The organism is Geodermatophilus sabuli (genome assembly GCF_900215145.1).
In the GTDB taxonomy this organism is placed as follows: domain Bacteria; phylum Actinomycetota; class Actinomycetes; order Mycobacteriales; family Geodermatophilaceae; genus Geodermatophilus; species Geodermatophilus sabuli.
The window spans coordinates 1079419-1136424 of the sequence record NZ_OBDO01000001.1 but is presented as its reverse complement, the minus strand read 5'-3'; the positions used below and the strand labels follow the sequence as shown (position 1 = coordinate 1136424).

Sequence of the window (57006 nt, the reverse complement as noted above, 5' to 3'; positions counted from 1 at the left end):
CTCCCCTCACACCTCGACGACGAGGTCGCCGTCGACGTCGCGGACCGGGTACAGCCGGACCGGCGCCGTCCCGGAGGTCGAGGCGCCGTCGGACCACCGGTAGGCGTACAGGTGCAGCGGGCAGACCAGCACGTCGACGTCGGTCTGCCCGTCGGCCAGCGGCCCGCCGGCGTGCGGGCAGGCCGCCTGGGTCGCGTGCAGCGACCCGTCGCGCAGCCGGAACACGGCGACCTGCACGCCCCCGGCGACGAACGCCCGCCCCTCCCCCGGCGGCACCTCCTCGACGCGGCCCACGGTGTAGGCGGTGCTCGTCCGCAGTTCGGTGAGGCTCATCGGACCGGCACCTCCGGCAGCGGGATCAGCGGGAGGGACGGGCGGAACTGGCCCGGGGTGGACGGCTCGCCGCCGTCCTGCCCCCACGGGTCGGTGTAGGCGTCGACCGACCGCTGCATGTTCGCGTCCAGCTCGGCGACGAGGCCCTCGCTGTCCTCGAGCAGCACCTGCTTGATCTTCTCCAGCCCGATGCGGGGCACGAAGTCGTAGGTGCGCTCGAGCCAGTTGGCGTTCTCCCGGTAGTACTGCATGAACCGGCCGGCGAGGGTCACCACCGCCTCCGGGGAGTCGACGGTCGCCAGCAGGTCGCCCTTGCGGACGGTGGCCCCGGCGGCGCCGCCGACGTGGACCTCCCACTTCCCGTTGCCGACCGCCACGACGCCGACGTCCTTGACGTAGGCCTCGGCGCAGTTGCGGGGGCAGCCGACGACGGCGAGCTTCATCTTGGCCGGGCTCTCGATGCCCTGGAACCGGCTCTCCAGGTCGATGCCGAGCTGGGTGGAGTCGCCGAGGCCGAACCGGCAGAAGTCGCTGCCCACGCAGGTCTTCACGGTCCGCATGCTCTTGCCGTAGGCGTACCCCGACGGCATGCCGAGGTCGGACCACATGGCCGGCAGGTCCTCCTTGCGGACACCGAGCAGGTCGATCCGCTGGCCGCCGGTCACCTTGACCATCGGCACCTCGTACTTCTCGGCGACGTCGGCGATCCGGCGCAGCTGGGCCGGGGTGGTGACCCCGCCCTTCATCTGCGGGACGACGGAGAACGTGCCGTCGCGCTGGATGTTGGCGTGCACGCGGTCGTTGATGAACTCGCCGTCCTTCTCGGGGACGAAGTCGACGCCCCAGAGCATCTTGAGCAGCGAGGTCAGGCCCATCTTCGACTTCGCGTCCTCCTTGCCCGCCGGGGCGAGGGCGGCGAAGACGGCCGAGACGCTGCGCAGGTCCTGCTCCCGGATGGCCGCGATGAGCTCGGGCTTGGCCATCGGGATGCCCGGGACGTACCAGGACGCCGACGGGTCCTCGGTGAGGTCGCCGTCGGCGGCCCACTCCACGATCTGCTTGACCAGCGACTTGCAGGAGCCGCAGCCCTTGCCCGCGCGGGTGCGGTCCATGACCCCGCCGAGCGCGGTGCACCCGTCGGCGACGACGGCGCAGATCGCGCCCTTCGTGACGCCGTTGCAGTTGCACACCTGCGAGTCGCCGGGCATCTCGGCGACGCCGACCTCCTCGGCGCCGTCGGAGAGGTCGACCAGCAGCCGGATCCGCTCCTCCGGGAGCGGGGCGCCGCGGTCGAAGGCCTGGGTGAGGAACGCGACCTTGCGGGTGTCCCCGAGCAGCGTGGCGCCGACCAGCGTGTCGTCGCGGATGACCACCGACAGGTGCACGCCGCGCTTGGGCTCGGAGATCACCAGGAACTCGTCGTCGTCCCGCTCCGGGGTGTTGATGCCCATGACCGCGACGTCGACGCCGGCGACCTTGAGCTTCGTCGCCGTCCGGCTGCCGTGGTACTCGGCGTCGGGGTCGGTGCCGGTGAGGACGTCGGCCAGCACCTTCGCGTGCTCCCAGGCCGGCGCCACGAGGCCGTAGACCTCGCCGCGGTGCTGGGCGCACTCGCCGATCGCGTACACGTCCGGGTCGTCGGTGCGCAGCTGGTCGTCGACGACGATGCCGCGCTCCACCTCCAGGCCGGAGCGGACGCCGAGGTCGGTGCTCGGCCGGACGCCGGCGGCCACGACGAGCAGGTCGGCGTCGATCCGCCGTCCGTCGGCGAGCCCCACGCCCTCGACGTGGCCGGTGCCGAAGACCTCGGTGGCGAAGACGTCGAGGTGGACGGTGATGCCGAGCGACTCCACGCTCTTCTTGAGGATGGCGCCGGCCTCTGCGTCGAGCTGCACGTTCATCAGGTGGGGCATGGCGTGCACCAGGTCGACCTGCAGCCCGTGGCCCTGCAGGGCGCGGGCGGCCTCCAGTCCCAGCAGGCCGCCGCCCATGACCACGGCCTTCTCGCACCGGCCGACGGCGTCGAGCATCGCGCGGGTCTCGTCGATGGTGCGGAACCCGTAGACGCCGGGCAGCAGTTCGCCGTCCGCGGCCCGCACGCCCGTCATCGGCGGGATGAACGAGTAGCTGCCGGTGGCCAGCACGAGGTGGTCGTAGGCGGTCACCGAGCCGTCGGCGGCGTGCACGACCTTGGCCGCGGTGTCGATCCGCTCCACCCGGACGCCGGCGCGCAGGGTGACCCCGTTGTCGGCGTACCAGTCGTGGCTGTTGAGGACGATGTCGTCCTCGTGCGACTCCCCGGCCAGCACCGGCGAGAGCATGATCCGGTTGTAGTTGCCGTGCGGCTCCTCCCCGAGGACGGTGATCCGGAACTGCTCGCCCCCGCCGCGCTCGAGCACCTCCTCGACGAACCGGGCGCCGGCCATGCCGTTGCCCACGACGACCAGCGAGGCGCGTTCGTCGAACTCGTCGACGTCCAGCCGGAACGAGGTCGGGTGGAAGGGGGAAGGCGGCATGACACGTCCTCCGAGGACTCTGCTCACCGCCACGCCCGGGCCCATCAGACCTCCACCAGCCCGAGGTCGACGACCAGCTCACCGGTGACACCGGCGGGCGCGGCGGCGTGCAGCTCCACGAGGGTGCCGCCGGGCAGGTCCTCGACCACGCGCAGCGGCACGTGCACGTCGCCCTTGGCGCCGATCGGGAACCAGCGCATCGGGACGCCGTCGCGCAGCAGCAGCGCGTAGACCAGGGAGTCGGTGGAGTTGCCCCCGCGGAAGTACAGCGCCTGCGCGCTGGCGCCGTTGGGCACGGTGTAGCGCAGCGCGGGGTCGACCGGACCCGGCTTGTCCAGGCCCTCCCCGGTGATCGCGTAGACGCCTTGCAGGAAGCGTGGGGTGCTCTTCACGCGGGGGGTCCTCCTCCGGGACGGGGGCCGTGGTGTGGGTGCTGTGGCGGGCTCGTGCGGGCGGGGCGCCGGCTGGGTGGCGGCGTCGGGGGCGGGCAGCCGCTCGACCGGGCCGGCGACCCGGGTGACGGCGACCGCGCAGACCTTGAAGGCGGGCATCCGGCTGGTCGGGTCGAGGGCATCGGCGTCGGTGAGCGCGTTGGCCGCCGAGGCGCCGCCCCAGTGGAAGGGCGCGAAGACGACGTCGGGCCGGATGTCCTCGGTCAGGTGTGCCGAGAAGCGGGCGCGGCCGCGGCGGGTGGCCAGCTCCACGACGTCGTCCGGGCCGATGCCGTGCCGGCGGGCGAGGTCCGGGTGCAGCTCGGCACGCGGCAGCGGCGCGAGGAGCTGCAGGCTGCGTGCGCGGCGGGTCTGGGTGCCCGACTGGTACTGGGCCAGCACGCGGCCGGTGGTGAGCACGTACGGGTACTCGGCGTCGGGCTGCTCGTGGGCCTCGACGTGCTCCACCCGCAGGAACCGGGCGCGGCCGTCGGGGGTCGCGAACCGCTCACCGAACAGCCGTGGCGTGCCGGGGTGCGGCCGTCCGCCGTCCGCCGGGGCCGGGCAGGGCCAGAAGACGCCCTGCTCCTCGTCGATGCGCCGGTAGCTGATGCCGGAGTAGTCGGCCGATCCCCCGGCGCTGGCCCGGCGCAGCTCCTCGAAGACGGTCTCCGGGTCGTCGCTGAACAGGTGCCCGGCGCCGAGGCGGGCGGCCAGCTCGGCGAGCAGGTGCAGGTCGTCGCGGACGCCGGCGGGCGGGTCGAGAGCGCGCCGGCGGCGGATGACCCGGCCCTCGACGTTGGTCATCGTCCCGTCCTCCTCGGCCCACATGGCGCTGGGCAGGACGACGTCGGCGAGCTCGGCGGTCTCGGAGAGGAAGAAGTCGCTGACCGCGAGGAAGTCCAGGTCCCCCAGCCGGCTGACGACCCGGCGGGCGTCGGGCGCGGAGACCGCCACGTTGGAGGCCAGCACCAGCAGCGTGCGGACGCCGCCGTCGGTGCCGAGGCCGTCGAGCAGCTCGAAGGCGCTGCGGCCCGGACCCGGGATCGAGTCGGGCTCCACCCTCCAGACGGCGGCGACGTGCGCGCGGGCCGCGGGGTCGGTGATGCTGCGGTACCCGGGCAGTTGGTCGGCCTTCTGCCCGTGCTCCCGGCCGCCCTGCCCGTTGCCCTGGCCGGTGACCGTCGCCCAGCCGCTGCCCTCCCGGCCGGGCAGCCCGAGGGCCAGCGCCAGGTTGATCCACGCCTGGGCGGTGTCGGTGCCGCTGCGGTGCTGCTCGGCCCCGCGGGCGGTGAGGACGATCGCCCGCTCGGCCCGCGCCAGGGCGAAGACGGTGCGCCGCTGGTCGGCCACCGGGACGCCGGTGAGCCGCTCGACGCGGTCCGGCCAGTACGCCGCGACGCCGGCCTCCACCTCGTCGAAGCCCGTCGTCCGCGCCGCGACGTACTCCTCGTCCACGAGCCCCTCGGCGAGGGCGATGTGCAACAGCCCGTTGGCCAGCGCCAGGTCGGTGCCGGGCAGCGGCTGCAGGTGCAGGGCGGCGGAGCGGGCGGTCGCCGTCCGCCGGGGATCGACGACGACGTGCTGCGCGCCGCGGACCCGGCCCGCGTCGAGGTACTGCATCGCCGGCGGCATCGTGTCGGCCGGGTTGGCGCCGACGAGGACGACGACGTCGGCGGCGGCGATGTCGCTCAGCGGGAACGGCATGCCGCGGTCGAGGCCGAAGGCGCGGTTGGCCGCGCTCGCCGCCGAGGACATGCAGAACCTGCCGTTGTAGTCGATCCGTGAGGTGCGCAGCGCGACCCGGGCGAACTTGCCGAACTGGTAGGCCTGCTCGTTGGTCAGTCCGCCGCCACCGAAGCAGCCGACCGCGTCGCGGCCGTACCGGGCTTGCGTGCGCTCGATCGCCGCGACCAACCGGTCCAGGGCGTCGTCCCACGTGGACTCGACCAGCGGGCTGGTGCGGTCACCGGGGACGGCGCGCACCAGCGGGCGGGTGAGCCGTTCCGGGTGGTCGAGCAGCTCGGTCGCCGACCAGCCCTTGGAGCACAGCCCGCCCCGGTTGGTGGGGAAGTCGGCCGGCTGCAGGGTGGCCGGGCGGTCACCGGCGGTCATGGTGATGCCGCACTGCAGGGAGCAGTACGGGCAGTGGGTGGCGGTGGTGCGGGTGCGCGGGCCGACCCCGGCCAGGGCTCCGGGGAGGGCGGTGGCGGTCACGGCACGAGACTCGTCGACGCCGGTTTCCCGACCGCGGCACCGGCGTCAAGCCTGGGTTCCGGAGGCCTCACACGCCCCGGTGACGAGGTGTGCGGCCTGGCCAACAACCTGTGACGTGCGTTACAAAGCCTCGTGTCGCGGCCAGTCCGGGCCGCGGCACCCGACATCGCAGTCAGGAGAGGCCATGCCGCTGGACCCGCAAGCCCAAGCCCTGCTCGCCGCCATGGAGGCGCAGGGCGCCCCAGACATGTCACAGCTGTCGGTGTCGCAGGCGCGGGACATGGCCAACTCCTTCCGCGAGATGCAGGGCGACCTCGTGCAGGTGGCCTCGGTCGGCGACCGCACCGTCCCCGGGCCCGACGGGTCCCTGCCCGTCCGCATCTACACGCCGCACGGCTCGCCGCGCGGTGCGATCGTCTACTTCCACGGCGGCGGCTGGGTGATCGGCAACATCGAGGTGGTCGACGCCCCCTGCCGGGCGCTGGCCGACGCCACCGGCTGCGTGGTCGTCTCCGCGCAGTACCGGCTGGCGCCGGAGTCGGCGTACCCGGCGGCGGCCGAGGACTGCTACGCGGTGACGTCGTGGGTCGCCGAGCACCTGGGCGAGCTGGGCACGGAGCCGGCTGGGATCGTCGTGGCCGGGGACAGCGCCGGCGGCAACCTGGCCGCCGTCGTCGCCCTGATGGCGCGGGACCGCGGTGGCCCCGAGATCGCGCTCCAGGCGCTGATCTACCCCGCCACCGACCTGCAGTCCATGGACACGGAGTCCTACCGCGACAACGGCGAGGGCTACCTGCTCACCGCCGCGTCGATGCGCTGGTTCCGCGACCACTACATCCCGGACGAGAGCCGGCGCGGCGAGCCCTACGCCTCCCCCGCCCGCGCCGGGGACCTCTCCGGCCTGCCGCCGGCGTTCATCGCCACGATGGAGTTCGACCCGCTGCGCGACGACGGCGAGCGGTACGGCGAGTTGCTGCAGAAGGCCGGCGGCCAGGCCACCGTCAAGCGCTACGACGGGCAGATCCACGGCCTGTTCTGGCTGTGCGCCATGTGCGACCGGTACGGCGTCCTGGTCGAGGACCTCGCCCGCGAGATCAAGGCGGCGCTGGGCTGACCCGCCCCGGGAGGCCGGCGCGCACCGCGTCGGCCTCCCGGCCCGCGGGGTGGTGGGATGGCCGGGTGAGCGATCCCGCGGCCTCCGTCCACCTCGGCACCCCGTCGGTCCGCCCCGCCGAGCAGCGCGACGTCCCCCGGATCGCCGCGACGCTCACCGTCGCGCTGGCCGACTCCCGGTGGACCCGCTGGGCGCTGCCGGAGGACGGCCGCATGCAGCGGCTGACCCGGCTGCACGAACTCGACGCCGGGCACCGCGCGGTGGCCACCGGGACCGGCTGGGTCACCGAGGACGTCACCGCGGTCGCCACCTGGGCGGCCCCGCCCGGCGCCCCCGGCACGGCTCCGCTGCCGGCCGACGTCTCGGCCGCCCTGGCCCGCGAGCTGCCGTACCTGGCCGGCCCGCACGCCGCCCGCGTCGCGCGCACCCGCGAGCTGGTCGATGCCGCCCGCCCGGCGCAGCCGCAATGGTGGCTGGCCCACCTCGGCACCCGGCCCAGCAGCCGGCGGCGCGGCATGGCCACCGCCCTCCTCCGGCCGGTGCTGGACCGCTGCGACGCCGACGGCGTGCTCGCCGCGGCCGCCGTCCACACCTGGGCCGCCGCCCGGTTCCTCCGCGCCTCCGGCTTCGAGGTCGACCGGGCCATGCACACCGCCGACGACGAGCTGCCGCTCTGGCTGCTGGTGCGCACACCCGTTCCCGCCTGAGTGTCGATCCGGCGCGACTCCGTTCGTACAGGGGGTGAGCGGCCGGCGAGGGACCGGCCGCCGACCCGAGGAGGACGACGATGGCGCAGTACCTGCTCACGATCTACCAGCCCGACGGCGAGGCGCCGCCGCCGGAGTTCCTGGAGCCGATCATGCGCGACCTGGACACGGTCAACCGCGAGATGCGGGAGGCGGGCGCGTGGGTCTTCGCCGGCGGCCTGCACCCGCCGGAGACCGCGACGGTGCTCCGGGCCGAGGGCGAGGACGTGCTGCTGACCGACGGCCCGTACGTGGAGGCCAAGGAGCACGTCGGCGGGTTCACCGTCGTCGAGGCGCCGGACCTCGACGCCGCGCTCGAGTGGGGCCGCAAGCTCGCCCGGGCGATCACCCTGCCGATCGAGGTGCGGCCGCTGCAGGGCGGCCCGAGCTGCTGACCCGGTCGTGACCGACCCGTCCACCGCGCAGGTCGAGCGGGTGTTCCGCGAGTCCCACGGCCGCGCGGTCGCCGTCCTGACCCGCCTCCTCGGCGACATCGACGCCGCCGAGGAGGCGGTGCAGGACGCCTTCACCACCGCCGTCGCGCGCTGGCCGGCCGAGGGCGTGCCACCCAGCCCGGCCGGCTGGATCGTCACCACCGCCCGCAACCGGGCGATCGACCGGCTCCGGCGCGAGTCCACCCGGGACGACCGGCACCGCGCCGCGGCTCTCCTGCACGACCCCGGCCCGCCACCCGAGGAGGGCGCCGTGCGCGACGACCGGCTGCGCATGCTTTTCACCTGCTGCCACCCCGCCCTGGCCCCCGCCGCGCGGGTGGCGCTGACGCTGCGGCTGGTCGGCGGGCTCACCACGGCGGAGATCGCCCGTGCCTTCCTCGTGCCCGAGGCGACGATGGCCCAGCGGCTGGTGCGGGCCAAGCGGAAGATCCGGGACGCGCGGATCCCCTACCGGGTGCCGGCCGCGGCCGACCTGCCCGAGCGGCTGCGCGGCGTCCTGGCGGTGATCGCGCTGATCGCCACCGAGGGGCACACCGCGACCTCCGGGGACTCCCTGGCGCGGGCCGACCTGTCCGCGGAGGCCATCCGGCTGGCCCGGGAGCTCACCGAGCTGGTGCCCGACGAGCCCGAGGCGCTCGGCCTGCTGGCGCTGGTGCTGCTCGTCGAGTCCCGGCGTGCGGCGCGGACCGGCCCGGACGGCGGCCTGGTGCCGCTGCCCGAGCAGGACCGCCGGCTCTGGGACGCCGCGATGGTCGCCGAGGGCCAGGCGCTGGTGCGGCGCTGCCTGCGGCGGAACGCGCCCGGCCCGTACCAGGTGCAGGCGGCGATCCAGGCGGTGCACAGCGACGCCCCCACGGCCGCGGACACCGACTGGCGGCAGGTGCTGGCCCTGTACGACCAACTGCTGGCGATGACCCCCTCGCCCGTCGTGGCGCTCAACCGCGCCGTGGCGGTGGCCGAGGTGCTGGGGCCGGCGGCGGCACTGGCCGAGGTCGACGCCCTGCACCTGCCGCACTCGCACCTGCTGCCCGCCGTGCGCGCCGACCTGCTCCGGCGGCTGGGGCGGACGGTGGAGGCCGACGCCGCCTACGCCGCGGCCGTCGCGCTGGCCGGCAACGCCGCCGAGCGGGCGTTCCTCGAGCGGCGGCGAGCGGAGCTGGGAGGAACGGGTTCCTAGTCGAACCGGCGGCGCTGCTTCTTGAGCTCCCCGCGCTGCTTCTTGGCCTGGATGCGCCGCTCCTGGGAGCCCCGGGTGGGCTTGGTGCGCCGCCGGGCCGGCGGTGGCGGGGCGAGCGCGGCGCGCAGCACCGCGGCCATCCGCTCGCGGGCGGCCTGCCGGTTGCGCAGCTGCTGGCGGTGCTCGCTGGCGACCACGGTCACGACGCCGTCCACCAGCCGGTCGCCCAGCCGCGCGGTGAGCCGCTGCCGCTGGGTCTCGCTCAGCCCGGCCAGCTCCAGCGGGGCCACCGAGAGCTCCACCCGCGAGTCCGCGGTGTTGACCCCCTGCCCGCCGGGACCCGACGACCGCGAGAACCGCCAGCCCAGCGCGCCCGCGGGGACGACGAGGGAGCCGGTGACCGGGAGGTCACCGGAGGCGTCGTCGGCGGCCGGCACGGGGTCAGTCTGGCCGATCCGGCGCGCGGCGGAGGGCACCGCCCCGGCGACCACCTCCGGGACTGACGATCAGGCGGCCGGCACCGGGTCCGCGCCGCCGGACACGCCGGGGCGGCACCGCAGCAGCCGGCGCAGCGTGAGCCACGACCCGCGGCCGGCGCCGTGCTGCTCCAGCGCCTCGACGGCGTAGGTCGAGCAGGTCGGCTCGAACCGGCACGACGGCGGCCGCTTCGGGCTGATCTCCCGCTGGTAGACGCGGACGGCGGCGACCAGGCGGTCCCGGAGCGCCGTGCCGCGCCGTCCGGTGCCGGCCGCGTGCACGTGCCGCACGGTCGTCGGCACGAGGAACAGCCCGTCGATGCCGCAGCCGATGGCGTTGGCCAGGCAGCAGCCGGTGTTGAGGAACAGCAGGTCGCGCAGGCAGGAGTCGTGGCCGCCGCGGTACCCGCGGCCGTAGCCGCGCCCGTACCCGGGGCCGTAGCCGGGCGGCGGGCCGGAACCGCGCCGCCCGTACGCGGGGCCGTAGCCGCGCCCGTACCCGGGGCCGTAGCCCGAGCCCATGCCGCGGTACCCGCGCTGCGGGCGCCGTCGCGGGCCCCGGCCGCTGCTCCAGATGAAGACCATGGTCCCCCAGTACCGCGGGAGGATCGGCACCATGCCCGGACAGTCCCTGCGCGCGGCGCTGGCCGCCGGCCCGGTGGTGCTCGACGGCGGGCTGGCCACCCGACTGGAGGCGCAGGGGCACGACCTGTCCTCGGGCCTGTGGTCGGCCCGGCTGCTGCGTGACGACCCCGGCGCGGTGGTCGCCGCGCACGCCGCCTTCGCCGCGGCCGGTGCCCAGGTGGCGACGACGGCCAGCTACCAGGCCTCGGTCGAGGGGTTCGCCGCGGCCGGGGTGCCGGCCGCCGAGGCGCGGGCGCTCATCACCCGGTCTGTGGAGCTGGCCCGCCGGGGCGCGCCCGAGGCGTGGATCGCCGGGTCGGTCGGCCCGTACGGAGCGGTCCTGGCCGACGGGTCGGAGTACACCGGCGCCTACGGCGACGCGCTGACCGTTGCCGGGCTGCGGGCGTTCCACCGGCCGCGGATGGAGCTGCTGGCCGGGGCCGGCGCCGACGTCCTGGCCTGTGAGACGGTGCCCGCGGCCGTGGAGGCCGAGGCGCTGGTCGCGGAGGCCGACGCCCTGGGGGTGCCGGTGTGGCTGTCGCTCACCACGGTGGTCGACGGCGACGGCGTCGTCCGCACCCGCCGGGGCGAGCGGGCCGAGTCGGTGTTCGCCCTCGCCGCGGGCGTGGCCGCCGTGGTCGCGGTCGGCGTCAACTGCACCGCGCCGTCCGCCGTCGGGCCGTCCCTGGCCGCCGCGGCCGCCGCCGGCAAGCCCCTGGTCGCCTATCCGAACAGCGGCGAGGGCTGGGACGCCGTCGGCCGCCGCTGGACCGGCGCCGCCGGCGTCCCCAGCGGCGACGTGGCGGCCTGGGTGGACGCCGGCGCCCGGCTGGTCGGCGGCTGCTGCCGGGTGTCCACCGACCAGATCCGCGCGATCGCCCGAGCCCTGGACAGCGCAGGTGCGTGGCCTACTTGAAGGCGTCCTTCACCTTCTCGCCGGCCTGCTTGAGGTTGCTCGCGGTCTGCTCCCTCCTGCCCTCGGCCTCGAGGCCGGGGTCGTCAGCGGCACGGCCCGCGGCCTCCTTGGCCTTGCCGGCGGTCTCGTCGATCTTGTTCCTGATCTTGTCCTCGGCACTCATGCCCCGGTGGTACCCGACGGCCACGGCCGCCATGCCGGGTGAGCGGCCGACCCCGGAACGCCAGGTCAGAGGATCGTAAAAGCGCGGCAAGAGTTCGGCCAAGATCGTCGATGACGCCCGCGGAGTGCCTACCGTTCACCGGCATGGAGACCGCCGTCATCCCCGGCCGGGTCCAGCCGACGCCGGTCCAGCCGCGCCGGCCGAACCGGGCCCCCCGGATCATCGGCCTCGACGTGGCCCGCGCTCTCGCGGTGTTCGGCATGCTCGGCGCCCACGTCGGGGCGGTCGCGCCCGACGTGGCAACCGAGCCGGCCACGTGGCTCGGGATCGTCAACGGCCGGTCCTCCATCCTGTTCGCGATCCTCGCCGGCGTGTCGATGGCGCTGCTGTCCGGGCGCACCGTCCCCCTGACCGGCGGAGAGCTGGCGCGCGCCCGGACGCGCCTGCTCGTCCGGGCGGCCTGGGTGTTCGCGATCGGCGGCGCGCTCGAGGCGCTCGGCACGGACATCGACGTCATCCTCGGCGTGTACGCCGTCCTGTTCGTCCTCGCCCTGCCGTTCCTGCGGTGGCCGCCTCGGCGGCTGCTCGTCATGGCGGGCGTGCTGGCGGTGCTGACGCCGCCGGTCGACCTCCTGCTCGCCCAGTACCTGGACACCACCGGCGCCTCGGAAGCGCCGTTCGTCTCCCTGGCCGTGACCGGCGCCTACCCGGCGCTGATCTGGTGGACGTTCATCCTGGTCGGGCTCGCCGTGGGGCGCTGCGACCTCGGCTCCGGGCAGGTCCGGGCCCGGCTGGCCACCGCGGGCGCGGGCCTGGCCGTCCTCGGCTACAGCGGGGGCTGGCTGACCGGACCGTGGGCGCTCGCGGATCCGGACGCCTACTCCGAGCGTCCCGACGGGTGGGATCCGGCCTGGTTGGCCGGCGCCAGGCCGCACAGCGGCACGACGTTCGAGATCACCGGCTCGGTCGGTGTCGCGCTGGTCGTCATCGTGGTGTGCCTGGTCGTCGCCGACCGGCTGCCCACGGCGACCTCCCCCGTGGCGTCGGTCGGGTCGATGGCGCTCACGGTGTACAGCGCCCAGATCGTCGCGATCTGGGCCACGGGCACCGAGGAGTACGTCGACAACCGGACGTGGGTGGCCTACCTGGCGGTCACCGTCGTCCTCGCCACGACGTGGCGCCTGCTCCTCGGCCGGGGGCCGCTGGAGCGGCTCCTGACGTGGAGTTCCGTGCGTGTCGCGCCGTGAGCGGTCGGGCCTCCCCACGCGGTGACCAGGTGACCTGACCGTGTCGGGTCCTCCCTCACCGCAGACCGTGAGGGAGGACCCGCCGGGATCAGGTCGCCCGGTCGTCGACGGACGGCGGGGTCACAGGATGGGCTTGCCGCCGGTGACCGCCACCCGGGCGCCGGAGACGTACGAGGCCTCGTCGCTGGCCAGCATCACGTAGACCGGCGCGAGCTCGGCGGGCTGGCCGGGGCGGCCGATCGGCACCTGCTGGCCGAAGCTCTCCACCTTCTCCTCGTCCATGGTGGCCGGGATCAGCGGCGTCCAGATCGGCCCGGGCGCGACGCTGTTGGCCCGGATGCCCTTCTCCGCGTACATCTGCGCCAGCGACGCGGTGAAGTTGGCGATGCCGGCCTTGGTCATGGCATAGGCGATCAGGTGGGGGCTGGGCTCGTCGGAGTTGACCGACGACGAGTTGATGATCGACGCGCCCGGCTGCATGTGCGGGATGGCGTCCTTGCACAGGGTGAACATCGCCGACAGGTTGAGCGCGACGGTGTGGTCCCACTCGTCGTCGGAGATCTCCTCCAGCGTCGGGTGGCTCATCTGGAACGCGGCGTTGTTGACCAGGACGTCGATCCGCCCGAACGACTCGATCGCCTTGGGGATGATCGTCTTGGCGTGCGCCCGGTCGGCGAGGTCACCGGGCACCAGCACGCACCTCCGGCCGGCCTCCTCGACGTACTTCTTGGTGTCCTCGGCGTCCTCGTGCTCGTCCAGGTAGGAGATGAGGACGTCGGCGCCCTCGCGGGCGAAGGCGATGGCGACGGCACGGCCGATGCCGCTGTCGCCGCCGGTGATGACCGCGGCCTTCCCGGTCAGACGGCCGGAGCCGCGGTAACTCTCCTCCCCGTGGTCGGGCTTGGGGTCCATCTCCCCCAGCGTGCCGGGGACGTCCTGCTGCTGGGCGGGCTGGGACTCGGGTCGGGGCGATGACACGTGGCCGTCCTCCTGGTTCGTGGGCGCTGCCGCCCCCGCGTACCCCCGTCCTCCGCTCCCGGAACCCGCGCGGTGGACGGTTGACGCCCGCCGTGTGGATACGCTTGTATCCGAACGCTCCCGACGGGTCCGCGCGTTCCGAGGAGGACCAGTGGCCACCAGCTACCGCGCCTCGGGCTTCACCGGCCCCCACGCCCGCGCCCGCTTCCTCACCGCCTACGACCGCACGCTGGACCGGCTGTGGCCGGTGCCGGTGAGGGCCGAGGACCTGACGACCTCCCTGGGCACCGTGCGCGTCTACCGCGCCGGGCCGGCGGGCGACGACCCGGTGGTGCTGCTCGCGGGCGCGGGTGGCAACGCGCTGTCCTGGTACCGGCACGTGGGCCCGCTGGCCGGCCGGCGGCCGGTGCTCGTGGTCGACCCCCTCGGCGAGCCGGGCCGCTCGGAGGGGACCGGCCCGATCCCCGACGGGGACGCCGTCGGCCGCTGGCTGCTCGAGGTGCTCGCCGCGTGCGGTGCCCGCCGCGCCCACCTGGTCGGGTCGTCGTTCGGTGGCTGGACCGCGCTGGTCGCCCAGCGCCAGGACGCGGAGCGCCGCATCGCCGCCCTGACCCTGGTCGACCCCGCCGGTCTGGCCCCGCTGGACCGGCGGTTCCTCCGCTGGGTGCTCCTCGGCGGCCTCGCGGCGCTGCTGCCGGCTGCGCTGCGCCGCCGGGCGGCCCGCCGCCTCGTCAACGGCACGCTGCTCGAGAGCGAACTGCTGGCCCTGGGCGTGGCCGGCCGCGGCTTCCGGCGCCGGCTGCCGACCCCGCCGGTGCTGACCGACGCCGAGCTCGCCGCCGTCGAGGTGCCCACCTCCGTGCTGCTGGGCGCCCGCAGCGCGTTGCACGACTCCGCCGCCGTCGCCGAGCGGATCGCCCGGGCGGCACCGCACTGGCGAGTGGAGGTCGTGCCCGACGCCGGCCACGCCCTGCAGCTGGAGGCGGCGGGCCTGGTCGTGGCGCGGGTGCTCGGCGAGCCCGCGGCCGAGGCCGAGGCCGGGTGAGGCGGTGCCGAGACGGGCGGACCACGAGCAGCGCCGCGCGGAGCTGACCGCCGCTCTGCTGCGGATCGCGAGCACCCGGGGGCTGCAGGCGGTGACCATGCGCGAGGTCGCTCACGAGGCAGGGGCCTCGCTCCGCGTCGTCCAGTACTACTTCGCCGACAAGGCGACCCTGCTGACCGCGGGCCTCGCCGAGCTGGCCGGCCGGCTGGACCGCCGGGTGCGCGGACGCGCCGCCGCCGGCACCGGGCTGACCGTGCGGGAGGCCTTCGAGGTCGTGCTCGGCAGCATCCTGCCGACCGACGACGACAGCCGGGCCGACGCACTGGCGTGGGCGGCGTACTACGCGGTTGCCCTGACCGATCCGGCGCTGGGCGCCGGCGGTCGCAACCACCCCGACGCGCTCGAGGCGTACCTGACCGCGCGACTGGAACGTGCGCAGGGCGAGGGGGACGCGCCGCGAGAGCTGGACGCCCGCACCGAGGTGGTGCTGCTGCTGGCGCTGGCCAACGGGCTCACGGCCAGCGTGCTGGGGCGCCAGCGGGGCGCCGGTGACGCCCTCCACGTGCTCCGACACCAGCTGGACCGCGTGCTGGGGCCTCCCGCGTCCTGACCCCTCGCCGACACCGGAACCGGACCGCCTGCCCGGGGAGGACCATGCCGCGGGAAGGGAAGGCGCGTCGGGCACGCTGTCCCCCACGATGACCATGCCGACCACCACGAGGACCGCCCTTCCCCTCCTCGACGACCCCAGCGACCTCGCCGCCCTCCGCGCGCGCGGCGCCGACCCCGACGAGCTGTTCACCTCCTTCGCCGCGTGGGCCGAGGGGAACGGCACCGTGCTGTACCCGGCGCAGGAGGAGGCGCTGATCGAGCTGGTCAGCGGCGCCAACGTCGTCCTGGCGACGCCGACCGGCTCGGGCAAGTCGCTGGTGGCCACCGGCGCCCAGTACGCGGCGCTGGCCGCCGGCCGGCGCAGCTGGTACACCGCGCCGATCAAGGCCCTGGTCAGCGAGAAGTTCTTCGCGCTGTGCGGCGTCTTCGGCGCGGAGAACGTCGGCATGCTCACCGGCGACGCGGCGGTCAACCGGGACGCGCCGATCATCGCCTGCACCGCCGAGGTGCTGGCCAACATCGCGCTGCGTGAGGGGTCGGACGCCGACGTCGGCCTGGTGGTCATGGACGAGTTCCACTTCTACGGCGACCCCGACCGCGGCTGGGCCTGGCAGGTGCCGCTGCTGGAGTTGCCGAGGGCGCAGTTCCTCCTGATGAGCGCCACCCTCGGCGACACGACCTGGCTGCGCGAGGACCTCACCCGCCGCACCGGCCGGCCGACGGCGTTGGTAGCCAACGCCGAGCGCCCGGTCCCCCTGCACCACTACTACGCGACGACGCCGATGCACGAGACGATCCAGGAGCTGCTGGACACCCGGCAGGCGCCGGTCTACGTCGTCCACTTCACGCAGGCCTCGGCGCTGGAGCGGGCGCAGGCCCTGATGAGCGTCAACGTGTGCAGCAAGGAGGAGAAGGCCGCGATCGCGGACATGATCGGCGGCTTCCGGTTCACCTCCTCCTTCGGGACGACGCTGTCGCGGCTGGTCCGTCACGGCATCGGCGTCCACCACGCGGGGATGCTGCCCAAGTACCGGCGGCTGGTGGAGCAGCTGGCCCAGGCCGGCCTGCTCAAGGTCATCTGCGGCACCGACACCCTCGGCGTGGGCATCAACGTGCCGATCCGCACCGTCGTGTTCTCCGCGCTGTCGAAGTACGACGGCACCCGCACCCGGCTGCTCAACGCCCGCGAGTTCCACCAGATCGCCGGGCGGGCCGGGCGCGCCGGGTACGACACCGCCGGCACCGTCGTCGTCCAGGCGCCGGAGCACGAGGTGGAGAACCTCAAGCAGTTCGCCAAGGTCGCCGACGACCCCAAGAAGCGCCGCAAGCTGGTCCGCCGCAAGGCGCCCGAGGGCATGGTGCCGTGGTCGGAGGCGACCATGAACCGGCTGGTGGCCGCCGATCCCGAGCCGCTGACGAGCAACATGCGGGTGTCGACGGCGATGGTGCTCGACGTCGTCGACCGCCCCGGCGACCCGTTCGTCGCCATGCGGCGGCTGCTGACGGAGAACCACGAGCCGCGCAAGCGACAGCTGCGGCACATCCGCGAGGCGATCGGCATCGCCCGCTCGCTGCTGCAGGCCGGCGTGCTGGAGCGGCTGCCGGAGCCCGAGCCCGACGGCCGGCGCTACGACCTGACCGTCGACCTGCCGCCGGACTTCGCGCTCAACCAGCCGCTGTCGACCTTCGCGCTGGCCGCCATCGAGCTGCTCGACCCGGACAGCGACACGTACGCCCTGGACGTCGTCAGCGTCATCGAGGCCACCCTCGACGACCCACGGCAGGTCCTCGCCGCGCAGCTGAACAAGGCCAAGGGCGAGGCCGTCGCCCAGATGAAGGCCGAGGGCATCGAGTACGACGAGCGGATGGAGCTGCTGGAGGCGGTCACCCACCCGAAGCCGCTGGAGGAGCTGCTCGGGCACGCCTTCGAGGTCTACGTGCGCAGCAACCCCTGGGCCGCCGACGCGCACCTGTCGCCGAAGGCCGTCGTCCGGGAGATGTGGGAGCGGGCGTTCACCTTCCGGGAGTTCGTCACCACCTACGGGCTGACCCGGTCCGAGGGCGCGGTGCTGCGGTACCTGTCGGATGCGTTCAAGGCGCTGCGGTCCGGCGTCCCGGCGGCGGCGCGCACCGAGGAGGTCACCGACCTCGTCGAGTGGCTGGGCGAGCTGGTCCGGCAGGTGGACTCCTCGCTGCTGGACGAGTGGGAGCAGCTGACCTCGCCGGACCAGCCGCTGGACGAGCCGGTCGCCGTCCCCGCCCGCCCGCGCCCGCTCACCGGCAACGAGCGGGCGTTCACCGCGATGGTCCGCAACGCGCTGTTCCGCCGGGTGGAGCTGTGGGCCCGCCGCCGCTGGTACGACCTCGGCGAGCTCGACCGCGGCTCCGGGTGGCACGCCGACCGCTGGGGCGAGGTGGTGCAGGCCTACTTCGCCGAGCACGCGGAGGTGAACACCGGCGCCGACGCCCGCGGGCCGGCGCTGATCATCTGGGACAGGAGCGAGCCCGGGGTGTGGCGGGTGCGCCAGATCGTGGACGACCCCGCCGGCGACCACGACTGGGGTCTCGACGTCGAGGTGGACCTCGACGCCTCCGACGAGGAGGGCGCCGTGGTGCTGCGCCTGGTGTCTGCCGGCCGCACGGACTGAGGGCGCGGTGTCGGCTCGCGCCCGGCCGCACGCGCAGGACCGCACCTGCGGCGCCCCGACTGCCAGGATGACGACGTGGCGAGCCGGGTCCTCCTCGTCGAGGACGACTCGACGATCGGCGAGGTGCTGACGTCGAGTCTGCGCAGCCACGGCCACGAGGTCCTCTGGGAGCGGACCGGCGCGGCCGGGCTGGCCCGCGCCGTCGGCACGCCGGTCGACCTCGTCCTGCTGGACCTCGGCCTGCCGGACCTCGACGGCGTCGAGGTCTGCCGGCGGCTCCGCGAGGCCCGCCCGTCCTGCGTGTTGATCATCCTGACCGCGCGGTCGGCCGAGATGGACGTCGTGGTCGGGCTGGAGGCGGGCGCGGACGACTACCTGGTCAAGCCGGTCCGGCTGGCCGAGCTGCACGCGCGCCTGCGCGCCCACCTGCGCCGCAACGAGGCCGGCTCGAGCGCCCTCCCGGTCCGGGCGATCGGCGACCTCGTCGTCGACGTGCCCCGTCGCCGGGTCACCGTCGCCGGGCGGGAACTGCACCTGCGTCCCAAGGAGTTCGACCTCCTGGCGCGGCTGGCCGCGGAGCCCGAGGTCGCGCACAGCCGCGAGTCACTGATGTCCGAGGTGTGGGACGAGCACTGGTTCGGCTCGACCAAGACGCTCGACGTCCACGTCGCCGCGCTGCGCCGGAAGATGAGCGAGAGCGCCGCGTCGGCCCGGGTGCCGGAGATCGTCACGGTCCGGGGGCACGGGTACCGGCTGGAGCTCCTGTCGCCGGAGGCCGGGGGGCTCCCGCACTAGCCGCCGTCGCCGGCGCGGACGAGCGGTCCGGGCACGGCCTCGGCGCTCACCCGCGGCAGCAGCAGGGTGAACACCGGTGGCGAGGACCGGGACAGGTGCAGCCGCCCCTGCTCGGACTCGGCGAGGCGCCGCGCCAGCGCCAGCCCGATGCCGTGCCCGTCGCGCTGGTCGGCCCGCCGGGCGAAGAGCAGGCTCCCCGGCTGGTCCACGCCCGGACCCTCGTCGGAGACGTCGATCGCGACGGCGCCGGAGGCCTCGCGGACCGTGACCGCCACCGTTCCCGCGCCGTGCGTCGCGGCGTTGTCCACGAGCACGGCGAGCACCTGGCGGACCGCCGCTGTGGACGCGCGCGGGACCGGCACCCCCGGCCCGACGGTCACGTCGAGGGCGCGGTGCTGGAGGGCCAGGCGGGCGCGCCACTCCGGGGAGAGCTCGTCCAGCAGTGCGCGGAGGTCCACCGGCCCGGCCTCGGCGCCGCGATCGGCCCGGGCCAGGGCCAGGATCTCGTCGATGGTGGCCTCGAGGCGGTCGGCGTCCACGAGACTGGCGGCCATGGCCGGGCGGGGGTCCTGACCGGGCTGCTCGAGGGCGGCCTCCAGCCGCAGCCGGAGACCGGCCAGCGGCGTGCGCAGCTGGTGGGAGGCGTCGGCTGAGAACGCGCGTTCCCGCGCGAGCAGGCCGTCCAGGCGAGCGGCGGTGGAGTTCAGCGCGGCGCCGACCGCGTCGATCTCCCTGATCCCGCCCTCCCGGGTGCGGACGCTGAAGTCGCCGTCCCCCAGCCGGCGCGCGCCGGCCGCCAGGTCCTCCAGGGGGTGCGCCAGCCGCCGCGCCTGCCGGCGCCCGACCAGCCAGGCGGCGGTCACCGCGAGGGCCGCGAGCGCGGCCATCCCTCCCCAGGCGGGCAGCACCTTCGGCAGGACGTCGGTCCGTGGAGCCGTGGCGCGCACCGCGCCGATCACCTCGTCGCCGTAGGTGACCGGCACGACGACGACGAACCGGCCGTCCTCGGTCCAGGTCCCGGCCCGCTCCGCGAGGGCCTGCGTGACCTCCAGCTCCGTGGCGTCCGACCGGGCACCTCCCAGCCAGTCGCCGTTCTCGTCGTACACCGCCGCCGCGGTGGAGCCCTCGTGGTAGACGTCCTCGAGCCACTCCCCCTCGTCGACGTCGTAGGTCACCGAGATCGCCACCGTGCGGGCGAACTGCTCGAGGTCGTCGCGCTCGGTCTGCACGGAGTACTGGAGCACCGCCACCGCCAGCGGCACCCCGAAGAGCCCGATCGCCAGGACGGCGGCCCACACCGCCAGGCCGATGATCCGAGTGCGCACCAGCGCCTCCGTTCCGCACCTGCCGCGGTGCCCGCGCGGACCCCGCCGGCCCGCGGGTCAGTTCAGGCTGGACACGGCTCCGCTCGGTACGGCGAGGCCGCCCGCGTCCGCGCCGGCCCGTCCCGGCCAGGGCACCAGTGCGAGCTCCCGTTCGCCGTCGAGCCGGGACGGGGCAGGGACGACGACGAACGTCGCCGACCTGGCCAGCGTGTCCGACGGACCCCGGACGGCGTGCGGCGACGACCCCAGGCCCCGGATCGCGAGAGCGTCGTCCCCCACCTCGGCGCACAGAGCCACCTCCAGCCGGAGCAGGAGGTGGTCGAGACGGCCGCCGGGGTCGGGCTGCTGCCCGGGGACGTGCGCCCGGGCCACCAGCACCTCGCACCCGGCGGACGCGGACGGCTCGTCGCTGCGCAGCCACCTCAGGACGAGGAAGGCGCACCCGCTCGCGCCGGTCTGCGGGTCGCGGCCGGACTCGACGCGGTCGGCGTGGTTCACCAGGAGCCTGCGCAACACGGCGTCCTGGACAATCCGGTTGAACACCACGACACGGAGGTCCATCGTCATCACCCTGGCGTTCTCTCGGTCTGGCCCGACGTCCACTGCTGCACGCTCGTCTCGACGCTAGACAAGGTGTGGCAAGCGGGACCCCAGCGCAGTGCAAGAACTGGGTAAAACCCCCGGGCCGCGCCGAGGAGACGGAGGTCTCCCCACCCCGTCGCCCGGGGGAGCCGCAGCCGTGGCAACCTCGCAGTGATGGCGGCATGACGGCGTGGGAGATGGTGGCGGTGTCCGCCGCAGGCTTCGCGGCGGGTGGCATCAACGCCGTGGTCGGGTCCGGGACCCTCGTCACCTTCCCGGTGCTGCTCGCCGTCGGCCTGCCGCCGGTGACGGCCACGATCAGCAACTCCCTGGGGCTGGTCCCCGGCAACCTGACCGGCTCCATCGGCTACCGCCGGGAGTTGCGCGGCCAGCGGCGGCTGCTCCTGCGGCTGCTGCCGGCGTCGGTGCTCGGGGCGCTGACCGGGGCGTTCCTGCTGCTGCACCTGCCGGCGTCGGCGTTCGAGGCGATCGTGCCGGCGCTGGTCGGGCTCGCGGTGCTGCTGGTGGCCACCCAGCCGCTGCTGCAGCGGTGGGTGGCCCGCCGCCGGGAGGTCGGCGACGACGCCGACCCCGCGCCGGGTCGCGGGCGGATGGTCGCGCTGTTCGCCGGCGCGTACGCCACCGGCACCTACGGCGGCTACTTCGCCGCCAGTCAGGGCGTGCTGCAGATCGGCATCTTCGGCCTGCTGCTGCACGAGTCGCTGCACCGGCTCAACGCGCTGAAGAACGTGCTGACCCTCGGCGTGAACACCGTCGCCGCCGCGACCTACGTCGTCGTCGCGACCGACCGGGTGCACTGGACCGCCGCCGCCCTGGTGGCCGGGGGTGCGCTCGTGGGCGGATACGCGGGGTCCAGCGTCGGCCGCCGACTGCCCGCGGTCGTGCTGCGCACGGTCATCGTCGCGCTGGGCCTGGTCGCCATCGCGGTCCTCCTGACGCGGTGAACGTCGTGGAGTTCGTGCTCCTGGTCCTGGCCGGCGTCGCCGCGGGGCTCACCGGCAGCATCGCCGGCCTGGCCTCGCTGGTGAGCTACCCGGCGCTCCTGGCCACCGGGCTCCCGCCGGTGACGGCGAACATCACCAACACCGTGGCGCTGGTGCTCAACAGCGTCGGGTCGGTGAGCGCCTCGCGACCGGAGTTGCGCGGGCAGGGCCGCCGCCTCCTCCGGCTGTCGGCCGGGGCGGTGCTCGGCGGGGCGGCCGGCGCGGCCCTGCTGCTGCTCACCCCGTCCTCGGCCTTCGAGCGGATCGTCCCGTGGCTGATCGCCGGCGCTTCGATCGCCCTGGCGCTGCAACGCTCGCCGGGGGTGCTGGCCGTCGAGGGGGCGAAGCACCACCCCGAGCACCGGGACCCGTGGTGGCTGCCGCTGGGGACGTTCGCGGTCGCCGTCTACGGCGGCTACTTCGGAGCCGCGGCCGGCGTCATGATGCTGGCGATGTACCTGCTCACCACCGGCGAGGGTCTGCCGCGGGGGAACGCCTTGAAGAACGTGGTGCTCGGGATGGCCAACGCGGTGGCGGCGATCGGCTTCCTGTTCCTGGCACCGGTCGCGTGGTCGGCCGCGCTGCCGTTGGCGCTGGGGCTGTTCGTCGGCGGCCGGCTGGGCCCGCGGGTGGTGCGGCGCGCCCCGCAGACCGTGCTGCGCCGGCTGATCGCGCTCGCCGGCCTCGGCCTGGCGATCCACCTGGCGGTGCAGGCCTACGGCTGAGCCCGGGCGTCCGCGGTGGACGCCCGGGCCCTGACCGCCCGGGCCGTCCGGGCCGGCTCGGCCGCGGCGGCCCGGCTCAGCCGCGGCTGACGTAGGCGGCGAGGAACAGGACGAAGGCGCTGGCCAGCATGAGCAGCCGCGCCGGGGTCAGGCCGTTGAGCAGGCCCGCGGTCGTCTCGACCCAGGCCGGGCGGACCGCCGCCTCCCGCGCACCGCGGCGCACCAGGCGAACCTCGTCGGCCAGCAGCGCCGCAGCGGCGCCGAGCATCCCGAGCCCGACGGTGAGGAACACCAGCGCGAGCTGCTCGTGGAACGCGTCCGCCGACCCCCTCAGCAGCAGGACGACGAGGACGCCGGCCAGCAGCCCCAGCAGCGCGGCGGCCGCCGGCGCCCACGGCCCCATCCGGGTCATCGGGTCGGGACGGCGGGCCCCCACCCGCGGCCGGCCGGTGACCGGCGCCGTGGGCTGGTGGCCCTCGGCGCCGGGAGCCGGTGGCGTCCCCGGCACCTCGGCGGTCGGGGGCGGGCCCGGTGGGCCGGCCGGGCCGCCGGTCGGGCCGGAGCCGGGACCCGCGGAACCGGCCCCGGCGGCAACCGGGGTGGTCGACGGTGCGGACAGGGACGGGGTTTCGGGCGGTTCGGACATCGCGGTCCACGCTAGGCGCGCCGACCGGCCCGTCCAGGGAGGCCGGGCGGGTGTCGACCTGTCGACTCGTCGACCTGCAGGGACCTCCGGGCCCTCTGTGCTAACCCGAAGGTCGTATGGAGACCTGTCCCTCTCACCGAGGACGCTCGTCCACGTCGCCGACCCGACAGGTAGCAGTACCCCGGTCTCGCCGTGTCGACACACACCAGTGCCAAGAGGACGGCCACCGATGACGACCGCGACAGCGCAGCCGCTCCCGGCGCACCCCGGGACCTGCTCCTCCTCGCGGCCGACGGAGCCCGTCCGTACCCGTGCGCACCAACGGCCCCCACCTCACCCTCCGAGGCCCTCCGGCCCCCTGCCGCGACGACGCGCCCCCGGGTGCCCGGGAGTCCGACGCAGAGAGAGCAGAAGTCGTCCGGCCACCGGTGTATCAGCGGCCCGGCCGCGGTCCTCCGTAGGGACGAGTGGTCGGATCGCGACCGGGCGCAGGACCCGGGAGGGATCCGGGCCACCGTCACCTCGACCTTCGGGACCCGCTCCGGCGGATCCAGCTCAACGACGAGTTCGTCCCCGAGAGGCGCCGCGCGAGCCAGCAGCGGAGCGCCCACACCCGACGAGGAGCCCAGCGTGCCCGTCATCTCCGCCCCCCACGAGTTCCACCAGGACGACCTCTACATCGACCTCCGGTCGGTTCTCGGGCAGTCGCTCTTCCTCAAGTGCGAGGGCTTCAACTTCGCCGGATCGATCAAGATCAAGGCCGCGGTCGAGATGGTCGAGGCCGCCGAACGCGACGGCACGCTGCGGCCCGACTCGATCCTGATCGAGTCCTCGTCCGGGAACCTCGGCGTCGCGCTCGCCATGATCGCGGCGAGCAAGGGCCTCCGGTTCCTGTGCGTGACCGACTCGCGCTGCAACCTGTCGACGCGGCGGTTGATGGAGGCGCTGGGCAGCCAGGTGCACATCATCACCGAGCCCGACCCGGTCGGCGGGTTCCTCGGTGCGCGGATCGACTACGTGCGCGCGATGTGCGCCTCCGACAGCCGATTCGTGTGGCTGAACCAGTACCAGAACCCCGGCAACTGGCGAGCGCACCACCAGCGGACGGCCCCGGCCATCGCCCGCAGCTTCCCCGACCTGGACGTGCTCTTCGTCGGCGCCGGCACCACCGGGACGCTGATGGGCTGCGCGCGGTTCTTCCACGAGTGGCACCGGCCCGTGCGCATCGTCGCCGTGGACGCCGTCGGCTCGGTGACCTTCGGGGGTCCACCGGCGCAGCGGGTGATCCCCGGCCTGGGTAGCGGTGTCCGTCCCGCGCTGCTGGACGAGGCCTACATCGACGAGGTCGTGCTGGTCGAGGAGGCCGACACGATCCGCACCTGCCACCGGCTGGCCCGCCGCGGGTTCCTGATGGGCGGCTCGACGGGCACGGTCGTCAGCGGGGCGATCAGCTGGCTGGCCCGGCAGCCCCGGCGGGACCTCACGGCCGTGACCATCGCCCCGGACCTCGGCGAGCGCTACCTCGACACCGTCTACCAGACGAACTGGCTCGAGGACCTCTTCGGCAAGGACGTGCTCGACTCCGTCGGAGCCGAACCCCCCGCCCCGGACCGGCTCCCCCACCGGGCGGACACCACCACCGCGACGATGACCGCCCGTCGCCCCTCGACCGTGCCCACCCTTCCCGTCCCGCGGACGGGGAGCTGACGTGCTCAGAGAGACAGCCGACCTGATGACCGCCGGATCCACCCCCTCCCCCCTCCACCCGGGTCCCGTGCCCACCCCCACCGAGCAGGAGTTCGCCCGCGTGCTGGCGCAGGTCCTGCAGGTGGACTCGGTGCCGGCCGACGGCCACTTCTTCGAGGACCTGGGCGCCGACTCCATGCTCATGGCCCGGTTCTGCGCCCGCGTCCGCAAGCACCCCGACCTGCCGTCGGTGTCGATGAAGGAGGTCTACGAGCACCCCACGATCCGCGACCTGGCGACCGCCCTCGCGCCGGCGCCGCCGCCGGCGCCGGCGACCGCCGGGCCGGTCGAGAGCGGGCTGGCCGAGGTGCTGTCCGCCGTCGTGGACCGCCCGGTGACGCCGGACAGCCACTTCTTCGAGGACCTGGGCGCCGACTCCATGCTCATGGCCCGGTTCTGCGCCCGCGTCCGCAAGCACCCCGACCTGCCGTCGGTGTCGATGAAGGAGGTCTACGAGCACCCCACGATCCGCGGCCTGGCGACCGCCCTCGCGCCGGCGCCGGCCGCCGCCGTGGCGCCGGCCCCGGCCCCGGTGCCCGCCCCGATCCCGATCCCGGAGCCGGCGAACGGGGCGCCGCCGGCCGGCGCCCTCCGGTACGCCCTCGTCGGACTGCTGCAGTTGCTGGCCTTCCTGGCGTACAGCGGCGTCGTCGCGGTCGTGGCCTCCACCGGCTTCGACTGGATCTCCGACGGACACGACCTCGTCTCGGAGTACCTGCGGGCGGTCGTGTTCGGGGGCCTGACGCTCCTGGGCATCATCGTCACCCCGATCGTCGCGAAGTGGGTGCTGATCGGCCGGTGGACACCGCGGGAGATCCCCGTGTGGAGCCTGGCGTACGTCCGGTTCTGGGTGGTCAAGACGCTGGTCCGCGTCAACCCGCTGGTGCTGCTGTTCGGCGGGTCCCCGATCCACGTGCTCTACCTGCGGGCCCTGGGCGCGCGGATCGGTCGCGGTGTCACGATCCTGGCCAAGCAGGTGCCGGTCGCCACCGACCTGCTGACGATCGGCGACCACACGGTGGTCCGCCGCGAGTCCGCGCTGCCCGGCTACCGGGCGCACGCCGGCCACATCCAGATCGGCCCGGTCACCATCGGCCGGGACGTCCTGGTCGGTGAGGCGACCGTCCTGGACATCGACACCTCGATCGGCGACGGCGCCCAGCTGGGGCTGCGGTCCACGCTGCAGCGCGGCCAGGCCGTGCCCGCCGGCGAGCACTGGCACGGCAACCCGGCCCGGCGGACCGACGTCGACTACCGGGTGGTCCCCCCGGCAACGTGCGGCACCCGCCGGCGGGTCGTCTACTCGCTGTGGCAGGTGCTGACCGTCTGCCTGGTGACCCTGCCGCTGGGGATCGGCGGGATCGCCATGCTGCTCCTCGCGTGGCCGGAGATCGGCGCGCTCCTGGACGCCGGACCGCTGGCGTTCACGGACCCGTCGTTCTACCTGCACGCCGCGGAGGTCTCCGCGGTGCTGTCCCTGGGCTCGGTGCTCGTCGGCCTGCTGCTCGCGACGACGCTCCCCCGCGTGCTCAACCTCGCCATCGACCCGGACCGGGTCTACCCGCTGTACGGCTTCCACTACGCGCTGCACCGCGGGATCACCCGGCTGACCAACCGCAAGGCCCTGACCGGCCTGTTCGGCGACAGTTCCTACATCGTCCACTACCTGCAGTGGATCGGGTACGACCTGTCCGAGGTCGAGCAGACGGGGTCGAACTTCGGCACGAACGTGACCCACGAGAGCCCGTACCACGTCACGGTCGGGACCGGCACGATGGTCGCGGACGGGCTGACCGTCGCCAACGCCGACTACTCGGCCACCTCCTTCCGCGTCTCCCGGGCGACGATCGGGCCGCGCAGCTTCCTCGGCAACGGGATCATCTACCCGCCGCAGTCGCGGATGGGCGAGAACTGCCTGCTCGCCACCAAGGTGCAGCTCCCCGTCGAGGGACCGGTCCGCAACGACGTCGGGCTGCTCGGGTCGCCGGCCTTCGAGATCCCGCGGTCGGTGGAGCGCGACGGGACGTTCGACCACTACAAGGGCGAGCAGGAACTGCCCGGCCGGCTGGCCGCCAAGAACGGCTACAACCTGCGGACCATCGCGCTGGTCCTGCTGGTCCGGTGGGCCAGCTACCTCGGGTTCACGCTGCTCGGGCTCGCCGCCGCCGACCTCCACCACAGCCTGGGCGCGGGATCGGTCTTCGCCGCGGAACTCGGGGCGGTCCTGTTCACCATCGGCTTCGGCGTCTTCGTCGAGCGGGCCAACCTGCGGTTCGGCCGGCTGCGCCCGCAGTTCTGCTCGATCTACGAGCCGTACTTCTGGTGGCACGAGCGCTACTGGAAGCTGCTGTGGAACCCCGCCCTGTTCAACGGCACGCCGATGAAGGGCCTGATGTGGCGGCTGGTGGGCGTGCGCGTCGGTCGCCGGCTGTTCGACGACGGGGCCGACATCCCGGAGCGGACGCTGGTCACCATCGGCGACGACTGCACGCTCAACGCCGCGACCTGGCTGCAGGCGCACTCGCAGGAGGACGGCGCCTTCAAGTCCGACACCATCACGCTCGGCAACGGGGTCACCGTGGGTCTGGCGGCCTGGACGCACTACGGCGTGGTGCTGGGCGACGGCGCGGTCCTCGCCGCCGACTCCTTCCTGATGAAGGGCGAGGAGATCCCGGCCGGCGAGCACTGGGGCGGCAACCCGGCGCAGGAGCTCCCCGAGGTGCCGGCGGCCCTGCCCGCGGCCACGCCCCGCCCCCTCCCCGCGGCCGCCCTGCCGCCGCCGCGGACCGAACCGATCCTCCAGGCCTCGTCCGGCCGCGCCAGCGCCCGCCCTCTGACCCCGACGCCCCGATGAGAAGGGAACTCCTCCCCATGACCGTTCCGGCTCCCGAGACCGGCCAGCAGTTCTGGCGCGGGGTGCTCCTCGCCGGCGGGTCGACCACGGTCCCCCGGTGGACGCTCGACCCCCGGCCCGGCACCGCCCGGCACGAGACGCTGCTGCCGGGCAGCCTGGTCACGGCCCTGCGCCGGCTGGCCGCCGACCTGGAGGTGCCGGTGCGGTCGGTGCTGCTGGCCGCCCACGCCCGGGTGCTCGCCGCCCTCTCCGGGGAGACCGACGTCGTCACCGGCTACCTGGCCGGGGGTGGCAGCGGCCCGCTGCCCTGCCGGCTGTCGACCGACGCCGGGTCGTGGCGGGAGCTGGTGCGGCACGCCGCCGCCGTCGAGGCCGGGCTGCAGGCGCACCGGGACGTCGCGCTGGACGAGCTGCGCAGCGAGCTCGGCGTGCCCGGCCCGACGTCCGAGGTGGTCGTCGGCCCCGCCGGTGACCAGGACCTCCCCGGCGACGCCGTCCTCGGGGTGGGCTTCCCCGGCGACGGTGCCCGCCTGGCCCTGCGGTACCGCAAGGACGTCCTGGACGCCGGTGCCGCCGCCCGGATCTGCGGCTACCACCGCACGGCCCTGAGCCAGGTCGTCGCCGACCCCGACGCCGACCCCCTGCGGCAGAGCCTGCTGGCCCCTGCCGAGCTGCGCCACCAGCTCGACGGGATGGCCGGACGCTCCCGGGACCTGCCCGACCGCCGGGCGCACGAGCTGTTCGAGGAGCAGGCCGGACACCGGCCGGACGCCGTCGCCGCCGTCCACGGCGACCGGCAGCTGACCTACGGCGAGCTGAACTCCCGCGCCAACCGGCTGGCCCGTGCGCTGCGTGCCCGCGGCCTGCTGTCCGAGGACGTGGTCGCCGTGGTCACCGAGCGGGACCTCGACTGGCTGACCGCCGTCCTCGCGGTCTTCAAGGCCGGCGGCGTCTACCTGCCGATCGAGCCGCACTTCCCGGCCGACCGCATCGCCACCACGATCGCCCGTGCCGGGTGCCGGCTGGTGCTCACCGAGCCGGGCAGCACCGCCTCGCTGGACGCGGCGCTCACCGGGCTGCCGGGCGTGGCCGCCCTCGACATCCGTGCCGCGGTCGCCGAGGGCCACTCCGACCGGGACCTCGGCCTGGCGATCGCCCCGGACCAGCTGGCCTACATCTACTTCACCTCCGGCTCCACCGGGGAGCCCAAGGGCGCGATGTGCGAGCACGCCGGCATGCTCAACCACCTCTTCGCCAAGATCGACGACCTGGGCATCGGCGAGGGGCAGGTCGTCGCCCAGGTCGCGCCGCAGTGCTTCGACATCTCGCTGTGGCAGCTGGTCTCCGCGCTGCTGGTGGGCGGGCGCACCCTGCTCGTCCCGCAGGACGTCGTCCTCGACGCCCAGCGCTTCGTCGACCTGCTCGTCGACGGGCGGGTCGCGGTCGTGCAGGTCGTGCCGTCCTACCTCGAGGTGGTGCTCTCCTACCTGGAGGTGCACCCGCGGGAGCTGCCCGACCTGCGGTGCGTGTCGGTGACCGGTGAGGCGCTGAAGAAGGAGCTCACCCAGCGGTGGTTCGCCGCGGAGCCCGGCATCGCGCTGGTCAACGCCTACGGGCTGACCGAGACCTCCGACGACACCAACCACGAGGTCATGCACGGCGTCCCGGACGGCGACCGGGTGCCGCTGGGCGGTCCGGTGGCCAACGTGGAGGTCCGCGTCGTCGACGAGCAGCTGGCCCCCGTGCCGCTGGGCGCGCCCGGGGAGATCGTCTTCTCCGGTGTCTGCGTCGGCCGCGGGTACGTCAACGACCCCGACCGGACCCGGCTGGCCTTCGTGCCCGACCCCTACCGGCCCGGCCGGCGGCTGTACCGCAGCGGTGACCACGGCTTCTGGCGGCCCGACGGCAAGCTGGAGTTCCTCGGCCGCCGGGACAGCCAGGTCAAGATCTCCGGCTTCCGCATCGAGATCGGCGAGATCGAGAACACCCTGCTGCGCATCCCCGGCGTCCGGGACGGCGCCGTGGTGGTGGCGGAGGCCGCCGACCGGAGCCGGCACCTGGTGGCCTTCTACACCGGGGACCGGGCGGTCGAGGCCGACGTGCTGCGCACCCGGCTGGCCGCGTCGCTCCCGGCCTACATGGTCCCGCGGGCCTTCCACTGGCGGGCGCGGCTGCCGCTGACCGCCAACAGCAAGATCGACAAGAAGGCGCTGACGGCGCTCGCCCGGGAACTCGACGTCGTGGAGACCAGCGCGGACGCCCCGAGCACCCCGACCGAGCAGCGGGTGGCCGCCGCCTGGGCCGCGGTGCTCGGCATCCCGCAGGACCAGATCGCCCGCCGGGACTCCTTCTTCGACCGGGGCGGCACCTCCCTGTCGGCCGTGAAGCTGGCGATCGCCCTGGACCGTGCGGTGTCCCTGACCGACCTCATCGACCACCCGGTTCTCGCCGACCTCGCCGAGCTGGTCGCGCGCCGGGCGCAGGAGCGCGACGTGGCGCCGGCGGTGCCCGGACCGCGCGGTGCGCCGGCGGCCACCCCCGCTCCGGCGGGGACCCGGTGACCCGGTGACCCCCATCAGCAGCCACGAGAGGAGCACCACGATGTCGTCCTCCCCGGCGTCCACGCTCGACGTCGAACAGCACCCCCACCGGCCACCGATCCTGCGGGTCGAGGCCACCGGCGACGCCCTGTCCTGGGCGGCCGAGCACCGGGAGGCCCTGCGGTCAGCGGTCGTCGAGCACGGTTCGGTGCTGGTCCGCGGGCTCGGGCTGCGCGACGCGGCCGAGGTGGCGGCCGTCTTCGGGCGGCTGTCCGACGGCCTGATGCCCGAGCGGGAGGCCTTCGCCGAGCGGCAGGTCCACTCCGACGGGGTGTACTCCTCGACCAAGTGGCCGGCGAACCAGCCCATGTGCATGCACCACGAGCTGAGCTACCGGCTCGAGGTCCCCGGCCTGATGCTCTTCGCCTGCCTCACCGCGCCCACGGCCGGCGGCGCGACCGCGGTGGCCGACGCGACGGCCGTGCTCGACGCGCTGCCCGCCGGCCTGGTCGCCCGGTTCGAGCGGGAGGGCTGGCTGCTCGCCCGCAGCTACAACGACGAGATCGGGGCCACCGTCGCCGAGTCCTTCGGCACCGACGACCGCGACGCCGTCGAGAGCTACTGCCGGGCCAACGCCATCGAGTTCGAGTGGCAGCCCGACGGTGGGCTGCGCACCCGGCAGCGTCGCCACGCCGTCGTGCGGCACCCGGTCACGGGCCGGCGGTGCTGGTTCAACCAGGTCGCGTTCCTCAACGAGTGGACGATGGCGCCCGAGGTGCACGAGTTCCTGGTGGACGTCTACGGCGAGGACGGGCTGCCGTTCAACTCCCGCTTCGGCAACGGCGACCCGATCGGCGAGGACGTCGTGCACCTGCTCAACGAGGTCTACGAGGCCTGCACCGCGCGGGAGCCGTGGCAGGCCGGCGACCTGATGCTCGTCGACAACATCCGCACCGCCCACAGCAGGGAGGCCTACGAGGGCCCCCGTGAGGTGCTCGTGGGAATGGCCGACCCGGTGCGTCTGACCGACCCGGCCCGGGAGGGGACCGCCTGATGACCGACGTCCGTGCCACCGCGGCGCAGTCCCCGCCGCGCACCGTGCCACCGTTCGCGGTGATCCCCGGCGCCCGGGTGCAGTCCGCGCTCCAGGGCCGGGAGAAGCAGATCGTGGAACTCGTCGAGGCCACCTACCGGCTGCACGGCGCCGGGGACTCGGTGAACCCGCCGTCCTACTTCCTCCGCTTCCCCGACCGTCCCACCGCCCGGATCATCGCGCTGCCCGCCTCCATCGGCGGGCAGGTGCGGGTGGACGGACTCAAGTGGATCTCCAGCTTCCCCGACAACGTCGCGTCCGGCGTCCCCCGGGCCTCGGCCGTGCTGATCCTCAACGACCACGACACCGGCTACCCGTTCGCCTGCCTGGAGGCCTCGGTCATCAGCGCGACCCGGACGGCCGCGTCGGCCGCGGCGGCGGCGGACTGGCTCACCCGCGGCCGGCCGCGCCCGGCCCGCGTCGGCTTCTTCGGGGCGGGCCTGATCGCCCGCTACATCCACACGTTCCTGTCGGGGACGGGCTGGTCGTTCGACGAGACGGGCGTCTTCGACCTGTCCGCCGACAGCCGCACCGGCTTCCGCGGCTACCTGGAGCGGTCCGGCGGCGCCGGCAAGGTCACCCTGTACGACGACCCCGAACAGCTGATCCGCGCCAGTGACCTGGTCGTCTTCGCCACCGTCGCCGGACAGCCGCACGTCACCGACCCGTCCTGGTTCGACCACCACCCGGTGGTGCTGCACGTGTCGCTGCGCGACCTCGCGCCGGAGGTCCTGCTGGACGCGGTCAACGTCGTCGACGACGTCGAGCACTGCCTGAAGGCCGACACCTCGCCGCACCTGGTCGAGCAGCTCACGGGCAACCGGGACTTCCTGAGCGGCACGCTGGACGACGTCATGTCCGGGCGGGTCCCCGTGCCGGCGGACCGCACGGTCGTCTTCTCCCCCTTCGGTCTCGGGGTCCTCGATCTCGCGGTCGGCAAGTTGGTCTACGACGAGGTCGCCCGCGCCGGGGACCTGCACGTCGTCGACGACTTCTTCTCGGAGCTCCGCCGGTACGGATGACATCGGCCCCGGAGCGGGGACCTGACCGGCCCGGTCGAGGGGTCCGTCAGTGACCGCCGGTGCCCGCACGCCCCCTCCCGGGGCGTGCGGCGCCCGGGACGGGGTCCTCGACAGCTCCGACGACGGCCCGCCAGTGGAGGAGGACCAGAGATGACGGGCATGGACGCGCGGCACCTCGCCGAGCTCACCGCCGGTTGCCCGGGGGGCCGCATCCCCCCGCTGGTCCCCGGTGTCGGCCAGGTGTGGTGGGCGCGGCTGGACGACGCCCGGCCGTCGCACGACGCCCTGCTGAGCCCGGCGGACCTCGAGCGGCGAGCACGGTTCACCCAGCCGGTCGACCGGCAGCGGTGCACAGTGGCCGCGGCCGTCGTCCGGGTCGTCCTCGGCGCGCACACGGGGCGGCACCCGGCCTCGCTGGAGATCGACCGCAGCTGCCCGCGCTGCGGTGGGCAGGACGGCAAACCCCGCCTCTTGGCGGCGCCGGACCTGCACTTCTCCGTCTCCCACTCCGGCCGCTGGGTGACCGTCGCGGTGGTCCAGGAGCGCGCCGTCGGCGTCGACGTCGAGCAGCTCGGCCGGGTGGACGCCGCCGAGCTGGCCTGGGTCGCCGACTGGATCCTCGCCCCGGAGGAGCGGGCCGAACTGGCGTGGCTGCCGGCCGCGCGCCGCGCCGACGCGTTCACCACCTACTGGACCCGCAAGGAGGCCGTGGTCAAGGCCACCGGGGCGGGCATCGGGGTCCCCCTGCACCGGCTCGTCGTCTCACCGCCGTCGTCGCCGGCCCGCGTGCTGCGGTGGGACGGCGTCCGCGAGCAGCTGACGCTGCACGAGCTGCGCCCACCCCGGGGGTTCGCCGGTGCGCTGGCCGTCGTGGGCGACGCGCCGATCGAGCTCCACGAGTGGGACGCCGGCCCGGTCCTCCAGGAGCTCTAGACCAGGCGGCGGCTGCCCGGGGCGACCACCCGCAGCCAGCGGTACCCGTAGCCGTCGAGGGCGAGCTCGACCCCGCCGTCGTCGTCGATCGGCTCCGCACCGGCCTCCAGCAGGTCGACCAGCCGGTGCTCGGGCCCGCAGTCGGCGAGGGTCAGCGGCACCTTGCGGGGTTCCGGGCCGAGATTGTGGACGGCGACCAGCGTCCCGTCGTCCCAGCTGCACAGATGGGCCAGCACCTCCGGGTGCGGCTGCTCCAGCACCGCGTAGGAGCCCCAGCCGAGCTCCGGGGACTCCCGGTAGCGGCGGATGAGCAGCTTCATGAACGACAGCAGCGAGTCGGGGTCGTGCCGCTGGTCGGCGACGTTGACGAACTCGGGGGCGAACCCGCCGTCCACCACGGGGCCGGGTAGCTGGTCGGGGTCGGCGGTGGAGAACCCACCGTTGGGGCCGGAGGTCCACTGCATCGGCGTCCGGACGGCGAGGCGGCCCTCGGCGTCGAGGTCCTCCCCCATCCCGATCTCCTCGCCGTAGAACAGCACCGGGGTGCCCGGCAGGGAGAACAGCAGGCTGTAGACCATGCGGACCCGTCGCGGGTCGCCGTCCAGCATCGGTGGCAGCCGGCGGCGCAGGCCGCGGCCGTAGACCTGCATGCGCTCCTCGGGACCGAAGGCGGCGAAGACCTCCTGGCGCTCGTCGTCGGAGAGCTTGTCGAGGGTGAGCTCGTCGTGGTTGCGGACGAAGGTGGCCCACTGGCTGTCGGGGTTCACGGCCGGGCGCTCGGTGAGGGCCCGGCGGAGCGGGGCGGCGTCCTCGCGGGCCAGCGACAGGTACATCGCCTGCATGCCGACGAAGTCGAAGAGCATGGTCAGCTCGTCGCCGTCCGCGCCGCCGAAGAACTCGACCTGCTGCTCGTGCGGGAGGTTCACCTCCCCCAGCAGGATCCCGTCGCCGGTGCGGCGGCCGAGGAACGAGCGCAGGTCGCGCAGGTACTCGTGCGGGTCGGGCAGCTCCCCGGCGTCGTCCGGCTCCACCTCGAGGAAGAACGGGACGGCGTCGACGCGGAAGCCGGACAGGCCCAGCTGCAGCCAGAAGCCCATGATCTTGGCGACCTCGTCCCGCACCCGCGGGTCGGCCACGTTGAGGTCGGGCTGCTCCTTGTAGAAGCGGTGCTGGTACCACTCCCCGGTCGGCTTGTTGAACGTCCAGAGACTGTTCTCCTGGTCGGGGAACACCACCTGCTCGGAGGTGTCCGGTGGCTCGTCGTCGCGCCAGACGTAGAAGCCGTGGAAGGGGTCGTCCCTGCTCTGCCGGGCGCGCTGGAACCACGGGTGCTGGACGGACGTGTGGTTGACGACGAGGTCGACGATCACCCGCAGGCCGCGGTCGTTCGCCGTCCGGACGACCTCGACCAGGTCACCGTGGGTGCCCAGGCGCGGGTCCACGCCGTAGAAGTCGGTGATGTCGTAGCCGTCGTCGCGCTCGGCGGTCGGGTAGAAGGGCATCAGCCACAGGCAGGTGACGCCGAGGTCGGCGAGGTGGTCGATCCGCTGCGCGAGTCCGGCGAAGTCGCCGCACCCGTCGCCGTTCCAGTCCAGGTAGGTCTCGACGTCGAGGCAGTAGACGACCGCGGTCTTCCACCAGAGGTCGCTCGTGTCGGTGATGCGCATGGCGGCGTCCTCTCCTCGGGGGCGTGCCCGTCGTCCCTACCGCACTTCGGTGCCCGGGGCGACCCGCGCGCTCGGTTCGCCGGCTCGTCGAACAGCTGGAAGAGCAGGTGGTCCTGCCAGCGCCCGGCGATGCGCAGGTGGGAGCGGTTCAGGCGATGCCGGCCGGGTGCGGCTCCTGCTCCGGGCGGCGCGGGCCGGCCGGGCCCTGCGGGTCGATCGCGACGGCGGGCCCGGGCGCCGTGACGTCGAGCCGCGGCAGCACCTTCTCCCCGAAGGCGTCGAGGAAGGCGATCTGGTCGCCGCCGACCTGGTGCAGGTAGACGTCGTCGAAGCCGAGCTCGACGTACTCGGCGATCCAGGCGGCGTGCTGGCCGAGGTCGGCGGAGACCCGGACGGCGTCGGTGACCCCCTCCGGCGTCACGTGGGCACTGGCCTGCTCGAAGGCCGCAGGGCTGTCGAGGTCCCAGCACAGCGGCGGGGGGAAGACGTTGCTGCGCCACTGGTCGTGCGCCAGCGCGAGGGCCCGGTCGGGATCGGAGTCCCAGGAGACGTGCACCTGCAGGATCAGCTTGCCCTGGCCGCCGGCGTCCCGGTACGCGGCGATCATGTCGCGCAGCTTGTCGTGCGGCTGGTTGATGGTGACCAGGCCGTCGGCCCAGTCGGCGCCGCGGCGGGCGGTCTCGACGCTGACCGCGGGGGCGATGAGGGCCGGCTGCTGGTCCGGGAGGGTGTAGACGCGGGCGCGGTCGACGGTGACCAGCCCCTCGTGGCTGACCTCCTCACCGGCCAGCAGGGCGCGGATGACGTCGACGCACTCGCGCAGCCGGGCGTCGCGCAGCTCCTTGCGCGGCCACTTGTCGCCGGTGACGTGCTCGTTCATCGCCTCGCCGCTGCCCAGCGCAACCCAGAACCGGCCGGGGAACATCGCGCCGAGGGTGGCGACCGCCTGGGCGACGATCACCGGGTGGTAGCGCTGACCCGGGGCGTTCACGGCGCCGAAGGGCAGCCCCGTGGTGGCCATGGCCGCGCCCAGCCACGACCAGGCGAACCCGGAGTGCCCCTGCCGCGGGTTCCACGGGGTCAGGTGGTCGGAGCACATCGCGGCGGTGAAGCCCACCTGTTCAGCGTGCTGGACGGCCTCCAGCAGCGCCGCGGGGTGGACCTGCTCGTGCGAGTTGTGGAAGCCGATCACCGTCATGCGCCCTCCCCTACCCCGCCCGACCCGGCATCGGAACCCCGGTCGTGTGCCGCGGTGTGCTCCGGGCCTGTCCCGGGCGGCCGCCCGCGCACGCACGACTCCCGTTCAGGCGCCGACCTGGGACGAGCGAGGGCCGTGCCGACATCGATCCCTACTCCCGGCAGCCGGAGTCCTCCGGCCGAGGTCAGAAAGGTGGTGGGTCGTCGTCCGGGTCCGGTGGCGGTGGTGGTGGTCCGGTGAGCACGCGGGGTCCGGTGAGTCGCAGGCCCGGTGGTCGGAGGCCGGGCGGTCGGCTGGTGCGGGTGACGCCGCTGGGTGTGGTGACGGTCAGGGTGCCGTCGGGGGTCAGGGTGTGCCGCCAGCGGGGGGCGAAGGTCTTCAACCGGTGGTGACGCCGGCACAGGCAGCACAGGTTCTCGCACGCCGTCGCCCCGCCGCAGGAGCGGGCGACGGCGTGGTCCAGATCGGACCAGCCGGCCCTGGTGGCGCAGCCGGGGTGCCGGCAGGTGCGGTCCCGGGCCTGCACCCACCGGCGCTGGGCGGCGGTGGGGCTGTAGGCGCCGGTCGCCGGCGGGCGGTCCAGCACCGCGCACCGGCAACCGGTGTGCCCGTGGGTGGGGCAGCCGCGGCGCACCAGGCGCTGCAGCTCACGGCGGGTGGTGGTGGCCAGCAGCGCCCCGTCGGGATCGGTGATCGCCAGGGTGAGGCTGCCGCCGGGCGGGGCCTGCAGCCCGCCCGGGCACAAGGCGTCCAGCTGGGTGAGCAGCTCGCGCAGATGCGCGGCGGTGATCGGGGTGCCGTCGACCGCCCCGGTCGGTTCGGCCACCGCCTGCGGCCGGGCGAACACCGAAGGCAGGCCGGCGCCCTGGTCCAGGAAGCGGTCCGGGGTGAGCGCGTTCAGGGGGGCGGTGACGGTCAGGTGCGCGGTCACCGACTCCCGCTCGGTGTCCCAGGGGTCGAGGAGGAGGTCGCCCAGCGCGCCGACCCGCAGCATCCCCAGCGGCCGCTCATCCCCGGCGCTCCTGGCGGCGCGGGCGGCGGCGTCGACGACGTGCCGGCACGCGGCGGCCAGCTCGGCCGGCATCGTGGCCACCAGCTCACTCATGCCGTCCCCGACCGGGCGCAGCCGCACGTCCGCACCGCGCTGGGCATCCCGGCGGCGGCGTTCGGAGGCCGCGGCATCGCGGGCGGCCAGCTCCCGGCGCACCGCCTCCCGCACCCCCCGCACGGACAATCCTGAAGCGTGCGGCAGGACCGCGTCCTCCACTGCGCCGATGACCGCCGGATCCGTGCCGCGGGCGGGCTGGCCCAGTTCGGCGGTGATCGCCCGCGCCCGCGGCCAGTCCAACCGCCCCTCCGCGAGTGCGGCGAACGTCGCCGGCAGCGACTCGATCAGCGTGGTCGAGCGCTCGGTGACCGTCGTCGCCTCGGTTCGGGAACAGTTCAGCACCAGCGCCAGCTCATCGGCGAAGAACTCGCTCACCGCGCCCGCCGGCTCGTCGGCATCGGCGGCGGCGCCGGGCCGCGCGGGGCGGCGGTCCCACGTGTCCGGGCGCAGCGCGGCGAACTCGGTCACCACCTGCGCCCGCAGTCCGGCCAGCATCGCCTCCGCAGCGGTGATCTGCCCCAGCACCGCCACCACATCCGCCTCGGTACGCCGCGGCGGCAACATCTCGACCAGCGTCGCCGCCACCGGCCACGGCTCAGGATCGGCCAGCTCCCATGCCGTGGGCGGCGCGACATCGACGGGGAGCACCGACACCCCGACCGCGAACCGCCCCACCACCGACATGCCCCCAACCTAGGCCGGAGGTACGACACTTCCGGGCTGCTGACCAGCACCGACGCGGCGAGGACCACGACACGAGACGCCCGTCGTCCCGGACGAGAGGCCCCGCCGGGTCTCCCCACCCGGCCACCACGTTGATCATGGGGTCGATGCCGGCGACACGGCAGGACACGCCGCCACCAGCCGCTCCAAGCCCATGATCAACAGCGCCAGCCCACAGCCGCCCACAGCACGAGGGTCGGCGGTGCTCAGGCGGGGGCGCTGGTCCCCGGCTCGTCGGCGGTCGGCGTCGTCGCTCCGCCCAGCAGCAGCGGCTCGGCGTCGGTGCGCTCCAGCGGCGTGGCGAACAGGTAGCCCTGCGCCAGGCCGACCTGCCCGTCGCGCAGGTGCGTCCGCTGCTGCTCCTGCTCGATCCCCTCGGCGACGATCTCCAGGTCCAGCGTGTGGCCCAGGCTGATCAGTCCGCGCAGGATCGCCGGCATCGCCTCGGCGTCGTCGATCGTGCTGACGAACGACCGGTCGATCTTGAGGATGTCGACGGCACGCGGCTGCCGCCGACCGCCAGGTGCGCGGCGACGAACTCGGCGGCGAGCACCAGCCCGAGCAGCACGTCCCGGGCCCAGTCGGCGAGCGGTGCTGCCGTGCGGTCGTCCACGGTGGGGCCTTCCCCTCGGGGCTGCGTCACCTGACCACATCGGCCGCGCGGCGCCGTCCCCGGAGACGGCGCCGCGCGAGTCCACCCGCAGGCGTGAGCCGGTCAGCCCGCCCGCAGCGCGGCGATCCACCACTCGACCGCCGGCACCGACGGCTCGAACGGCGGCCACCCGTTGAGGACGCCGAGCAGCTGCCAGTAGCGCTCGACCCGGGCGTCGGTGAACGTGGCCAGCCGGTCGGCCAGCTCCGACCGCCGTCCGGACCCGACCTCACCCAGCCACTCCGCCACCAGCGCCTCGGCCGCCGGCGTCCCCGCGGTGACCCCGTCGGCGAGCGCCCGCCGGCCGAGGGTGACCATCCGCCCGGCGTCGGCGCCCAGCGTGTCCGGCTCCTCCGGGGTCGCCCCGGCACCGGCCACGGCCATCTCCCGCACGCGGTCGGCGAAGGACGGGTCGGCCACCAGGTGGGCCAGCTCCAGCCAGGCGCCGACCTGCTCCGTCGTCGGCTCCTCCGGCAGCTCGGCGGGCAGCGACCGCATGCCGGCGGCGATGCCCGCGCCCGGGGCGTCGTCGGGCAGGCCGGCGAACGCCCGCGCCACGAACTCGTCGATCATCTGCTGCCGCTCGCGGGCGGACAGCGCTGCCAGGTCGTGCACGATCCTCATCTCCTCCGTCGTCGTCCCGGCCGTGGCCACGAAGCGCAGCAGGGTGCGGCGCAGGCGCAGCAGCCGGATCTCGGCGTCCAGGGCGCGCACGTGCTCGGCGGCGACCTCGGCCACCGTGCGCCGCCGCGCCAGCAACTCGCGGATCGCGGGCAGGCCCAGCCCGAGCTCGCGCAAGGTGCGCACCAGGTCCAGCCGGGCCACCGCCGCGGCGTCGTAGAGCCGGTACCCGCCCGCCGACCGGGCCGGCGGGTCGACCAGCCCCTCGTCGGACCAGAACCGCACCGTCCGGACCGGCACCCCCAGCCGGCCCGCCAGCTGCCCGATCGTCAGCGCCCCGTCGTCCACGACCCGACCCTGCACCCTCCAGCGGCTGGAGGGTCAAGAGCGAGACCGGCACCACTCCCGCCTTGCACTGCGCACGGGGCGGTCACTGGGGAGTATCGAGGGGTGACGCGCACCCCGACCACCGACGAGTGGGGCATCGACGCCAGCTGGCTCGACGCCTCCGACGAGGAACACCCCGTCGCCGAGACGACCATCGAGCGGTTGCGGGAGGTGATCGGCACGCCCCCGGCCGACCTCGAGGACCGCGCTCCGATCGTGGCCCGGCCCGGGGACGCGCTGGAGGTCGACGAGGCCGAGGTGACCTGCGAGGACGGCTCGGTCCGGCACGTGGACGGCGAGCTGACCGAGGACTTCCCGCTCGGCTACCACTGGCTGCAGGCCCCTGGCGGCCCCCGCCGGCGCCTGGTCGTCTCGCCCGGGCGCTGCTGGCTGCCCGAGGAGCGCACCTGGGGCTGGGCGGTCCAGCTCTACGCCACCCGCAGCCGCGGGAGCTGGGGCATCGGCGACCTCGCCGACCTGCGCGCCGTCCGGGAGATGGCTGCGGGACAGGGGGCGGGCTTCGTGCTCATCAACCCGCTGCACGCCGTCGCGCCGACGCCGGGCCAGGAGGCCAGTCCCTACCTGCCGGCCACCCGGCGCTTCCGCAACCCGGTCTACCTGCGTGTCGCGGAGGTGCGCGGCGCGGGCACCGTCGACCTCGAGGAGGACGCCGGCCGCGCGCTCAACGAGGGCGGCCTGATCGACCGCGACGCGATCTGGGCCCGCAAGCGGGCGGTGCTGCGCCGGGTGTTCGACGCCACCGGCCGCGACGACCCCGCGTTCCCCGACTGGTGGTGGCACCAGGGCCAGCCGCTGCAGGACTGGGCCACCTGGTGCGCCCTCGCCGACGAGCACGGCCCCGACTGGCACGCCTGGCCCGAGGAGCTGCGGGACCCGCGCAGCGGCGCCGTCGGCTCCTTCGTGGCGGAGCACGAGCGCGACATCGCCTTCCACGCCTGGCTGCAGTGGGCGCTGCACCTGCAACTGTCGGCCGCGACCGAGGGCATGACCGTCATCCAGGACCTCCCGATCGGCGTCGCCGGTGGCGGCGCCGACGCCTGGACCTGGCAGGACGTGCTGGCCTCCGGCGCGAGCGTCGGGGCACCCCCGGACGCCTTCAACTCCCAGGGCCAGGACTGGGGCTCGCCCCCGCTCATCCCGTGGCGGCTGCGGGCGGTGGACTACGAGCCGTTCATCCAGTCGATCCGCGCCACGATAGCCGGCGCCGGCGGCCTGCGCATCGACCACGTCATGGGCCTGTTCCGGCTGTGGTGGGTGCCCGGCGACGCCGGCCCCGCCGACGGCGCGTACGTGCGCTACCCCGCCGAGGACCTGCTCGACATCGTCGCCCTGGAGAGCCACCGCGCCCAGGCCGTCGTCGTCGGCGAGGACCTCGGCACCGTGGAGGACGGCGTCCGCGAGGCGCTGGCCGAGCACGGGATCCTCAGCTACCGGCTGCTGTGGTTCGAGGAGGACGAGCCCGCCACGTGGCCGGCCGAGGCGATGGCGGCGATCACCACCCACGACCTGCCGACCGTCGCCGGGCTGTGGAGCGGCGCGGACCTCGAGGAGCAGCGGGAGCACGGCACCGGCACCGACGAGGAGCTCGAGCGCGGCCGCGCCGCCCTGCTGGAGCGGCTGCCCGGCGTCCGGAGGAACGCCCGGCCCGAGACGGCGGTCGAGCGGGCCCACCAGCTGCTGGCGCAGGCGCCGTCGCTGCTGCTGTCGGCGACCCTGGACGACGCCGTGGCCGAGCAGCGCCGACCCAACATGCCAGGAACCACCGACCGGCCCAACTGGTCGCTGCCGCTGCCGGTGACCGTGGAGGACCTGCCGGCGCACCCGCTGGTCACGGCCGTGGCCGAGACCCTGGCGACGGCGGTCACGCCGGGCGGCTGACCGGTGCGTCGATCGAACACGCGTTCGATCGGCGTGCCAGACTCACTCCATGGCCGGCGGCATGCACCCAGGACGCTCGGGCCGCCGCTCGCTCGGGGAGCGGGCAGCGGAGTCGGGGGTGGGTGCCGCCGCCCCGGCGGCGCCCGGACCGCCCCGCCCGGCGGCCGCCCCCGCCGGTCGCCGGGCCGACGGCCGGGGCCGGCACTGCTGGGTGCACGACCCACCGGGAGCGCCGGGCGTGTGGCCGGGGCTGCTGGTCGAGTGGCAGCAGGGTGACGGCGGGTGGCTCGGCCGCGTCACCTACGCGCTGGCCGGCCCGCACGGGCCGGTGCTGGTCGAGGCCTGGGTGCCGGCGGCGCTGCTCGAGCAGCGCTGATCACGGTTGGCGCGGCGGCGGGCTGGCTATGGGTTCCGGGACGGACATCCCCGACGAAGCGGAGCACCCCGATGAGCGAGCCCGACCGCCCCACCCTCGACGACGTCATCGAGCCGACCGAGTCCGCCCCGCGCGACCGCGCCCAGCACGGTGGCGGCTACGACCGCCCCAACGACGACGCCCTCCAGCACCGCACCGAGCAGGAGCGGCAGCTGGTCGACTCCGACGACGCCGACCCCGCCGGCGCCGAGCAGCACTCCGCGACGGACTGATCTGTGCACCCTGCGGTCCTCCGGACCGCACCGCGGCCTGGTGCCGTCCCCGGCTGCCGCTGAGCCGCTGCCCGTGTCCCCGGCGGTGAGGCGCCTCGCGCCGGGCGACGTCGCCTGCTGGGTGCTCAAGTCCACGCGCCCGTCGGAGGCCCTCGAGCCGGGGTGGCCGGCCGGTGCGGCACGAGACCTCACCCGCTGCGTGCGCCGCTCCTACCGCCTGGACCTGGTGCGGCCCGGGCAGCCCTGCCTGCTGTGGGTCAGCGGGCGCACCGCTCCGGGCGTGCACGCGGTCGGCGAGGTCACCGGCGAGCCCGAGGACCGCGCCGACGGCCCGGTCGTCGCCGTCCGGCTCACCCGGCTGGCCGAGCCGGTGCCCCGGGCCGAGCTGCTCGCCGATCCCGCCTTCCTCACCGCCGAGGTGCTGCGCATGCCCGCCGGCAGCAACCCCTCCTGGCTGTCGGAGGCGGCGTTCGCCGCCGTCCTCGCCCGGCTGGCGGACCGGGGCTGACCGGCCTGGGACCATGGCCTCCGTGACTCCCACCCGGTACCGCTGGGGCGCGCTCGCCTGGTTGCTGACCCTGCAGTTCTTCGTCGTCGAGACGGTCGTGCAGCTGCAGGCCGGCGGCTACTCCCGCGCCGATGCCCTGATCAGCGAACTCGGCGCCGGGACCTCGCCCGGGCACCTGCTGATGAACGCCTCGTTCGTCGTCCAGGGCCTGCTCATCGCCACCGGGAACCTGCTCCTGCGCCCGGCGCTGGCCGGCACCGCCGGCAGGGTCGCACCGGCGCTGCTCGCCGCGGCGGGCATCGGGGTGCTGGTGGTCGGGGTGTTCCCGATGGACGGGCAGCAGGCCGTGCACGAGGCCGGCGCCGGGCTGTACCTGGTCGGCGGCGGGCTCGGGCTCATCGCACTCGCCTACGCCGTGCGACGGCGCTCCGAGGCGCTGGGCACGGCACTGGCGCTGCTGGGTCTCGTCGGCACGGCGATGACCGTCTTCTTCGTCGCGGGCATCACCAGCTACCTCGGCGAGGGCGGCACCGAGCGAGCCGCCGCCTACGTCGTGCCGATCGGGCTGGCGATCGCCGGCGCCGGCCTCTGGCGGCTGCGCGACCGGCCCATCTCCGGCGACCGGCCCACCCGCCGCGAGCTGCGGGAGCAGGCGCGGACCGCACGGGCCGAGCAGGCCCGCGAGCGGGACGCCGCGCTCGAGGCCGCGGCGCGGGCCGACCGCCCCCGGTCCGCGGCCGGCCCCGCCGGCCCGACACCCGCCCGGCCCGCCGAGCCCGCCGACGACGACTTCGACCCCGACGACCCCTGGGCCAGCACCGACCGCCGCGGGTGAACCGGGCCGGTCAGCCCGCCGTCGAGTAGCGCAGCACCTCGGCGACCGGACGCCGGCCCGAGTGCGGCGCACCCTCCGTCGACGGGTAGCCCATGCGCAGCAGCATCTGCGGGTGGCCCACCAGCGACAGCCGGGTCCGCATCCGGGCGCGGGTGGCCGGCCAGTCCAGGGCCTGGGTGAGCGGCGAGGCGGCCAGCCCGTGGGTGGTCGCCTCCAGCAGCAGCCGGCCCAGCGCCCGGCCGGCGAGCAGCCACGCCGTCCGGTCGTCGTTGTCCGTGCCGAGCAGGACGACCGTGGGCCGCTCGACCGCAGGCGGCGGTGCGGTGGCGTCGCCCTCGGGCAGGAACGCGGAGTGTCCGCCCCGGCTGCCGACGACGAAGTCGCGGATCAGCCAGTTCGACGGCCGGGTGGCGGGGTCCTCGCTCGGGACCGCCTCGACCGGGACGCCGTCCACCGCCGCCGGGTCGGTGCGCAGCCAGCGCTGCAGCTCGGCCACGTACCCGGGGTCGCTGCGCTCGATCTCCTCGGCCCGGGAGATGAGGAAGACGGTCGCGACCTCCTCCTCCGACTCGTTGATCGGCTTGAGCCACACCCCCAGCCGGCCGGCGTCGGCCTGCACCCGGTCGACGAGCTCGTCCGGCACGGCGCGGGGCTGGAAGGGCGCCCGCTCGGTGTGCCGTCGGCCGATCGCCTCGGCCAGGGCACGGTCCTCCGCCGTCACCTCGCGCGCGGGCCCGGCGTGCACGGTCGCCAGGTGGTCGGGGTCGGCGGGGTCGGGCAGCAGGTCAACGGTCGGCTCGACACCGGAGGCCCGCAGCGCCACCGCGGCGAACTCGGCCGCGACCCCACAGCTGATCACCTGCTGCCGGCCGGTCGGGTCGAGGACCGGCAACGCGCGCTCGCGGTCCAGGTGCAGCTCCAGCCGATCGGGCGTCGCGGTGAACCACCAGGGCTGCGTGTTGTGGATCGACGGCGCCCGGATGGCGGCACGCACCACCGCGGCCCAGTCCTGCTCGTCCATCTGCGCTCCTCCGGCCGGGTCCGGCACCCCGCGGCGGGGCCCGCGTCCTGCCTACCCCATGGGCCGCTCCCGCTGCACGTGGCGTGCACGACCCCCGCGTCGCCCCCGAAGATGGGGCCATGACGGATGCGTCCCTCGAGGAGATCCCGACCGACGAGTGCTACCGGCTGCTGGCCACGCAGGAGATCGGCCGGCTGGGCGTGAACGCCGAGCACCACCCGTTGATCTTCCCGGTGAACTTCGCCCTCGACGGGACGACGATCGTCATCCGCACCCGCGCCGGCACCAAGCTCGCCGCCGCCGAACACGCCAACGTCACCTTCGAGGTGGACGAGATCGACCGGCGGACCCGCAGTGGCTGGAGCGTGCTGGTCCGCGGCCAGGCCGAGGAGGTCGGCGGCGAGCACCGCGCCGACCTGGTCGCCCGCACCCACGCCACCGGCGTCGAGCCCTGGGCGCCCGGCGACGCCGGCCACTGGCTGCGGCTGATCCCGCACGACGTCACCGGGCGGCGCATCGTCCCCGGGGAGCTGCCCCCGGCCGTGGACCCCCGGGCCTACCTGTGACACCTCGGCCCACGATCGGCACCGCGTCGGGGAGAATGCGGCCATGAGCGCCCCTGACTCCGCCGGACGGCCCCTGCGCGTGATCGTCGGCTACGACGGCTCGCCGAGCGCGGTGAACGCGATCGAGGCGGCGGCCACCCTCGTGCCGTCGGCCACCGCGTCGGTCCTGCACCTGTGGGAGCCGCCCTTCACCTCACCGGAGCTGCGGCAGCGGCTGGCCGGCCGCGCCTCCGGGCTGCAGCAGCTCGGCGAGCTGCTGGAGACCGAGGGCCGGGCCGAGGCCGAGCGCCTGGCCGGCAACGGTGTCAAGCTGGCCCGCGCGGCCGGCTGGGAGGCCGAGCCCATGGTCAAGCGCGCCTTCGGTGGCGACGGCTACCAGTTCGCCCGGACGGCGGAGGAGATGGACGCCGACCTCGTCGTCGTCGGCACCCGCGGCCTCGGCGGCGTGCGGGCCGCGCTGGGCAGCGTGTCGGAGCTCGTGGTCCACGTCAGCCCCGTCCCCGTCCTGGTGGTGCCCTACCCGCTGACCACCTCCGAGTGGGCCGCGGCCACCTCGGGGCCGGTCCTGGTCGGCACCGACGGCTCGGCCGGCGCGGCCCGGGCGATCGACTCCGCCGCCGCGCTCTTCCCGAGCCGCCGGCAGCTGCTGGTCGCCGTCGCCGAGCCGGGTCCCGGCCCCGGCCCGACCGCCCCGGACGGCGCCGAGCTGCTCACCGTGCCCTGCTCGGGCCGCCCCGGCAGCGCCCGGGCCACCGCCTCGACGCTGGCCGAGACCGCCGCGAACCGCGGCGCCGCGGTCGTCGTCGTCGGCAGCCGCGGCCGGTCGGCCAGCCGCGAGCTCCTCGTGGGCAGCGTCCCGCGGGCCCTCCTGCACTGCGCCCACCGCCCGGTGCTCGTCGTCCCCCGCTCCCCCGTCGGCACCGCCTGACCGCTCGGACTCCCGGCGCGCCCGGCCACCACCGGGCGCGCCGGTCACTCACGCCCCCTTGCCCGCCCCGTATTGGGGGTCGTAGGACCCCCTCGCCACGGCTTCGTGTCGACACCCCCTGACGACGACCGTCTCGGTACGGCTCCGATCGCCCGATCGGGGGAACGCTCGACAGCGGAGAAGCCATGAGTGCACGAGACAGGACCACCCGGGGTGGTCGCCGTCGCGGGGGTGGGGCTGTGGCCCCCTCCGCGTCACGATCGCCGGTCGTCACCACCGGCCGGAGGCGGGCCCTCGGCCTGTTCTCCGCCGCCACGGTCGCGGTCGGGTCGGTCGTCCTGACCAGTGGGGTCGCGCAGGCGGCGCTGCCGCAACTGCCCAACAACATCGTCGTCTTCCCCAACCGGGACTTCATGACGGTCGAGGGTTTCGAGGGCCTGCCCGCCGGCAGCACCGCGACGGTCAAGGTGTTCCGCGGGACGACGGTGGTCGGCCAGACCACGGCCCCCGTCGCCTACCCCGAGGACGGCGTCGCCTTCGAGATCAACCACCCGGGTGGGGCCTGCTGGGGCGAGGGCGCCCCGGCCGGGCTCGACGTGACGCCCGACATCACCGGCGGCGACCGGGTCGAGCTGACCATCAACGGCCAGGTCTTCGACATGCCGGTGGCCGACATCGAGGTGGCGACCGAGACGCGTGACGGGGCCACCGTGACCGTGGTCAGCAACGTCCCGGCCGCCATCCCGATGGACCGGCTCGAGGCGCGGATCATCCAGCCCGACCTCAAGGACACCGCGGTCGGCCGCCGCGACGCCCGCGCCGTCGCGGACGGCACCGGCGACGACGGCTACACGTCCACGCTGGTCCGCTCCGTCACCGATCCGGACCAGGTCGTCGCCACCTACACGTTCCTGGACGAGGCCACCGCCCGGACCGCCCTGGCCGGCACCTCCCGGATCATGTCCTGGGCGGCCGCCGACGGTGACGAGCGCTCCGGGATCACGATCGCCGAGCACGAGGAGGTCGGCGGCCCCGGCCTGGGTGGCTGCCCTGCCGGGCCCGGCGACGCCGCCCAGCCCGGCCCGGGCCAGGCCGGTGTCGTCCGAGCCGCGAGCGGCCAGTCCATGACGGTCAACTGGGCCGCCGCGCCCGACGTGGCCGGCAGCGCGACCCCGGTCAACGGCTACCAGGTGACGCTGACCGACACGAGCGGCAACATCATCGGCAAGAAGGTGGGCGTCGACGTCCTCCGCGCCGACTTCACCGGCCTCACCGCGACCATGGAGTACCTCGTGGAGGTCCGGGCCGCCTCGGGTACCGGGGCGGACACGGTGCTGAGCAAGCCGTTCGCGGCGCCGTCCGGCGCGCCGGACCAGAACCCGGAGACCGGGGACGTCACGAACCCGACCGTGACCCTGGCGCGGAACGCGGAGACCGGTGCGATCACGGTCACCGCGGACGAGACCGTGGACGTCTACTACACCCTGGACGGCAGCGACGTCGTCGACATCGACATGCCGGCGGTCAACGCGATCCACCTCGCCGCGGGCCAGACCATCCCGGTCACCGTGTCCGGCACCCTGGTGAGGGTCGCGGCCTTCGACGCCGCCGGCAACATCGGCACCGCCGAGGGCACGTTCGAGCCCGGCTCCTCCGGCCCGGCCCCGACGCTCCCCGGCGCGCCGGGCAACGTCCGGACCACCGCCGGCCAGGGCAGCCTGACGGTGGAGTGGGACGCCCCCGCGCCGACCGACGCCCCCGCCATCAGCCGGTACGAGGTCACCGCGACCCCGGCCACCGGGACGGCGGTGTCGGCAGTGGTCGTCGCCCCGGCCACGTCGGCCACGCTGACCGGCCTGACCGCCGGGACGGCGTACACCGTCTCGGTCGTGGCCGTGAACGGCCAGGGCAGCAGCCCGGCCGGCACCACCACGGGGACGCCGAACGCCGTGACGAACGACCAGATCACGATCACCGGCGGGCGCTACCGCGCCGGTGACCGGCTCGAGGTCACGGGCACCGGCACCCTCGGTGGGGCCGTGATCTCGATCCGGACCGGCAGCGAGACCGGCCCCGTCATCGGGACCGCGATCGTGGCGAACCCGGCCGTCGGGGCCACCACCGGCCAGTGGAACCACGCGGTCCGCAACGCCGTCCCCACCGTCCCGGGTTCCCAGGTCTGGGCGACCTCGGACAAGGGGGGCAAGGCCGGGCCGTTCGTCCTCCGCCGGTGACGCCGGAGCCCCGGGTCCGGCTGCACACCGGCTGAGCCCGCCGCACCACCACAACCGAACAGGGCGGGGGCCCGTCACCGGACAGGTGGCGGGCCCCCGGCCGGTTCCGCGACCCGCGACGCGGCGCCGACGACGGGGAGGACAGCGGGTCACCGGAACCCTGCTCCCTCGCATTGGGGGGTGCCACTCCCCCCTGCCGCGTCTGCCTGCTCCGTTCCCGCTCCGTGAGAGTCGACGCACAGGGTCGTCACCACCCACGGTGACGACGCCGCCGTTCGACAACGGAGAGTCGCATGACACGAGAACGACCGATCACCGGTCGTCGCGGGGGCGGGGCCACGAGGGGCACCAACGTCGCGACGCGGAGCCGGAGTGCACGCCGCGCCCTCGGCAGGCGCGGCGTCGTCGCGGTGACCGCCCTGGGCATCGTGGCGACCGGCGCCACCATGGCCGGCGCGGACATCGTCACGCCGAACCCGAGGACGCTGCAGGCGGTGGGCCCGACCAGCGGGGTGCACGGCTTCCCCGTCTGGTACGAGGACCACGAGGGCACGCGCCTGGAGCTGTGCCTCGACGTGGCCGACCCCTACTGCGACCCGGCCTTCCTCACCGCGGAGGGGCTCGACCCCGACCAGCCGCTGCGCATCGGGGCGGACGCGGCCGACAGCAACTTCCCGACCGAGTCGTTCTACCACCAGGGGAACAACAGCTTCGAGCTGCCCAACGGCGCCTCGGTCGACTTCGTCGCGGCCCTGGAGGCGACGTTCGCCAACGAGGCGGTGCAGGACGGCGACCAGGTCGTCTTCGGCCGGCTCCGCATCCGGATCGAGGACGGCGTGCCGGGCGCCACCTACACGGTGACCCACCCGTACGGCGTCGACACGGTGACGGCCGACGACCGCGGCCGCGCCCGCTTCGTCGAGGACATCACGCCGGCGCCGGACAACTTCGGGCTGGCGCTGGGGTCCCGCATCGCCCCGTTCCTGCACGACGCCGCCGGCTTCCACGAGGTCAACGGCGTCCAGTACGTCGGCAACCCGGCCGTGGAGACCCAGGTCACCGGGTCGCCGCACGGCACCAACCACGTGGAGGTGTCCGGTCCCGGCCTGACCACCCCGTTCCGCGACGACACCTTCGCCCTGCTGGGCAAGGTGGCGGTCAACCAGGGCATCGAGCCGCTCGGCGTCTACGCGGTCGACAACGCCTCCGGCCAGGACTACCTCGACGTCCACGCCAAGGCGGGCAGGACCTCGACCGTCGAGGTGGCCGGCGACGGCGTGGACGCCACCACCCTGACCGGTGACGGGGCGGGCAACTTCTTCGCGCGCATCCCCGTCGACGCCTTCCCCGACAGCGTCACGGTGACCAACGCCAGTGACGTGCCGGCGGAGGACAAGGACGTCCCGGTGACCGACCGGATCCAGGTCACCAGCGCCGTGTTCGACGACGGGACGCTCACCGTCGAGGCGACGTCCAGCGACAGCGACGCCGAGCTCTCCGTGGAGGGCTTCGGTGCGATGAGCAACGGCGCCCTCACCGCCGCCGGCCTCCGCATGCCGCCGCACTCGGTCACCGTCGTGTCGTCCGAGGACGGCTCGACCACGGCCCCGGTCATGGTCACCGGCTCCGACGCCGGAGAGGCCGTCCCGCAGGCGGGCAACATCGCCGGGCTCCCGGCGACCGCGGCGATGAACCAGACGATCACCCTGGACGCCTCCTCCTCGACCAACGTGACGTCGTTCGCGTGGTCGGCCTCGGCCGGCACCATCGTGGCCGACGCCACCAACCCGGCGCTGGCCACGTTCACCACCCCCGGCACGCCGGGGACGGTGACGATCACCCTCACCACGCAGGGCCCGGAGGGTGAGCAGGTCTTCACCCGCACGGTCGAGGTCCAGGGGGAGTCGGTCCCGACCACGGTCGCGGTGACGGCGGACAACCCGACGCCGCAGGTCGGCGACGCCGTGGTGCTGACCGCGACCGGGGAGAACGCGGCGTCCTACACCTGGGAGCAGACCTCCACCCCGGCGGTCCAGGTGTCGGGCACCACGGGGGCCACGGTGTCGTTCACCGCTCCGGCCCACCCGGTCACCTTCCAGGTCACCGCGGCCGGCCCCGGCACCCCGGCCACCGCGTCGATCACGGTGACGCCCACCGTGGACACCACCGCGATCACCGCCGGTGAGCTGCGGACCGGTACGCGGGAGTGGCGGGTCTCCGGCACCTCGACGGTGACCACCGCCAACACGGTGACGGTCTACCTGGCCACCACCACCGGGACGAAGGGCGCGATGGTCGGTACGGCCACGGTCGACGCCACGGGTGCCTGGACCCTCCGCATCGCCAACGGCGTCAGCCCCACCACCGGGTTCACGCGGCTGGTCGCGGAGACCACGAGGGGCGGCGTGTCCGCGCCCTTCGCCTTCACCTCCCGGAGGTGACCAGCAGCGGCCGGCACCGGGACCTCCGGCCCGGTGCCGGCCGCCCCTGACGAGGGCCCCACCGCCGTTCCGCGGCAGTGGGGCCCTCGCGCCGTGCACCGGTTCAGCCGGACAGGTGCTCGCCGTAGGTGCGACGCCCGCGCGCACCGCCCGAGGGCACCGCCGCGCCGTCCCGGAACGCCGACGACAACCGACCGGGCACGGGCGTGGCGACGACGTGGGCCCCCGGTTCCCGGGCGGCCGCCCACGCCCGCGCGAGCTCGGCCGCGGTCAGCTCCTCGGGCCCGCCGAACTCGACGACGTCCCCCGCCGGCGCGCCGAGGGCCACCTCCACGGTGTGGGCGGCGGCCTCACCGACGTCCACCGGCTGCGTCCGCCAGCCCATCGGCACCGGCAGCACCGGCCCGCGGCGGGCGGTGCCGAGGAGCTCGTCGACGAAGTCGTGGAACTGGGTGATGCGCAGCAGTGTCACTGGCAGTCCCGAGGCCAGCAGCACCTGCTCGGTGGCGAACTTCGCGTGGTAGTAGCCGTACGGGATGCGGTCGACCCCCACGATCGACACGTAGACCAGGTGGCGCAGCCGCTCGCGGTCGACGGCCTGCACCAGCCGCCGGGTGCCGGCGACGTCGGTCTGCCAGTAGTCACCGCGCGCGTCGCTGGCCGCGTGCACCACGACCTCCGCGCCGGCCAGTGCCATCGGCAGGTCACGGCCGGTGGCGAGGTCCCCGCGGACCCCGCCCGGGCCGGTGCCCCGCCGCGACATCTGGCGCACGTGGTGCCCGGCGCCCTGCAGCTGGTCGACCACCCGGCTGCCGAGGCGTCCGGTTCCTCCGGTCACGAGAACGTCCATGCGGTGCAGTCTGGCGGGGTCGCCCCCGCCCGGGCATCGCACGGCGCGCCCGGGACGGGCGATCTCACATACGAGATAGCGTCCCGTCCCGTGACGGCCACCGACACCATCCCGCCCGACTCCCCCGCCCCGGAGCCCCACGGCCGCCCCGCGGACACCGTCATGCACCGCATCGGCCTGCTCGTCCGCGACGCGCGGCGGCACCGCGGCCTCACCCAGGCCGAGCTCGCCGAGCGCCTGGGCACCAGCCAGAGCGCGATCGCCCGTATCGAGCAGGGCGGCCAGAACCTCACCCTCGACCTGCTCGGCCGGCTGTCGGAGGCCCTGGACAGCGAGCTGTTCAGCGTCGGCCCGGCCGGCCCCACCCACCTGCGGGTGACCGGCGGCACCCCGCTGCGCGGCAGCGTCGCGGTGAAGTCCTCGAAGAACGCGGCGGTGGCGCTGCTGTGCGCGGCGCTGCTCAACCGCGGCCGGACGACGCTGCGCAACGTGGCCCGCATCGTGGAGGTCGAGCGCATCCTCGACGTGCTGCGCTCCATCGGCGTCTCGGCGACCTGGGACGCCTCCGGCCGGGACCTCACCCTCGTCACCCCCGACGAGCTGGACCTCGCCGGCATCGACGCCGACGCCGCCCGTCGGACCCGCAGCGTCATCATGTTCCTCGGCCCGCTGCTGCACCGGGCGTCGCGGTTCGAGCTGCCCTACGCCGGTGGGTGCGACCTCGGTACCCGGACGGTGCAGCCGCACATGATCGCGCTGCGCCCCTTCGGCCTGGAGGTCGAGGCCCACGCCGGGTGGTACTCCGCCACGGTCGGCGCCACGCGCAGCGCCGACCGGACGATCGTGCTGACCGAGCGCGGGGACACCGTCACCGAGAACGCCCTGCTGGCCGCGGCGCGCGCCGACGGGACGACCACCATCCGCAACGCCAGCTCCAACTACATGGTCCAGGACCTCTGCCTGTACCTGCAGCTGCTCGGCGTCGGCATCGAGGGCCTGGGCACGACCACGCTGACCGTGCACGGGCAGCCGGTGCTCGACGCGGACGTGGACTACACGATCAGCGAGGACCCGGTCGAGGCCATGAGCCTGCTCACCGCGGGCATCGTCACGGGTTCCGAGCTCACCGTCACCCGGACGCCGATCGAGTTCCTGGAGGTCGAGCTCGCCGTCCTCGCCGAGATGGGGCTGCGGTACTCCCTCTCGCCGGAGTACCGCGCCGACAACGGGCACACCCGGCTGGCCGACGTCACGATCCGCCCGTCGGAGCTGCGGGCGCCGATCGACAAGGTCCACCCGATGCCGTTCCCCGGCCTCAACATCGACAACCTGCCGTTCTTCGCCGTCATCGCCGCCGCGGCGTCCGGGTCGACCCTGATCCACGACTGGGTCTACGACAACCGGGCGATCCACCTGTCCGACCTCACCCGGCTGGGTGCCGACGTCCGGCTGCTCGACCCGCACCGGGTGCTGGTGGCCGGGCCGACCCGGTGGTCCAGCGCCGAGGTGGTCTGCCCGCCGGCGCTGCGCCCGGCGGTCTGCATCCTGCTGGCGATGCTCGCGGCCCGGGGGACGTCGGTGCTGCGCAACGTCGACATCATCGCCCGCGGCTACGAGCACCTGTACGAGCGCCTGGTCGAGATGGGCGCCCGCATCGAGGTCTTCCACGACTAGAAGGACCCCCTGCCCCCCACCCCTCGCAGGCTCGCGGCGGGCCCCTGCAGGAGGCCGTCGCCCAGCCTCTCGGCTCGGGAGGTCCGGTCGCTTCAGCGTTCCTGGTCGGTGGGGCGCACCAGCACCTCGTTGACGGCGACGTGCGGCGGCTGGCCGACCACGTAGAGGACGGCACGGGCGATGTCGTCGGCGTGCAGCGTCCGCATGCTCTCGGCCATCTGCCGGGACTGCTCACGCGCCTCGGGCTGGGTGATGTGGTTGGACAGCTCGGTCGCCACCGCCCCCGGCTCCACCAGCGACACCCGCACGCCCCGCGCGGTGACCTCCTGGCGCAGTGACTCGCTGAAGGCGTTCACCGCCCACTTGCTGGCGTTGTAGACCCCGGCGCCCTTCCGGGCGGTCCGCCCGGCGACGCTGGAGATGGTCACGATGTCGCCGGAGCCCTGCTCGAGCATGCCGTCGACCACGGCGTGGGTCATGTAGAGCACGCCCATCACGTTGGTCTGCACCATGCGCCGCCAGTCCTCGGGGTCGGCGCCGACGATCGTGCCCAGCAGCATCACGCCCGCGTTGTTCACCAGGACGTCGAGGCCGCCGAGCTCCTCGCGGGTGCGGCGGACGGCGTCGGCGCAGGCCTGCTCGTCGGTGACGTCGAGGTCCAGCTCCAGCACCCGGGCGCCGTCGTCGCGGAGCTTCGCGGCCAGGGCCTCGAGGCGGTCGCGTCGGCGGGCGCCGATGGCGACGGCGGCGCCGGCCCCGGCCAGGGCGACGGCGGTGGCCTCCCCGATGCCGGACGACGCCCCCGTGACGAGGGCGACCCTGCCGGCGAGCGGACGGGCGGGCTCGGTCATGCGTGCTCCTCTCCCGGGGCCACCGGGCGCGGCCCCGGCACCAGCCTGGTCGATCGGTGCGGTCGCGGCGCGGGCAGGGTCAGGACAGGGTGACGCCGAAGCCGCGCACGGCCAGCCGCAGCAGGACCGGCCCCGGCCGCAGCAGGTCGTCGACCCGCGCCGCGGCGGCCGACTCCAGGTCGGCGACCCGCCGGGCGTAGGCCGCCGGCCCCTCCCGCCGCGCCGCGTCGAGCTGCCCCGCGTTGGCCCACACCTTGCGCCGGGACTCGCGCAGCAACACCTGGCTGGCGGTGCGGTTGGCCGGTGAGAGCAGCCGGTCCAGGCAGGTGCGCCGGCCTCCGTCGCGGTGCAGCTGGGCGTCCTCCACGGCGACGCGCGCGGCCAGCACCCGGTCGATGCGCTCGTGGTCGCGCCGGCGCAGCTCCCGCAGGCCGGGGTCGTCGAAGCCGGCCGGCGGGATGACCCGCACGAGCGACTGCGGCAGGTCGTAGTTGATGTGCGCGTTCATGCCGAGCAGCACGTGCGCCTCGGGCGGCAGCCCCGGCCGCGCCCCGAAGGCCAGCCGCCACGGTCGCGGCGGGGCGGCCGGGTCCCGCCGGTGGGCGGCCAGCGCGTCGAGGTAGAGGCCGGCGAAGTCGACGTCCCACTCCTCCACCCAGGCGGGGTCCTCGAACTCGCCTCCGCGGATCGCGGCGGCGACCGCGACGGTGGTGCGCAGGTAGACGCCGAGGAAGAAGCGCAGCGGGTCGTGGGCGGCCTGCAGGGGCGCCAGCAGCCCCTCCATGCGGGACACCAGCGCGTGGATGCCCGAACCCACGAGCGCCCTCCTCCTCGCGTCAGACGAGCGCGTCGAACCCGTCGTCGGGGGCGGCGGTCATCGCGGCGTCCACCGGCGGCCGGTGCGGCTGGTCGAGCCCCCGCATCCGGGCGGCGTGCAGGGCCAGCAGCAGGTTCAGCCGCAGCGTGGGGTCGGTGGTGAAGGGCCCCAGCAGCCGCTCGAGCTTGCCGATCCGGTAACGCATCGTGTTGTAGTGGAAGTGCAGCCGGCGGGCGGACTCCGCGACGTTGAGGTTGGTCTCCAGCAGGACCCGCAACGTCTCCCGCAGGTCGGCGGAGTCCGGGTCCCCGGCATCGGCCAGGGTGCCGAGCACCTCGTCGACGTAGTTGCGCAGCTCGGTGCTGTCGGGGATCAGCGACAGCAGGCGGAACACGCCGAGCTGGTCGAAGTGCGTCACCGCCTGCGTGCCGTGGATCTCCTGCCCCACCCCGAGCGCCCGCTGCGCCTGCTGGTGCGCCTCGCCGAGCGCGGACAGCGACCCGGCCGGGCGGCCGATGCCGGTGCCGAGCACGCGGCCCACCCGGCGGACGCGGGCGTTGACCCGGGAGGTCACCGCCGACACCAGCGCGCTGACCTCCTCCGGCGTCCGCCCGTCGAGGGGCAGCACGGTCACGATCTCGGTCGACAGCCCCGCGACCGCCGCCCCGGACACCTCGCTCTCCAGGGCCGACCGCCAGCCGTCGGCCAGCCGGTCGAGGACGTCGAGCGCCCGGGTGGGGTCGGCGTGCGGGTCCGCGGCGGTCTCCGTGGCGGTCACCAGGACGACGACCGGGCCGTCCAGCCGCCAGCCGAAGGAGCGGGTCTGGGCCAGGGCCCGCTCGGTGTGCCGCAGCGAACCCGCGACCAGCCGCCGCACGAGATCGCCCTGGAAGCGCAGCTCGACCGAGTGCACCGCCTGCTGGCGGATCACCGACAGCGCCGAGATCACCGCCGCCCGCTCCAGCACACCGCCGGCCCCGACCATCATCGGGCCGGTCCGGTGGACGGCGACCAGCCAGCCGTGCCGCTGCTCGCCGGCCATGATCGGGGCGACCGCGTACTCCCCCACCCCGCCGGGCAGCTCGTGGTGGCCGGGGACGAGCAGGATGCCGTCGGCCGGTGAGAGGTCGGCGTCGGCCAGCACCTCGGCGGGGGTCACCACGGTCTGGTCGGCGCGGACGCCGGACACCCGGCGGGACGGTGCCATCGTGGCCAGCTCGTCCTCTGCCTCGGCGTCCAGCAGCCACAGCCAGTCGCTGATCTCGGCGACGTCCTCGGCCGGACCGGCGGTGGTGACGATCTCGCGGTCGGGACCCAGGCCCAGGACCGCGGCGCCGTCCAGGAACACCGCCAGCTGGTCGGTCACCTCGGCCAGCCCGCCACCGCTGAGGGCCACGTCGATGAACTGGTCGTGCATCCGGTAGGACAGGGCGAGCTCCTCGCCCTGCTTGCCGACGACCGCCCCGAGCACCTCGGAGACGATCTCGTCCATCCGTGCCGCGGCCGGCACGGCCAGCACGGGCAGGGACCGCCGGTCGGCCTCGGCCAGCACCTCGTCGGGGACCGGCGAGGGCCCCTCGGCCCGGCGGAAGGCCAGCGCCGCGGTGCCCATGGAGTCCAGCCGCTCCACCAGGGCCCGGCAGTTGGCGGCGTCGGCCGGCGGCAGCCGCGCGCCGAGGACGACGACGACGTCCGGCCCGGCGACGGCGAGGGGATCGGTGGGGTCGTCGACCACCATGTGCCGCACCACCCGGCCGAGCCCGGCGGCCCCGGCGACCACCTCGGTCCCCGCCAGCCCGGGCAGGTTCAGCGCCTCCTGGAGGGTCAGCCCCATGCGCTCCTGCCAGGTGGTCCGCTCCGCGCGGTTGTCGCTCACCGATGCCTCCGCTGCCAACATGCGACGACGCAGGGAAGCTGCACCATCACCCTGGGTGGGGACGGTGAGCGATGCATCACCCTGGGTCACGACACCTGCCTTCCACATCGCTCATGCACACGGCCATACCACGGCACCCTGTCAGGAGTGCCTGGACCAACGTCCCCATTCTTGGCGACTTCCGCCATACAGGGGCATGCGACGCGCCGCTTAGGTTCGAGACCCGGAACCACTCCGCCCGCTGGATGGTAAGCCGTCACCGCTCTCACGGTGCCGCCGAGTCCCTCCGGTGAGGAGGGCGGGGCCGGGCGGGGGGCCTCGAGCCGACGGTGCCTCCCGTTGTCTCCAGGTGAAGAGGCCACCATGCGCACGATCAACGAGACAGCCGGCCCGGGCGGGACCCATCCCGTGACCCCGACGTCCCCGCGGGGCCGGGCAGCTCAGGCCGGAGTGCCCACCATCCCCCTCCCGCGGGACTCCGCCCAGGCCGCGGCCCGCACAGCACCGCCGTCCCGGGCCGCCACCGCGGTGCCCGCCTC

50 protein-coding genes (1 of these 50 only partly in view) are annotated in these 57006 nt (G+C 74.8%); 29 read left to right on the top strand and 21 right to left on the bottom strand.

What is annotated here, in order from left to right:
• Positions 1 to 6: 6 nt before the first annotated feature.
• From CRP39_RS05365 to CRP39_RS05355, 3 genes are read right to left on the bottom strand one after another with little or no spacing between them, the layout of a single operon-like run.
• Positions 7 to 333 carry a Rieske (2Fe-2S) protein gene (locus CRP39_RS05365; protein ID WP_097204936.1) on the bottom strand — a complete coding sequence of 109 codons (327 nt, stop codon included), beginning with the start codon at positions 331 to 333 and terminating at the stop codon, positions 7 to 9.
• The gene (gene nirB / locus CRP39_RS05360) at positions 330 to 2849 is read right to left on the bottom strand and encodes a nitrite reductase large subunit NirB (protein WP_097204935.1); all 2520 of its coding nucleotides are present in this window, start codon (positions 2847 to 2849) and stop codon (positions 330 to 332) included. Before nirB ends, CRP39_RS05365 begins: the two co-directional genes overlap by 4 nt.
• Positions 2850 to 2893: 44 nt before the next feature.
• Entirely contained in the window at positions 2894 to 5497 is a 2604-nt protein-coding gene (locus CRP39_RS05355; protein ID WP_097204933.1) for a molybdopterin oxidoreductase family protein, read from the bottom strand.
• 184 nt (positions 5498 to 5681) lie between these two features.
• Here CRP39_RS05355 and CRP39_RS05350 point away from each other — a divergent pair, with 184 nt between their 5' ends.
• The 4 genes from CRP39_RS05350 to CRP39_RS05335 all read left to right on the top strand — a co-directional run bounded on the left by CRP39_RS05350 (position 5682) and on the right by CRP39_RS05335 (position 8989).
• Positions 5682 to 6611 (top strand): alpha/beta hydrolase, encoded by a 930-nt coding sequence (locus CRP39_RS05350; protein ID WP_172442288.1) that lies wholly within the window; start codon positions 5682 to 5684, stop codon positions 6609 to 6611.
• 65 nt (positions 6612 to 6676) lie between these two features.
• Entirely contained in the window at positions 6677 to 7318 is a 642-nt protein-coding gene (locus CRP39_RS05345) for a GNAT family N-acetyltransferase (protein WP_097204932.1), read from the top strand.
• 80 nt (positions 7319 to 7398) lie between these two features.
• On the top strand, positions 7399 to 7752 hold the full coding sequence (locus CRP39_RS05340; protein WP_097204930.1) for a YciI family protein: 354 nt from the start codon (positions 7399 to 7401) through the stop codon (positions 7750 to 7752).
• 7 nt (positions 7753 to 7759) lie between these two features.
• On the top strand, positions 7760 to 8989 hold the full coding sequence (locus CRP39_RS05335) for an RNA polymerase sigma factor (protein ID WP_097204929.1): 1230 nt from the start codon (positions 7760 to 7762) through the stop codon (positions 8987 to 8989).
• Here CRP39_RS05335 and arfB read toward each other — a convergent pair.
• Entirely contained in the window at positions 8986 to 9426 is a 441-nt protein-coding gene (gene arfB, locus CRP39_RS05330; protein ID WP_097205198.1) for an alternative ribosome rescue aminoacyl-tRNA hydrolase ArfB, read from the bottom strand. The two genes, CRP39_RS05335 and arfB, sit on opposite strands and share 4 nt — an antisense overlap.
• A 69-nt stretch (positions 9427 to 9495) precedes the next feature.
• Positions 9496 to 10083 carry a membrane protein insertion efficiency factor YidD gene (gene yidD, locus CRP39_RS27400; RefSeq protein ID WP_245853588.1) on the bottom strand — a complete coding sequence of 196 codons (588 nt, stop codon included), beginning with the start codon at positions 10081 to 10083 and terminating at the stop codon, positions 9496 to 9498.
• On the opposite strand from yidD, the gene mmuM reads away from it, so the two are divergent.
• Positions 10082 to 11005, top strand: a complete 924-nt coding sequence (gene mmuM / locus CRP39_RS05320) for a homocysteine S-methyltransferase (RefSeq protein WP_097204927.1) — start codon at positions 10082 to 10084, stop codon at positions 11003 to 11005. The two genes, yidD and mmuM, sit on opposite strands and share 2 nt — an antisense overlap.
• On the opposite strand, the gene CRP39_RS05315 is transcribed toward mmuM, so the two are convergent.
• Positions 10998 to 11168 (bottom strand): CsbD family protein, encoded by a 171-nt coding sequence (locus CRP39_RS05315; protein ID WP_097205195.1) that lies wholly within the window; start codon positions 11166 to 11168, stop codon positions 10998 to 11000. The two genes, mmuM and CRP39_RS05315, sit on opposite strands and share 8 nt — an antisense overlap.
• Before the next feature lie 143 nt (positions 11169 to 11311).
• Between CRP39_RS05315 and CRP39_RS05310 the strand changes: the two genes are divergently transcribed.
• On the top strand, positions 11312 to 12415 hold the full coding sequence (locus tag CRP39_RS05310; RefSeq protein WP_172442287.1) for a heparan-alpha-glucosaminide N-acetyltransferase domain-containing protein: 1104 nt from the start codon (positions 11312 to 11314) through the stop codon (positions 12413 to 12415).
• 120 nt (positions 12416 to 12535) lie between these two features.
• Here the strand turns inward: CRP39_RS05310 and CRP39_RS05305 are convergent, their stop codons facing one another.
• Complete coding sequence (locus CRP39_RS05305; RefSeq protein WP_097204924.1) at positions 12536 to 13393, bottom strand: SDR family oxidoreductase; 858 nt, start codon at positions 13391 to 13393, stop codon at positions 12536 to 12538.
• Positions 13394 to 13544: 151 nt separating this feature from the next.
• Between CRP39_RS05305 and CRP39_RS05300 the strand changes: the two genes are divergently transcribed.
• From CRP39_RS05300 to CRP39_RS05285, 4 genes are all read left to right on the top strand, one after another.
• Positions 13545 to 14438, top strand: a complete 894-nt coding sequence (locus CRP39_RS05300) for an alpha/beta fold hydrolase (protein ID WP_097204922.1) — start codon at positions 13545 to 13547, stop codon at positions 14436 to 14438.
• Positions 14439 to 14442: 4 nt separating this feature from the next.
• A complete protein-coding gene (locus CRP39_RS05295; RefSeq protein WP_097204921.1) occupies positions 14443 to 15048 on the top strand; it encodes a TetR/AcrR family transcriptional regulator in 606 nt (201 codons plus the stop codon).
• 88 nt (positions 15049 to 15136) lie between these two features.
• Positions 15137 to 17698 (top strand): DEAD/DEAH box helicase, encoded by a 2562-nt coding sequence (locus CRP39_RS05290; RefSeq protein ID WP_245853587.1) that lies wholly within the window; start codon positions 15137 to 15139, stop codon positions 17696 to 17698.
• Between the two features lie 75 nt (positions 17699 to 17773).
• Positions 17774 to 18493, top strand: coding sequence for a response regulator transcription factor (locus CRP39_RS05285; protein ID WP_097204918.1), 720 nt, complete (start codon positions 17774 to 17776; stop codon positions 18491 to 18493).
• Here CRP39_RS05285 and CRP39_RS05280 read toward each other — a convergent pair.
• Together CRP39_RS05280 and CRP39_RS05275 are read right to left on the bottom strand one after the other, a co-directional pair.
• Positions 18490 to 19818 carry a sensor histidine kinase gene (locus tag CRP39_RS05280; RefSeq protein WP_097204916.1) on the bottom strand — a complete coding sequence of 443 codons (1329 nt, stop codon included), beginning with the start codon at positions 19816 to 19818 and terminating at the stop codon, positions 18490 to 18492. The two genes, CRP39_RS05285 and CRP39_RS05280, sit on opposite strands and share 4 nt — an antisense overlap.
• 57 nt (positions 19819 to 19875) lie before the next feature.
• Positions 19876 to 20379 carry a hypothetical protein gene (locus tag CRP39_RS05275; protein ID WP_143426566.1) on the bottom strand — a complete coding sequence of 168 codons (504 nt, stop codon included), beginning with the start codon at positions 20377 to 20379 and terminating at the stop codon, positions 19876 to 19878.
• Positions 20380 to 20582: 203 nt separating this feature from the next.
• On the opposite strand from CRP39_RS05275, the gene CRP39_RS05270 reads away from it, so the two are divergent.
• Together CRP39_RS05270 and CRP39_RS05265 are read left to right on the top strand one after the other, a co-directional pair.
• Complete coding sequence (locus CRP39_RS05270) at positions 20583 to 21365, top strand: sulfite exporter TauE/SafE family protein (RefSeq protein WP_097204913.1); 783 nt, start codon at positions 20583 to 20585, stop codon at positions 21363 to 21365.
• Between the two features lie 5 nt (positions 21366 to 21370).
• Positions 21371 to 22129 (top strand): sulfite exporter TauE/SafE family protein, encoded by a 759-nt coding sequence (locus tag CRP39_RS05265; RefSeq protein ID WP_245853585.1) that lies wholly within the window; start codon positions 21371 to 21373, stop codon positions 22127 to 22129.
• Between the two features lie 76 nt (positions 22130 to 22205).
• Here the strand turns inward: CRP39_RS05265 and CRP39_RS26335 are convergent, their stop codons facing one another.
• The gene (locus CRP39_RS26335; RefSeq protein ID WP_183358913.1) at positions 22206 to 22775 is read right to left on the bottom strand and encodes a hypothetical protein; all 570 of its coding nucleotides are present in this window, start codon (positions 22773 to 22775) and stop codon (positions 22206 to 22208) included.
• 630 nt (positions 22776 to 23405) lie between these two features.
• On the opposite strand from CRP39_RS26335, the gene sbnA reads away from it, so the two are divergent.
• The 6 genes from sbnA (at position 23406) to CRP39_RS05230 (ending at position 32963) form a co-directional block, all read left to right on the top strand.
• Positions 23406 to 24482, top strand: coding sequence for a 2,3-diaminopropionate biosynthesis protein SbnA (gene sbnA / locus CRP39_RS05255; protein WP_097204910.1), 1077 nt, complete (start codon positions 23406 to 23408; stop codon positions 24480 to 24482).
• A gap of 67 nt (positions 24483 to 24549) precedes the next feature.
• On the top strand, positions 24550 to 27375 hold the full coding sequence (locus CRP39_RS05250; RefSeq protein WP_172442286.1) for a Pls/PosA family non-ribosomal peptide synthetase: 2826 nt from the start codon (positions 24550 to 24552) through the stop codon (positions 27373 to 27375).
• 17 nt (positions 27376 to 27392) lie between these two features.
• On the top strand, positions 27393 to 29936 hold the full coding sequence (locus tag CRP39_RS05245) for a non-ribosomal peptide synthetase (RefSeq protein ID WP_097204907.1): 2544 nt from the start codon (positions 27393 to 27395) through the stop codon (positions 29934 to 29936).
• A gap of 40 nt (positions 29937 to 29976) precedes the next feature.
• On the top strand, positions 29977 to 30969 hold the full coding sequence (locus CRP39_RS05240; protein WP_097205193.1) for a TauD/TfdA family dioxygenase: 993 nt from the start codon (positions 29977 to 29979) through the stop codon (positions 30967 to 30969).
• On the top strand, positions 30969 to 32030 hold the full coding sequence (gene sbnB, locus CRP39_RS05235; RefSeq protein WP_097204906.1) for a 2,3-diaminopropionate biosynthesis protein SbnB: 1062 nt from the start codon (positions 30969 to 30971) through the stop codon (positions 32028 to 32030). The genes CRP39_RS05240 and sbnB overlap by 1 nt, the downstream gene beginning before the upstream one ends.
• A gap of 150 nt (positions 32031 to 32180) precedes the next feature.
• On the top strand, positions 32181 to 32963 hold the full coding sequence (locus tag CRP39_RS05230) for a 4'-phosphopantetheinyl transferase family protein (protein ID WP_097204904.1): 783 nt from the start codon (positions 32181 to 32183) through the stop codon (positions 32961 to 32963).
• Here CRP39_RS05230 and CRP39_RS05225 read toward each other — a convergent pair.
• The 6 genes from CRP39_RS05225 to CRP39_RS05205 all read right to left on the bottom strand — a co-directional run bounded on the left by CRP39_RS05225 (position 32960) and on the right by CRP39_RS05205 (position 39280).
• Positions 32960 to 34630, bottom strand: a complete 1671-nt coding sequence (locus tag CRP39_RS05225) for an alpha-amylase family protein (RefSeq protein ID WP_097204902.1) — start codon at positions 34628 to 34630, stop codon at positions 32960 to 32962. The two genes, CRP39_RS05230 and CRP39_RS05225, sit on opposite strands and share 4 nt — an antisense overlap.
• A 148-nt stretch (positions 34631 to 34778) precedes the next feature.
• Positions 34779 to 35828 (bottom strand): TIGR03885 family FMN-dependent LLM class oxidoreductase, encoded by a 1050-nt coding sequence (locus CRP39_RS05220; protein WP_097204901.1) that lies wholly within the window; start codon positions 35826 to 35828, stop codon positions 34779 to 34781.
• Positions 35829 to 36012: 184 nt separating this feature from the next.
• Positions 36013 to 37620, bottom strand: coding sequence for an HNH endonuclease signature motif containing protein (locus CRP39_RS05215; RefSeq protein WP_097204899.1), 1608 nt, complete (start codon positions 37618 to 37620; stop codon positions 36013 to 36015).
• Positions 37621 to 37865: 245 nt separating this feature from the next.
• Complete coding sequence (locus CRP39_RS27395) at positions 37866 to 38099, bottom strand: EAL domain-containing protein (protein ID WP_245853583.1); 234 nt, start codon at positions 38097 to 38099, stop codon at positions 37866 to 37868.
• Positions 38075 to 38272, bottom strand: a complete 198-nt coding sequence (locus CRP39_RS27390; protein ID WP_245853581.1) for a hypothetical protein — start codon at positions 38270 to 38272, stop codon at positions 38075 to 38077. The genes CRP39_RS27395 and CRP39_RS27390 overlap by 25 nt, the downstream gene beginning before the upstream one ends.
• Before the next feature lie 102 nt (positions 38273 to 38374).
• Positions 38375 to 39280: a MerR family transcriptional regulator gene (locus CRP39_RS05205; RefSeq protein WP_097204896.1), complete on the bottom strand. Its 906-nt coding sequence runs from the start codon at positions 39278 to 39280 to the stop codon at positions 38375 to 38377.
• A gap of 102 nt (positions 39281 to 39382) precedes the next feature.
• On the opposite strand from CRP39_RS05205, the gene malQ reads away from it, so the two are divergent.
• The 5 genes from malQ to CRP39_RS05180 all read left to right on the top strand — a co-directional run bounded on the left by malQ (position 39383) and on the right by CRP39_RS05180 (position 43209).
• Positions 39383 to 41218, top strand: coding sequence for a 4-alpha-glucanotransferase (gene malQ / locus CRP39_RS05200; protein ID WP_097204894.1), 1836 nt, complete (start codon positions 39383 to 39385; stop codon positions 41216 to 41218).
• Between the two features lie 49 nt (positions 41219 to 41267).
• A complete protein-coding gene (locus tag CRP39_RS05195) occupies positions 41268 to 41594 on the top strand; it encodes a hypothetical protein (protein ID WP_245853580.1) in 327 nt (108 codons plus the stop codon).
• Between the two features lie 71 nt (positions 41595 to 41665).
• The gene (locus CRP39_RS05190; protein WP_097204893.1) at positions 41666 to 41866 is read left to right on the top strand and encodes a hypothetical protein; all 201 of its coding nucleotides are present in this window, start codon (positions 41666 to 41668) and stop codon (positions 41864 to 41866) included.
• Between the two features lie 85 nt (positions 41867 to 41951).
• Entirely contained in the window at positions 41952 to 42374 is a 423-nt protein-coding gene (locus CRP39_RS05185; RefSeq protein ID WP_097205189.1) for a hypothetical protein, read from the top strand.
• 13 nt (positions 42375 to 42387) lie between these two features.
• Positions 42388 to 43209, top strand: a complete 822-nt coding sequence (locus CRP39_RS05180; protein ID WP_097204891.1) for a DUF998 domain-containing protein — start codon at positions 42388 to 42390, stop codon at positions 43207 to 43209.
• Positions 43210 to 43219: 10 nt separating this feature from the next.
• Here CRP39_RS05180 and CRP39_RS05175 read toward each other — a convergent pair whose 3' ends face one another.
• Positions 43220 to 44230 carry an Acg family FMN-binding oxidoreductase gene (locus tag CRP39_RS05175; RefSeq protein ID WP_097204890.1) on the bottom strand — a complete coding sequence of 337 codons (1011 nt, stop codon included), beginning with the start codon at positions 44228 to 44230 and terminating at the stop codon, positions 43220 to 43222.
• Between the two features lie 119 nt (positions 44231 to 44349).
• Here CRP39_RS05175 and CRP39_RS05170 point away from each other — a divergent pair, with 119 nt between their 5' ends.
• From CRP39_RS05170 to CRP39_RS05155, 4 genes are all read left to right on the top strand, one after another.
• The gene (locus CRP39_RS05170) at positions 44350 to 44796 is read left to right on the top strand and encodes a pyridoxamine 5'-phosphate oxidase family protein (protein ID WP_097204888.1); all 447 of its coding nucleotides are present in this window, start codon (positions 44350 to 44352) and stop codon (positions 44794 to 44796) included.
• Between the two features lie 43 nt (positions 44797 to 44839).
• Complete coding sequence (locus CRP39_RS05165) at positions 44840 to 45724, top strand: universal stress protein (RefSeq protein ID WP_097204886.1); 885 nt, start codon at positions 44840 to 44842, stop codon at positions 45722 to 45724.
• Positions 45725 to 45963: 239 nt separating this feature from the next.
• On the top strand, positions 45964 to 47958 hold the full coding sequence (locus CRP39_RS05160) for a fibronectin type III domain-containing protein (RefSeq protein ID WP_101811046.1): 1995 nt from the start codon (positions 45964 to 45966) through the stop codon (positions 47956 to 47958).
• A 293-nt stretch (positions 47959 to 48251) separates the two neighbouring features.
• Entirely contained in the window at positions 48252 to 50399 is a 2148-nt protein-coding gene (locus CRP39_RS05155; protein WP_143426564.1) for a hypothetical protein, read from the top strand.
• Between the two features lie 103 nt (positions 50400 to 50502).
• Here CRP39_RS05155 and CRP39_RS05150 read toward each other — a convergent pair whose 3' ends face one another.
• Positions 50503 to 51249: an SDR family oxidoreductase gene (locus CRP39_RS05150; protein WP_097204881.1), complete on the bottom strand. Its 747-nt coding sequence runs from the start codon at positions 51247 to 51249 to the stop codon at positions 50503 to 50505.
• Between the two features lie 90 nt (positions 51250 to 51339).
• On the opposite strand from CRP39_RS05150, the gene CRP39_RS05145 reads away from it, so the two are divergent.
• Positions 51340 to 52923 (top strand): helix-turn-helix domain-containing protein, encoded by a 1584-nt coding sequence (locus tag CRP39_RS05145; RefSeq protein WP_245853578.1) that lies wholly within the window; start codon positions 51340 to 51342, stop codon positions 52921 to 52923.
• Between the two features lie 92 nt (positions 52924 to 53015).
• On the opposite strand, the gene CRP39_RS05140 is transcribed toward CRP39_RS05145, so the two are convergent.
• The 3 genes from CRP39_RS05140 to CRP39_RS05130 all read right to left on the bottom strand — a co-directional run bounded on the left by CRP39_RS05140 (position 53016) and on the right by CRP39_RS05130 (position 56467).
• Positions 53016 to 53774: an SDR family NAD(P)-dependent oxidoreductase gene (locus CRP39_RS05140; protein WP_097204879.1), complete on the bottom strand. Its 759-nt coding sequence runs from the start codon at positions 53772 to 53774 to the stop codon at positions 53016 to 53018.
• Between the two features lie 79 nt (positions 53775 to 53853).
• Complete coding sequence (locus tag CRP39_RS05135) at positions 53854 to 54591, bottom strand: DUF5995 family protein (protein WP_097204878.1); 738 nt, start codon at positions 54589 to 54591, stop codon at positions 53854 to 53856.
• 19 nt (positions 54592 to 54610) lie between these two features.
• Positions 54611 to 56467, bottom strand: a complete 1857-nt coding sequence (locus CRP39_RS05130) for a PucR family transcriptional regulator (RefSeq protein WP_245853577.1) — start codon at positions 56465 to 56467, stop codon at positions 54611 to 54613.
• 408 nt (positions 56468 to 56875) lie between these two features.
• Here CRP39_RS05130 and CRP39_RS05125 point away from each other — a divergent pair, with 408 nt between their 5' ends.
• Positions 56876 to 57006 carry the 5' portion of an oxamate carbamoyltransferase subunit AllH family protein gene (locus CRP39_RS05125; RefSeq protein ID WP_245853575.1) on the top strand. The gene runs 835 nt beyond the window's last position, so the window shows 131 of its 966 coding nt (coding positions 1-131); it begins with the start codon at positions 56876 to 56878; its stop codon lies beyond the right edge, outside the window.

What these genes read in the sequence shown, in the direction of transcription:
- CRP39_RS05350 (WP_172442288.1), top strand. Translation starts at nt 5,682, where the DNA reads ATGCCGCTGGACCCGCAAGCCCAAGCCCTGCTCGCCGCCATGGAGGCG.
- CRP39_RS05230 (WP_097204904.1), top strand. Translation starts at nt 32,181, where the DNA reads ATGACGGGCATGGACGCGCGGCACCTCGCCGAGCTCACCGCCGGTTGC.
- CRP39_RS05240 (WP_097205193.1), top strand. Translation starts at nt 29,977, where the DNA reads ATGTCGTCCTCCCCGGCGTCCACGCTCGACGTCGAACAGCACCCCCAC.
- CRP39_RS05275 (WP_143426566.1), bottom strand. Translation starts at nt 20,379, where the DNA reads ATGGACCTCCGTGTCGTGGTGTTCAACCGGATTGTCCAGGACGCCGTG.
- CRP39_RS05195 (WP_245853580.1), top strand. Translation starts at nt 41,268, where the DNA reads ATGGCCGGCGGCATGCACCCAGGACGCTCGGGCCGCCGCTCGCTCGGG.
- CRP39_RS05140 (WP_097204879.1), bottom strand. Translation starts at nt 53,774, where the DNA reads ATGACCGAGCCCGCCCGTCCGCTCGCCGGCAGGGTCGCCCTCGTCACG.
- CRP39_RS05310 (WP_172442287.1), top strand. Translation starts at nt 11,312, where the DNA reads ATGGAGACCGCCGTCATCCCCGGCCGGGTCCAGCCGACGCCGGTCCAG.
- CRP39_RS05225 (WP_097204902.1), bottom strand. Translation starts at nt 34,630, where the DNA reads ATGCGCATCACCGACACGAGCGACCTCTGGTGGAAGACCGCGGTCGTC.
- CRP39_RS05270 (WP_097204913.1), top strand. Translation starts at nt 20,583, where the DNA reads ATGACGGCGTGGGAGATGGTGGCGGTGTCCGCCGCAGGCTTCGCGGCG.
- yidD (WP_245853588.1), bottom strand. Translation starts at nt 10,083, where the DNA reads ATGGTGCCGATCCTCCCGCGGTACTGGGGGACCATGGTCTTCATCTGG.
- sbnB (WP_097204906.1), top strand. Translation starts at nt 30,969, where the DNA reads ATGACCGACGTCCGTGCCACCGCGGCGCAGTCCCCGCCGCGCACCGTG.
- CRP39_RS05155 (WP_143426564.1), top strand. Translation starts at nt 48,252, where the DNA reads ATGACACGAGAACGACCGATCACCGGTCGTCGCGGGGGCGGGGCCACG.
- CRP39_RS26335 (WP_183358913.1), bottom strand. Translation starts at nt 22,775, where the DNA reads ATGTCCGAACCGCCCGAAACCCCGTCCCTGTCCGCACCGTCGACCACC.
- mmuM (WP_097204927.1), top strand. Translation starts at nt 10,082, where the DNA reads ATGCCCGGACAGTCCCTGCGCGCGGCGCTGGCCGCCGGCCCGGTGGTG.
- CRP39_RS05365 (WP_097204936.1), bottom strand. Translation starts at nt 333, where the DNA reads ATGAGCCTCACCGAACTGCGGACGAGCACCGCCTACACCGTGGGCCGC.
- CRP39_RS05315 (WP_097205195.1), bottom strand. Translation starts at nt 11,168, where the DNA reads ATGAGTGCCGAGGACAAGATCAGGAACAAGATCGACGAGACCGCCGGC.
- CRP39_RS05180 (WP_097204891.1), top strand. Translation starts at nt 42,388, where the DNA reads ATGGCCTCCGTGACTCCCACCCGGTACCGCTGGGGCGCGCTCGCCTGG.
- CRP39_RS05290 (WP_245853587.1), top strand. Translation starts at nt 15,137, where the DNA reads ATGACCATGCCGACCACCACGAGGACCGCCCTTCCCCTCCTCGACGAC.
- CRP39_RS05170 (WP_097204888.1), top strand. Translation starts at nt 44,350, where the DNA reads ATGACGGATGCGTCCCTCGAGGAGATCCCGACCGACGAGTGCTACCGG.
- CRP39_RS05165 (WP_097204886.1), top strand. Translation starts at nt 44,840, where the DNA reads ATGAGCGCCCCTGACTCCGCCGGACGGCCCCTGCGCGTGATCGTCGGC.
- CRP39_RS05220 (WP_097204901.1), bottom strand. Translation starts at nt 35,828, where the DNA reads ATGACGGTGATCGGCTTCCACAACTCGCACGAGCAGGTCCACCCCGCG.
- CRP39_RS05245 (WP_097204907.1), top strand. Translation starts at nt 27,393, where the DNA reads ATGACCGTTCCGGCTCCCGAGACCGGCCAGCAGTTCTGGCGCGGGGTG.
- CRP39_RS05175 (WP_097204890.1), bottom strand. Translation starts at nt 44,230, where the DNA reads ATGGACGAGCAGGACTGGGCCGCGGTGGTGCGTGCCGCCATCCGGGCG.
- CRP39_RS05150 (WP_097204881.1), bottom strand. Translation starts at nt 51,249, where the DNA reads ATGGACGTTCTCGTGACCGGAGGAACCGGACGCCTCGGCAGCCGGGTG.
- CRP39_RS05190 (WP_097204893.1), top strand. Translation starts at nt 41,666, where the DNA reads ATGAGCGAGCCCGACCGCCCCACCCTCGACGACGTCATCGAGCCGACC.
- CRP39_RS05215 (WP_097204899.1), bottom strand. Translation starts at nt 37,620, where the DNA reads ATGTCGGTGGTGGGGCGGTTCGCGGTCGGGGTGTCGGTGCTCCCCGTC.
- CRP39_RS27395 (WP_245853583.1), bottom strand. Translation starts at nt 38,099, where the DNA reads ATGCCGGCGATCCTGCGCGGACTGATCAGCCTGGGCCACACGCTGGAC.
- CRP39_RS05340 (WP_097204930.1), top strand. Translation starts at nt 7,399, where the DNA reads ATGGCGCAGTACCTGCTCACGATCTACCAGCCCGACGGCGAGGCGCCG.
- nirB (WP_097204935.1), bottom strand. Translation starts at nt 2,849, where the DNA reads ATGCCGCCTTCCCCCTTCCACCCGACCTCGTTCCGGCTGGACGTCGAC.